Raw genomic sequence first — 52,055 nt, forward strand, 5'->3', positions numbered from 1 at the left:
CTCGACAACTGGGACGAAATCGCCCCGAAGCTGGAAGCGCTCTACACCGATGTCGAACACGAGGCGGTGCCGTGCGAGCGGTTCCATGAACGCGAAGCGCATTCGCCGCTGCCGCGCGCCTACCAGTGGGCAGACGGCAGCGCCTACATCAATCACGTCGAACTGGTGCGCAAGGCCCGCGGCGCCGAGGTGCCCGAGAGCTTCTATCACGATCCGCTGATGTACCAGGGCGGCAGCGACACCTTCCTGCCCCCGCGCGCTGACATTCCGCTTAAAGACACCAGCTGGGGCTGCGACATGGAAGGCGAGATCGCAGTCGTCACCGACGATGTGCCGATGGGCGTGTCGAAGGAAGACGCCGCCGGCCACATCAAGCTGGTCATGCTGGTCAACGACGTGTCCCTGCGCGGACTGATCCCGGGCGAATTGGCCAAGGGCTTCGGCTTCTTCCAGTCCAAGCCCGCCAGCGCGTTCAGCCCCGTCGCGGTCACGCCCGACGAACTGGGCGATGCTTGGCAGGGCAGCGTCATCCACCTGCCGCTGATGGTCGATTACAACGGCCAGCCCTTCGGCCGGGCCAATGCGGGCGTCGATGCGACGTTCAGCCTCGCCGAACTGGTCGCCCACGCCGCCAAGACGCGCGACCTGGGCGCCGGCACGATTATTGGATCGGGCACGGTGTCGAACCAGGGCCCCGACGGCGACCCGGGCAAGCCCGTGGCCGAAGGCGGCCTCGGCTATAGCTGCATCGCCGAAATCCGCATGATCGAAACAATCGCCAACGGCGAGGCCCAGACCCGCTTCATGGAACCCGGCGACACCGTGCGCGTGGAAATGAAGGACAAGGATGGCCATTCCATCTTCGGCGCGATCGAACAGAAGGTCGTCGAAGCCTGAACATGAATCAGAGCGGGGTAACATGGGCCCCGCTTCCCGATCATTTCCCGCGAGCGACGTGGCGTTTCAGCGGACCGTGACAGCAGTCTACTTCCTGCATCACTTCTTCGGTCGGTTCTTCGGTACCGGAGATGATCGAAATGTCGCCCGTGCTCTCCAACACCATCGACCGCACGTCCGCCAGGTCGGCTATGCCTGCGCTGCGAATCTTGTTGAGAATATCGCTTTCGGACACCCGCGTTTCGGCGAGCGCCCCCTCCAGGATTTTACCGTCATACATCAACATGGTCGGGTCGTTTTCCAGCAAAAGCTGAAACCTGCGTGATCCGCGTCGCAGCCGCGCCAGAACAAGCTGCGCCACCAGCAAAGCCATTATAGCGCTGAGCGCCTGTACGAGCGCAGTCCATTCGGTAACCGTTGCTGCCGAAGCGAGGAGCGATCCGGTCGCCAATGTGACGACGAAATCGAAAGCCGTCATCTTGGAGAAAGTACGCAGGCCGATTGTGCGCACTAGCACGATGACCCAGATCAGCGCGATCACCCCCAGTGCCGCGCCTCGCAGGATGGCGTCGGGATATTCGGAAAGACCGAACATGGCTTTACGTCACTCCTGCGGTGGGCCGGTCGATAGCGTAATCGATCGGCTTGAAGGTTCCACCACAGGAATCATAAGCGGAACAGGCCGTCAGCCCGATGATCAAGGGGGACAAGGCTCGCATGGAAATGTGGTCTCCCGATTTGGAAACGGGCGGCTCTACCGCCAAGCGTCCGGTCGCGCCGTCGACCGGCACGTTCATGAATAGGTTGAAAGCTGTCGGGATCATGTCCGCTTCGACACCATAGGGCGACAGCGCTTCGGCCAGATTGCCGAAACAGCCGCGATGCACGGGCTTGTCGGCATAGAAATGGCGAAAGGTCGCCTCGCTGCACGGCGTCAGCAGAAAATCGTGCCGCCCGACCGTGTCCTCGACAATTTCGAGCATGGGTTTGGACCGGTTCGACCATAAGCGATTACCCTGCCCTAGGGAGATGGTCTCTTCGTAATCGAAGGTCCGCCCATTCGAGATGACTTCCCGCACATCGTCTGCATTGAAAGCAAGCAGGTCGGAAACCTGGCCGCCTTGCGGGTCGACGACGGTCAAGGTTTCGCCCTCCTCCAATCGGAAGGCGACCCCGGAACGCGGGGCAATGCGGTTGGAGTTCATGCAGCCCTCGTGTCGCTGAATGGGCAGACCCAATCCTCATCGACCACCCGCCCGCTATATTGCGCAGCGGGGCTGGCTTCACCGTGGCGTGCCAGCATTGGATTGGGCGAACCGGCCAGCGCGATGTCGCGATCGATGATCGTTTTGCGCATCTTCTCGTAACGCCCCTGTTCGCGCAGAGCTTCGAACTGGTCGTGCAAGTTGAAAACCAGTGTCGGAAAGGCAAACCGGCGCGCAATGCGTGATGCCCTCGGATGTAGCCCCACGACGAAATAGGCTTCCCCACCGAAACTGAGCGAGAAGTGTGGATCGTCCGGATCGGAACTGACACGCGGATCGCGCGGTTGGTCGCGCCAGGTGTCCTTATCGCTGAGTGACTGGATACGGTCCCATAGCGCCTGCTCGAACCGTTCCTCGCTCAAGTCTTCAGGCCCGTCGAACACCACCGCAAGGCTCCTTAGCCCGCTTTCGATACGCTCCTCGCGATACCGGTCGCTCCATTCGACCAAGGCGCGGTGGATTTCGAGGTCATTCCAAGCGCTGGTGATATCGCGAGCGTGAACCACGCTCAGATTGCCTTTAGCCAGTGCCGACTTGGCACCGACGCAGGGGAAGCCAGCTTCGCGTATGTGGGTTTCAAGAGCATGCGCACTCGGCGCGTCGGCGGGGTTGACAACTTGCATGATTGGCGAATGTTTGACCGACCGGATCGTTGCATCACCAAATATATATCAATCGCTTTTCATCCATTCGACGCATCGCGACGTTAATCTCTCTCCTCGCGCTGTTTCACCTCGTCTTCCCGCGCATGCATGTCGCGCCAGAGCTTTTCCGTCCCCGCTTCCTGCGCCTTGTTCACGAACTGCGAAGCGACCAGCCAGCCCTTGATGGGGCGAAGCGGCAGAACGCATCCAATGGCCATCAGCGGGATCGCGATCGCAAGCAGGACGATCAGCGGAAGTTCCAGCGAAACCTGCAACCAGACGATGAAGAACAGCAGCGGGAACGCCACGAACGTCAGAGAGAAAAAGGCCGACCCGTCATCCGGTGATGCGAACCGGTAATCCAGTCCGCACACTTCGCATCGGTCGCTGACTTTCAACCACGACTTGAACATTTTGCCCTTACCGCATCGCGGGCACAGTCCTTTCCATCCGGATTTGAAAATCCAGGCAGTCTTTTCGCTGTCGTCAAGTTCCATAGATGGTTCCAAAATTCCTCAGGCATGGAGGCGCGCGCAGAAACGCTTGCTCGCTCCATACCTGAGGATCGGTGTTGCAAGGTCGCCGAACAAGCGAATTAATGTGCACGCAGGTTGCGATAGGAGCACGTCAGCGCGCGAATGAACTCCTACGCCGCCGGTTTAGAACCCCGGCGGTGTCTCTAATTCGCCGGATCGTCCGTTCGCGCTGCTGCTACATCGATCGGGCGATGACCATCTTCATAACCTCGTTCGACCCGCCGAAAATCCGCGTGATACGGCTATCGCGATACATGCGAGCGATCGGATAATCGTTTATGAAGCCCGCACCGCCATGGAACTGCAGGCATTTGTCGACCACCTCGCCTTGCAATTCCGTGACCCAGTATTTGGCCATGCACGCAGTCGGCACGTCAAGCTCGCGTTTCAAGTGCTTGGCGATGCAGTCATTGACGAAAATCTTCGCTGCGGTCGCGCGGGCCTTGAGGTCCGCCATGACGAATTGCGTGTTCTGAAAATCCCAAATGGTCTGGCCAAAAGCCTTGCGGTTCTTGACGAAGTCCAAGGTCGTCTCCAGCGCCTTTTCGATGCCGGTCATGGCACCCATCGCGATGATAAGGCGTTCCTGAGGAAGCTCGCCCATCAACTGGTAGAAGCCTTTGCCCTCTTCCCCGCCCAGCACATTTTCCGCCGGTACGAATACATCGTCGAAAAACAGTTCCGACGTATCGGACGCGTCGAGCCCTATCTTGTCGAGCTTCTTGCCGCGCTGGAATCCTTCTGCGCCTTCGGTCTCGAGCAGCATCAGCGAAATGCCCTTGGCCCGTTCATTGGGATCGGTCTTGGCGACGACGATGATGAAGTCCGCGGTCTGGCCGTTGGAGATGTAGGTTTTCGCGCCGTTGATGCGATAGCCGTTCCCATCCTTCAGCGCAGTCGTCGTGACGCTCTGCAGATCGGACCCAACGCCGGGCTCGGTCATGGCTATCGCGCTGACCAGTTCCCCGCTTACCAGCTTTGGCAGATACTTCTTTTTCTGCTCTTCGGTGCCATGGCGCACAAGATAGGGCAGGATCACGGTGTTGTGCAGCGATGCGGCAAAGCCCTCCACTCCGTGCTTCGCCTGCTGGTCGATTACGACCATTTCGTGCCGGAAGTCCCCGCCATGGCCGCCGTATTCCTCGGGCACCGACACACCCAGCAGCCCCGCCTGACCCGCTTCGTTCCAGAATTCGCGTTCGACCTGTCCATCCACGCGCCATTTGAGGACACGTTTTTCAGGGGCATGCTGCTGATAGAACTTGCCGACCGCGTCGGCGAAGATCGAGATTTCCTCGTCCTCCATGAATTCGGGCTGGGGTACATTGATTGCGGGCATCTGTCTGGTCCTCTCCGGATATTGTTATGGCGCGCTGAAGGGTCTTATTTGCCCTTCCAGTTGGGCGCGCGTTTTTCGGCGAAGGCGGCAGCCCCTTCGCGCGCATCTTCCGATACGAATACGGGCGCAATAAGCTGGGTCTGGCGCGTATAGCGCTCATCCATGGGCCAGCCGCGCGACTGCTTGATTACCTGCTTGGACACACGCACGGCCAGCGGCCCGTTGGCGACAATGCTGGCAGCCAGTTCCTTCGCCGCCACAAGTGCCTCGCCGTCGGTTATCCGGTTGATGAGACCAAGCTCATACGCACGGGCCGCATCGATGAAGTCGCCGGTCAGCGCCAATTCCATGGCGATCCGTTCCGGGATCTGGTCGGGCAGCATCATCACCCCGCCCGCTGCAGCTACCAAGCCACGTTTTACTTCGGGAATGCCGAATTTCGCGCCCGCACTGGCCACTACCAGATCGCACGCGATCATCAGTTCCAGCCCGCCTGCCAGAGCATATCCTTCCACGGCAGCGATCAGCGGCTTTTCCGGTGGCTTCTGGACGATGCCGCCGAAGCCGCGTCCCTCGATACTGGGCGATTCCCCGCGCAGGAACCCCTTCAGGTCCATGCCCGAACAGAATGTTCCGCCGGCTCCGGTCAGGATACCCACGCGCAGATTATCGTCGCTGTCGAGCCGGTCCATGGCCGCGGCTATGCCTTCCGCCGCAGCCTTGGTCATGGCGTTTTTTGCCTCGGGACGATTGATGGTGACGACCAGAATGCCGTCCTCCTCGCTCGTCAGGACTTCCTCGGACATCGCGCGCTCTCCCATTGCAAATCGAAACTTGTCTTGCGCCCTTGCTGCGTCACGCTTACGCAAACGTCAACCGGCATTCGCCGCAAGAATCGAAAAGTGGAGAGGAGTTTACGCCATGGCCGAAGCCTACATCATCGATGCCGTCCGGACCCCGCGCGGGATCGGTAAACAGGGCAAGGGATCGCTGGCGCACATGCATCCACAGCACCTTGCAGCCACCTGCCTCAAAGCCATCAAGGATCGCAACGATCTCGACACCTCCACGGTCGATGACGTGATATGGTCGGTCAGCACGCAGGATGGCATGCAGGCGGGCGATCTGGGCCGCATGGCAGCGCTCGACGCCGGATATGACGTGACGTCCTCCGGCACCACGCTCGACCGGTTTTGCGGCGGCGGGATCACCAGTGTGGCGCTCGCTGCGGCACAGGTGATGAGCGGGATGGAAGACTGCGTCGTTGCGGGCGGCACCGAGATGATGAGCCTCACGGCACAGATGTCGAAGGACAAGATGGCCGCTGGCCTCAAGCCGCCGATGATGGGCAGCTATAACGAACGTCTCATGCGGACACATCCGCAAAGCCATCAGGGTGTTTGCGGCGATGCCATCGCTACCATGGAAGGCTTCAGCCGCGAAGAACTGGACAAGGTCGGATATCGCAGCCAGCAGCGCGCCGCCAAGGCTATCGAGGAAGGGCGTTTCGACAAGTCGCTCGTCCCGGTAACCGACGACGATGGCAATGTCGTTCTCGACAAGGAGGAGTTCCCTCGGCCGCAGACCACCATGGAAGGTCTTGGCGAACTGGAACCCGCTTTCACCAAGATCGCCAATGTCCCGCTCGACAAGGCCGGCACCACTTTCTCCGGGCTGATCAACGCCAAATATCCCGACGTCGATATCAAGCACTTCCATCACGCGGGCAACAGTTCAGGCGTAGTCGATGGCGCGGCAGCGGTGCTCGTGGCAAGCAAGGATTATGCGCAAAAGCATGGGCTCAAGCCCCGCGCGCGCATCGTCGCCACCGCCAATATGGGCGACGATCCGACACTCATGCTCAACGCCCCGGTTCCGGCGGCCAAAAAGGTCCTGTCGAAGGCAGGCCTGACGACCGACGACATCGATCTTTACGAAATCAACGAAGCCTTTGCCGTCGTCGCAGCCAAATTCGTTCGCGATCTCGATCTCGATTGGGACAAGGTCAATGTGAACGGCGGCTCCATCGCACTCGGTCACCCGATCGGTGCCACCGGTTCGATCCTCATCGGCACGATGGTCGACGAACTGGAACGCCAGGGCAAACGTTACGGCCTCGTCACAATGTGCGCAGCCGGCGGCATGGCCCCCGCCATCATCGTCGAACGGGTCGACGATTTCGTCGATTGATCCCGGCCTGACATGCGCGCCCTCGCCTATGGCGAAGAAAGCGGCTAGAGGGCGCGCATGCATTTCCTCGACCAAGCCAAGATCTACCTCAAGTCCGGCGGCGGCGGCCCGGGCGCCGTCAGTTTCCGGCGCGAAAAATACGTCGAATACGGCGGCCCCGACGGCGGTAACGGCGGCAAGGGCGGCGACATCGTATTTGTAGCCGTTCAGGGCCTCAACACGCTGATCGACTTTCGCTATTCGCAGCACTTCAAGGCCAAGCGCGGCAATCACGGCCAAGGCAAGGACCGGACCGGCGCTGGGGCGCCGGATTTGGTTATCGAGGTGCCGGTCGGCACGCAGGTCCTGTCGGAAGACAAGGAAGAGGTGCTGGCCGATTTCACCGAAGTGGGCCAGCGGGTCGTGTTTCTCGAAGGTGGCATGGGCGGTCGCGGCAATGCCAGTTACAAGACCAGCACCAATCGCGCCCCGCGCCAGCACCAGCCCGGCATTCCGGGCGAGGAAATGTGGGTGTGGCTGCGGCTGAAGCTGCTCGCCGATGTCGGCCTCCTGGGCCTGCCCAATGCGGGCAAAAGCACTTTCATCAACCAGGTTTCCAACGCCAAGGCCAAGGTCGGGCACTATGCCTTCACCACCTTGGTCCCCAAGCTCGGTGTCGTGACCCACAAGAACCGCGAATTCGTGCTGGCCGACATTCCCGGCCTGATCGAAGGCGCTGCCGATGGTGCTGGCATCGGGGACCGGTTCCTTGGCCATATCGAACGGTGCCGTGTGCTCATCCACCTGATCGACATTTCGGGCGATGATCCGGCAGAAGCCTACAGCACGGTCAATGCCGAACTCGAAGCCTATGGCGGCGGCCTTGCGGACAAGCCGCAGCTCGTGGCGCTGAACAAGCTCGATCTGGCGGATGACGAACTGGGTCAGGGCTTCGCAGAAGAACTGCTGGCCGCCGGCGCGGACAAGGTTTTCACCATTTCCGGCGCTACGGGGGCGGGGATTCCCGAACTGCTCGACGGCGTGCTGGGCTATCTTCCCGACCGTACGTCGACGGAAACCCACGCCGAAGAAGTGGAAGACGAAGACGATACGGCCGAATGGTCGCCTCTCTGAGCGCGAAGTCGTGCTTCGGGCCCGCCAAGCGAAGCCGGCTTCCGCGTGCCGCTACCTTTCCCTAGTGGGTCGACGATGACCATTGCCGCCCTCGCAGACCTGCGCAACGCGCGCCGCCTTGTCATCAAGGTCGGCTCGGCTCTGCTCGTGCAGGATGGAAAGCTGCGCTCGCAGTGGCTGGCAACCCTTGCCGCCGAAATCGCGGATATGCGCCGAAACACCGAAATAATCGTCGTATCTTCGGGCGCGATTGCCCTCGGCGCGGCGAAGCTCGGGCTGGCAAAGGGCGGACGCGGCAGCCTCGCCGATGCACAGGCCTCGGCCTCTGTCGGTCAGGTCGAACTCGCCCGCCTGTGGTCCGATGCGCTGGAAGCGCACACGATCACGGCGGCACAAATGCTCGTGACGCTGGGCGATCTGGAAGACCGCAGACGTTATCTAAACGCTTCGGCTACCCTCGCCCGCCTGCTCGATGCAGGGGCCATCCCCGTCGTCAACGAAAACGACAGCGTCGCCACGGAAGAAATCCGGTTCGGCGATAACGACCGGCTCGCTGCCCGCGTCGCCCAAGCAGCAGGTGCCGATGCCGTCGTGCTGCTGTCCGATGTCGATGGCCTGTTCGATCGCGACCCCTGCGAACCGGATGCCACTCTCGTGCCGCTGGTGGAAGGTGTGACGCCGGAGATCATCGCCATGGCCACGGGCGCATCGACATCCGGCCTCGGCTCCGGCGGAATGACCGCCAAACTGCAGGCGGCACGTATTGCCGAACGGGCTGGCATCGCTCTGGCGATCGTCAACGGAACCCACCCCTCGCCCCTTGCCCGCGCCATCGCCAATGGCACCGGGACGGTCTTCCTGCCGCAATCGAATGCGAGTGCGCGCAAGGCCTGGCTCGGCGGTCGCCTTGCCCCCTCGGGCGTCGTCTCCATCGATAGAGGCTGCATGACGGCCCTCGAAAACGGGGCGAGTGTTCTGGCTGCAGGCATCATCGACATAGAAGGCGAATTCGGACGCGGCGATCTGGTCGCGGTTCACGGTCCGCAAGGCGAACGCCTTGGCCAGGGGCTGATCGAGTACACGTCGGCAGAATGCCGCACGATCATGGGCCTCAGGGAAGAACAGCAAGCAGAGAGGCTTGGCTACGCCCCGCGCGCCGCCGTCATTCACCGCGATCACATGGTGCGAATATGACCGTTTCGCTTACCGGCGCCACCGGCTTTGTCGGACAGGCCGTGCTCGATGTCGCTGCGCAGGTCGAAGAGCCTGTTCGCGCACTTACCCGCCGCCCGCAGGCGGATCGCAAACACGTCGATTGGATTGCAGGCGATCTCTCCAATCCCGCCGCTCTTGCGCGGCTATGCGACGGTACCGATGCGGTCATTCACGTTGCCGGCCTCACCACCACGCCCGATCCCGCCGATTTCGAAGAAGCCAACGTCACCGGAACCGAACGGCTGATCGCCGCCGCGAAACAGAAAAAGGTCCGCCGCTTCATCTTCGTATCCTCCCTTTCCGCCCGCGAGCCCGACCTCTCGGTCTATGGTGCGTCCAAGGCGAAAGCGGAGCGCCTGATCGAAAACAGCGGGCTCGACTGGACGATCGTCCGCCCGCCCGGCGTCTATGGCCCGCGCGATGTCGATTATTTCGAAATGTTCCGCAGCGCGCGCATGGGCTTTGTCCCTCTCCCACCCGGGGGCGCCAGTTCGATCATCCATGTCGACGACCTCGCTCGCTTGCTGCTGACCTTGGTCGATGCCCCGCCCGCCCTCGTACGCCGCCAGATATTCGAACCCGACGACGGGCGCGAAGGGGGCTGGTCGCACAAGGAACTGGCAAAGGCGATCGGCGCTGCCGTGGGTCGCCGCGTCTTCGCCCCGCATCTGCCCCGCGCTGTCCTCGAAACCGCCGCCAGGGCCGACCGCCTGATACGCCGCGACAAGGCCCGCCTGACCGCCGACCGTGTGGGCTACATGACCCACCCCAATTGGGTTGCCCGATCCAGCAGCAAGGTGCCCGAAGCCGTCTGGTCGCCGCGCATCTCGGGCAAGGCAGGCCTCGCATCGACCGCTGCATGGTATCGAAAACACGGCTGGCTCTAGGGCGATTGCAGCCTCGACGCCTGCGCGATAAGCAAGTGAAATGTCTGGCAAACCGATCATGCCTGCCATGGGCGAATATGCCCCGTGGTTCTACGCCAGGGCGCTGGGTGGTGCCGATCGCTTTGCCTTTTCTTCGATCGCCGGCCGCCACGTCCTCATGCTCTTCTGCGGCCACGCCGGTACCCCTGCCGCCCAGCAGGCGCTGGCACTTGTACAAAGCAACCGCACCCTGTTCGACGATAAGACTGCGTGCTTCTTTGGCGTGACGGTCGATCCGTCGGACGAAGCGGACCGCCGCATCGCGCAGAAATTGCCGGGTGTTCGGTACTTCCTCGACTACGATGGCGCAATCAGCGAGGCCTACGGAGCATTATCGAACGATGCTGCCTCCTACGAAGCGCACTGGCTGGTGCTCGACCGAGAACTACGCATTCGATCCCGCTATCGTATCGATGATGGCGAGCGCGCCATTGCAGATCTCCGCACGCGGCTTGCCGCAGTGGAGGAAGGCTGGGCACCGGTCATCGTCGTCCCCGATGTGTTCGAACCTTCGCTGTGCGCCGATTTGATCGCGCTGTATGAAAGCCGCGGCGGCGAACCTTCGGGCTTCATGCGCGATGTCGATGGGAAGACGACCCTCGTGGTTGACGACAGTTTCAAACAGAGACGGGACTGCCTGATCGAAGACCAGACACTGAAAGACCGCCTGTCGGGGCGGATCGCGCGGCGCCTTATCCCCGCGATGGAACGCGCGTTCCAATTCCGCGCCACGCGGATCGAACGCTACCTTGTCGCCTGCTATGAAGCGGGCGCTGGCCACTTCCGCCCTCATCGGGACAATACGACGCACGGCACTGCCCACCGGCGCTTCGCCGTCACGATAAACCTCAATGCAGGCGAATATGACGGCGGCGATCTGCGCTTTCCCGAATTCGGCCAGCGCACCTATCGCGCACCGACGGGCGGCGCGGTCGTGTTCTCCTGTTCGCTACTGCATGAAGCGACGCCGGTGACCAGCGGGCGGCGTTACGCATTCCTGCCTTTCCTCTATGACGAGGCCGCCAGAAAGGTTCGCGACGCCAATCTCGACAAGCTCGCAGCCCATCAAGCGCAAACAGCCGGTTGATGTGTCGCAATGGGGCTGGACTTTTGAAAGCCTTTGCTTGAAAGGCGCTCTCCGGTCGCCGGCTTAGCTCAGTTGGTAGAGCAGTTGATTTGTAATCATCAGGTCAGGGGTTCGACTCCTCTAGCCGGCACCATTTCCCCGCCCTGTGGGGCGTCATCATCAGCGACAGCCCGCCAACGGCCGGTTCCGGCGGTTTCTCAACTATCTCTATCGGCCCTCTTTTTGGGGGTTTCAGGTTTCGGCCAAATTCTCGGCTGACTTGTCGCCAGCAACTGATCCGACGAATATCTGTGCGGATCTGCCGCTACATCGTCGCCATCAAGGCTATCGCGAAAAGCACTGTCGAGGCCAGCCCGAGCAGGCTTCTTATATCGTGAAGGCGCCCCCAGGCCACAAGCTGGGCCCTTGTGTCGGAGCCTGCCTGTTCTGGATGAACGGCCTGAAGTCGTTTGTTCGTCGGCATGATTGCTATGATGGTAAACGGCCAGTTACCAAGAAGTGCGATGCTTCCAGCGATCCACAACCATTGGGTCGATAAATACCAAGCCGCCAATCCGCATACACCGCCGATAATAGCCAAGCCGGACTGTATCGGGAGCGCTTTCGCGTAGCTTGATTGCCACTGCGTGAGTAGCGGTCTGTCGTCCAGCAACAGGCGGGCCGGGTGTTCGACCAGACTGATATAAGCTGCCGCACCGGCAAACAAGGCGGCGGACGCCAGTGCAATGGTATAGAAAAGCGACATTTAGGATTCCTCGGCATGAGCCGGGGAGACGCGAAAAAAAACAGCCAGCGCCTCCCCAAACAAGTTGGGTCAACGCCGCGGCTGAGAAGAACCCTGATGTGGGTGCAGGAGCTACCAACCTGCCACTCTATTTTCGGCTGTCGTATAATGGAGAAAATATCACGACCGCTCAAGCCCAATGTCTGCAAGGGCGTCGTTAACAACCGGTCCGCTTTTGTTGCGCTTGAATTGGGCCACGCTCTTGGCCTTGATCACACTTACACCCAAGCCTGTTCGATGTATTACTATCAAACCTTTGCCGAAGTGCGTAGAACACTTTGTGCCGACGAACGGGCCGCGATACGAGGTATTTATGGGACATAGCTTGCGTACCATGCTCGTTCCCCTGCTCATGGCAACCGTCTTAGCAGGCTGCGAGCAGGCAGATCAGACGATGGTGACCTCTACCCATGAGACCACCGGCACTATCGCCGACTGTTGCGCGCTCGCGGACGGCGACTGGTCAATGAGCCCCGTTGGCCAGACCGGCAACCAAGCGACCTTGTCCTACAAAGGCGAGGAGCGTGGCTTCATGGAGTTGCGCGACGGACGCTACGATTCGGTCTCCGACCGAATAGGCTTCGTCGCAACAACGCTCGACGGACGCGCGGCAGCGATCCAACGCCCTGATGGCAATGGTCAAGCGTTGATGGCCCTTGTCGGGAACGTCAACGAATATCCCGAACATCTCTCAATCCAAATCCGCTGTGAAACGGTCGATTGCCCCGAGTACGAATCCTTGATGGCGGCGCTCATGCTGCCGCCGGTCTCCGATTAGGAATCAAATTGTTACTTAATGCGACTTAGCCATCCTAAATGCGTCGGCTATGATTGAAGCGTTAGGTCAGCTCGCTAGGACGTATTTAGGGGACGCGGCTAATGACGGCTTTTGGAAAAGCCGAAGTCATTGTCGAATGACAGAGTTGGGGTCGATAGCGGAATGTCTGCTCTTAGCCGTAAATCGAGAAGTGCCGTCAATCGGCTATGGCTCTCCCCCAAATAACTGAACCTTCGCAAGTTGGGTGTCTAGCAGAACGCAAGGTTCAGTCGCGGCGGGCACATTCTGCGAAAAAGGAATATTCCGCCCGCCCTCGACAGCAATGTCGAACGAACGGATGCGCCGCACTTGCCGAAAGATTTTGACGAAGCGACGAGTGTGCGCCCTTAACGGCGCGTCATTTCCACACACGTGAAACGCTGTTTTATAACTCTAAGTGGTCGCAATGTCGCTGAACTTTCGGTCCGCAGCCGATATCATTTCCTGCAAGGCTCTGGCATGCTGGCGAAACGCGCGGCGCCCCTCGGCGGTCAGTGCGGCCCAGGTCCGTTGACGGCCATCCCTTGGCACTTTCTTAATCGAAACATACCCCGCTTCCGCCAGAGCCGAGAGATGTTTGGAAAGAACTGAGTCGCTGACTTCAACTATGTCGCGAATGATGGCGAACTCAGCCTCGTTGGCGCGCGCGAGGATTGCGGCGATTTGCAGGCGCGCTGGCGGATTGAGCACATCGTCCAGAACTGCGCTCATACAAGACGCTCGCGGATATCTTTGCGATAAACGCGTTCCCAAACCAGGCTGAGGACGGAGGTACCCGCAAACATAACCGCCAGCGTAACCCAAAACACCGGATCCCGGACCCCGCTTCGCACCTGCGTAAGAACAACAATGAAAGCCGTCAGCGCCAGGACGATGATGGCAGCCACTACCCAACCGGTCCGGCCGCGCTGATATCCACTAACGAACATTCCATAACGCTTTTTGTCGTCCCTAACGATCACGATCGCCAAAACCATTGCCGTGATCATAGCGGCGGCAGCAAACGCTGGTGGAAGCGCTGCTGCAGCGATAATCACGGTCATGAGCATACCGCCAGCCATGTGCCTCCACAGGGGCCAGGTCATGTGATTGGCCAGCCTGTCGTTCGTTGCGTCGAGCGCGGCCAGCGCCGCTTTGGAATCGTTAATCTTGCTCATCCCTTCCGCTCCGCCTCAGTTGCTGACGCTACCACCGGGCGCGCCATCGCGATTGGCCAGGTAATGCGAAATGGCGGGCCTAATGACCAGGCCCATCAAATCAATCAGAACATGCACCACCATCGGCTTGAGAATCGATCCACTCGACAGGTAAAGCCAGAACAGAAACGCACCCACCGCACTTGTTGCCAACACGCCTTTCCACCCTTGATACCAATGCGCCAGCCCGAAGGCCGCTATCGAAATCAGGATGGAAGCAACAACCGATCCGGTGGCCTCCAGCGCCAGTATCGGAAGAGCCACCCGATAGAAGATTTCTTCGCTGATGCCCGCATTAAGTGCCAATGGGAGGCTGGCAGCGATTTCCTTGCGGTTGCGGGGCAGGAGAGCCTCGATGTCGCCGATCACAGGCTGCCGCATCTTCTTCAAACGGTTGCGCCAGATAATTGCCGGAACCGTTAAGCCAAGCGCTATCCCGATTGCCATTCCCAGAAGTGAATCGGACGCGGAGTTTTCCGATTGGCGAGCAACTTCGAACGGTGCGATCAGTTTCGTGAAGTCGGCGGGCAGATCCCAGAGAGCGTCGATCCTGCCGAGCGAAAGCAACAAGCCGAAACCGCCGATTCCGAAAAGGGCCAAGGGGATGAGGGTCCAGCGACGATAAAATCGAATACGATCGATGCTCGCCGTGAGCAGCTTGAATTCTGCGTAGTCGAGAGAATCGCGCCAAGACATCCATGACAGTGCGGCCAATACGGCGACGAGCGCCAAAGCTGCCATACCACTCATCCTCGCACTCCTTTACTTTCCAATATGGAAAATCACTGGCAGCCACTTTCCAATTTGGCAAGTGTAGACTTTCCAATTTGGAAATTCAGTTACTCTCTGCTGCGGTTTGATCAGCCGCGAGAGCGGGCCCATATTTCCTTACGCGGGGCTTTAAGCCTATACCGGCCCTCTCGGGTCGCGACTCGTGAACGGAAACATCCGCCTTCGCCATCGGGTCGCGAACGGAGGATCATTACATGAAATATCTGATTGTGCTCGCCGCAGCGACCGCGCTCGCCGGCTGTTCAAAGCCTGCCGAACAGGAACCTGCCGCGCAAGCTCCCCAAGCTGCTGCAACGCAACCTGCGCAAGTCATGGCCGCCGACGGCCAGCCTGCGCCGGGAACCTACCGTGTCACTACCGAAGGCGGCGATGTCTTCACGGAAGAACTCAAGCCCGACGGCACATACATACAGACCGATGCGAATGGCACCGTGGTCGAGACCGGCCGCTGGGTCCAGAAATCGCCCCAGGACTATTGCTGGACGGTCGACGAACAATATCGCGAGGAAGGCGATATGGGTGCCGAGAAATGCAACACGGAAGCGGTCGGCGCCGATGGCGTCTGGACATCGACCAATGCCGATGGGGAAACGGCGACCGTCGAACGAATGTAACGCCGCGCCCTGGTCTGACGGGTGGCGCCGAATTGCATGTCGGCGCCACTTGCTGCCTTACAGGAACGGTTCCTCGCCAGGCCGGTGAATACCGCATTCGACCTTGTCCCAGCCGGACCAGCGTCCCGCACGGGCGTCCTCGCCTTCGGCCACCGGCCGCGTGCACGGCATGCAGCCGATGCTGGGAAAGCCGCGCTCCACCAGCGGGTGGCGTGGCAGATCGTGCTTTTCGAAATAGGCGGTGATGTCGTCGGCGAACCAGTCGATCAGCGGATTGATCTTCAGCCGTCCCTGCGCATCGGACGTATCGACTTCGAAACGCGGCAGATTGGCGCGGGTCGACGACTGGAAAGCCTTGCGACCCGTGAAGCTTGCATCGTATTCTTCCAGCGCCTTGGCCAGCGGCCTGACCTTGCGCAATTCGCAGCAGCCATCCGGGTCGTACGACCATCTGAGCCCGCTTTCGTCACGCGCCTTCAGATCGGCGATTTCGGGATAGAGATCGATGCGCCTGAACCCCAGCCGGTCGGTCAGTTCGTCACGATAGGCCAGCGTCTCGGGGAAGTGCTTGCCCGTGTCCAGAAACAGCACGGGCACATTCGGGTCGATCTGCGAAATGAGGTGTAGGAGCACGGCACTCTCCGCCCCGAAGCTGGAAACCACCGCCGTATCGCCAGCGAGGCTACCCTCGATTACCGCGCGCAGCCATTCTTCCGTCTCCGTCCCGCGAAACATGCGGTTGAGGCGAATGGCGTCCTGCTCCGTAAAGCGGGGCCCCGTGTCGAGCCGGTCGATGGCGCGCAGTTCGTTCATGAATGCCGTTTTGCCCAGATCGGCGTCCGCGTGTCCGCAGCCTTCTGGTAGACATCCGGCCAGCGATCGAATGCAGCTTCCACGTCGTCCATGTCGAACTGCTGGTCCGGCTCGAATGCGTCGAAGCCGCAGCGGCGCATATAGGCGAGCTGGTCCACCAGGACATCGCCCACGGCACGCAGTTCGCCGTCATAACCCGCCTCGCGCAGAATGCGGGCGGAGGAATAGCCGCGCCCGTCTCCGAAAGCGGGAAAGTTCACCTCGACCAGCGCCAGCCGGTCGAGATGGGGCACCAGTTCGCGGGCATCGTCGCCCGGTTCGATCCGGACTGCCGATGCATTCGACTGGTCGAGAAAAGCATCGACGGTGACCGCCGGGTGATCGACGGGCTCGTCTTCGCGATAGCGCAACGTATCAGCCATAAAGCGCCTCCTTGAAAGGGTTCATGCCGATGCGGCGATAGGTGTCCACGAAGCGCTCGCCATCCTGACGTTCGCGCTCGTAAACCGTGGTGACCGTCTCGACCGCGTTGACGATGCCGTTCTCGTCGAAACCGGGGCCGGTGATCTTGGCCAGGCTCACATCTTCGGCTTCGCTGCCGCCGAGCAGGAGCTGGTAATTCTCCACGCCCTTGCGATCGACGCCGAGGATGCCGATGTGGCCCGCGTGGTGATGCCCGCAGGCATTGATGCAGCCGGAAATCTTCAGCTTGAGTTCGCCCAGCGTACCGGTCTTGCCGGTCTCGGCGAAGCGCTCTGAAATCCTCTGCGCGATGGGGATCGAACGGGCATTGGCAAGGCTGCAGTAGTCGAGCCCGGGGCAGGCGATGATGTCCTCGACCGTGTCGAGGTTCGGGCTGCCCAGCCCCGCTTGGTCCAGCGCGGTCCACAAAGCATGCAGATCGGCCTTGCGAACATGCGGCAGGACGATGTTCTGCGTGTGCATCACGCGCAGTTCGTCGAAACTGTATTCCTTCGCCAGATCGGCCATCAGGTGCATCTGCTTTGCCGTGGCATCGCCGGGGATCCCGCCAACCGGCTTGAGGCTGATGACGGCGGACACATATCCGCTGGCCTTGTGCGCCACGGTGTTGCGATCAACCCACAGCGCGAAATCGGGATCCGAACGGTCGATATCGTTCGGTGCCGTTTGGTCGGTGTTCGGCGCCTCGAACATACGTATGATCCGCATGAGTTCGTCATGCGGCGGCTCCACGCCCTGCTCGAGCAGATGCGCGAACTCTTCCTCGACCTGGCGGGTATATTCCTCCGCGCCCAGCTCGTGAACGAGAATCTTTATCCGGGCCTTGTACTTGTTGTCTCGTCGCCCGTACCGGTTGTAAACCCTTAAGCAGGCTTCACAATATGTCACCAGCTGGTCCAGCGGAACGAACGGATTGATGCAGGGCGCGATCATCGGCGTACGGCCCATGCCGCCGCCCACATAGAACGCAGCCCCCAGCTCGCCCGCATCATTCTTCACGATGTTGATGCCGATGTCATGCAACCGCATCGCCGCACGATCTTTTTCGCTGGCGATGACGGCAATTTTAAATTTGCGTGGCAAGTAGCTGAATTCGGGGTGGAAACTGGACCACTGACGCAGCATCTCCGCATAGGGGCGCGGATCGACAACCTCGTCCGCCGCCGCTCCTGCGAAATGGTCTGAACTGATGTTGCGGATGCAATTGCCGCTGGTCTGGATCGCATGCATCTCCACCTTGGCGAGGTCGGCTAGGATGTCGGCTGCGTCCTCCAGCCTGATCCAGTTGTACTGGATGTTCTGGCGCGTCGTGAAATGGCCGTAGCCGCGATCGTACTTGTCCGAGATGTCGGCAAGCGCATGCATCTGCCGGCTGTCGAGCGTGCCGTAAGGGATGGCGACGCGCAGCATGTAGGCGTGGAGCTGAAGATAGAGCCCATTCATCAGCCTGAGCGGCTTGAACTGATCTTCGGTCAGCTTCCCTTCGAGACGTCGGCGGGCCTGATCGCGGAATTCCTCGACGCGGGCATCGACCATCGCCTGGTCGTATTGGTCATATTTATACATCAGATCACCCAGTTGCCGATTTCCGGATCGGCAGGCTTGAGAGTCAGGTCGGGACGGACCGTCGGTCCAAGTGCGCGAACGCGCTCTTTGATGTGCGACGGTCGCGGCGAGCCATCGTGCATTTCGGCATCGACGGCGTATGGCACATTCACGCGGCGGGCGGCTTCTTCGCGGCGCGCGATCTCGTCTTCGTTGCCGGACACGTCGACGGCTTCTTCGATATGGATCGACCAGTCTTTACCGGTCCACCAAGTTACCGCTCCGGTCTTGAGATCGTTTCCTGTCAGGAGCCTCATCGCGCAGCCTCCTGTGCTGCCAGCGCGAGCGCAACGTCGTCGCGTGCCGTCACTTCCCCGATCACGATCAGGGCCGGGCTCACGACATTCTCGTTCTCGACCAAATCGGGCAAGCCGGCAAGCAAACCGCGCAACACGCGCATTTCAGGCCGAGTACCGTTTTCGATGATGGCCAAGGGCATATCGGGAGCAAGGCCGTCCTCCATCAGCTTTTCTGCAATCATGGGCGCAGTTTTGACGCCCATGTAGATTACCAGTGTGCGGCCCTTACCGGCCAGCCCTGCCCAATCCTGATCCTTCAGGCCTTTGCACTGGCCCGCAACGAAGCTCACGATGCTCGACGCGTCGCGATGCGTCAGCGCGATCTGCGATGCGGCGGCTGCGCCGTTTGCAGCGCTGATACCGGGCACAACTTCGACCGGGACACCTGCCGCACGGGCAACCTCTACCTCTTCGCCACCGCGCCCGAAAATGAAGGGATCGCCCCCCTTCAGGCGCACGACGTCCTCGCCGGAGCGCGCAAGGCGGACCAGAAGGTCGCTGATCGCTTCCTGAGGAAGAGTATGATGAGACCGGCGCTTCGCAACCGAGATGAGTTCCGCGTCATCACGCGCAAGCGCCATGATCGCCGGATCGACGAGCCCATCGTGCACGATGATCTTGGCGCGTTCGATCAACCGCGCGGCGCGAATTGTCAGCAGGTCGGGGTCGCCCGGCCCTGCGCCGACAAGGTAAATGGTTCCGGTATCAGCCATCGTGGCAAGATGCGGACTAGGGCCCTTTCGCGCCAATCAGAATGCGTGTGCGGCAAGGAAGGGTAGATTTTGAAACCGACGCTGTGCGTGGGGCAATCTATTCTTTTGCCGGAGTGGGCGCGATCGCGCCTTGCCCCATTACTTCGATAAGACGATCGAAATCGGCACTGGAGCGGATATGCAGATCGCGCTGCGGGAACGGGATTTCGATGTCGTGTTCCTTGAAGAGCCACCACAGCTTCTTGAGCACAACACTGCGCACATTGCCGACGCCTTCTTCCGGGTCCTGTATCCAGCAATGAATGACGAAATTGACCGAACTGTCGCCATATTCCTTCATCCAGACTGTGGGCGGCGGCGCGCTGAGTACCCGTTCACAGCTCTTGGCTGCTTCGAGCATCAGCTTTTCGGCAAGATTCATATCGGCTTCATAGCTGACGCCAACCGGCACCTGCATACGGACATTCTTTGACGAGTAAGACCAGTTTTCGACCTGATTGATCATCAGGTTTTCGTTCGGAATGAGATATTCGCGCTGGTCGCGCGTCGTTACCGACACGGCCCGGATGCCGATCTTGCGGATTTGCCCGAAGCTTTCATTGCCCGCCATGTCCGTCACGGCGATCACGTCGCCCGGCTTGATCGATCGATCCATCAACAGGATAATACCCGCGATCAGATTGCCGAAGGTCTTTTGCAGACCGAAACCGATCGCAAGGCCGAAAGCGCCGGAAAACACCGCCAGGGCGGTGAGGTCGATGCCAAGCAGATCGATCGCGAGGAAGAAGGCGATAGCCCACACGATGATCGTGGCGACCTTTTCGACCAGCAACTGCTGGGCGTTGTCCAGCCTCGTCATCCGCCTGACGAGGCGTCGAGCCATCCTGCTGACGAACCAGGCGAATACAAGAACGCCGATGATGACGGAACTGACCATCAGCACATCGAACAGAGAAACTCTGAATTCTCCGAACGACAAGGCCACGGCATCGAGCGTATCGACCACAGACTCCACGGTTTCGCTTCGCGAGCTCAGCGCTTCCCTCGCGCCGTCGGCCGCGTCCAGCCCGCCCTGCTCCTGAGCAGGCTCGGCAAGGCTCCACGCCTGTTCGACGGGAGCCGTGGTGGGTGTCGCACCATCGCCGGGTGGGGTTTCGCCCTGCACGTCTATCCTTCGTTCATCGCCGCAAAACCGTTGGTGAGGTCGGCAATCAAATCGTCCTTGTCTTCAAGACCGATCGATAGCCGGATGGCGAAGCGGTCCTCAAGCCCCCATCCATCCTTCGGCCACGGCATGGTGTTGCGGACTGGATCGACATCGAACGGCAAGGCCAGGCTTTCGAACCCACCCCAGCTGTAGCCAATGCCGAACAATTGCAGGGCATCGATCAATCGGCAACGGTCGGCATCGTCTCGGCCCTTCAATACGAAGCTGAACAGGCCGCAGCCCCCTGTAAAATCACGCTGCCATAGGTCATGCCCCGGCCCTCCCGGCAGCATCGGCGAAAGAACGTGAGCGACCTCGTCGCGATCATCGAGCCATTGCGCAATCGCAAGTGCGGTCTTGCTCTGCTGCTCGAGGCGCACGCCCATGGTCCGCAACCCCCGAAGAGCCAGCGCAGCATCATCGGGGGACACGACATGGCCCAACTGCTGCGCACCGAGGCGCAGGCGCCGATACCATCGCTCCCCTGCAGATGCGGCGCCCATCATAAGGTCGGAATGTCCGCCCACATGCTTGGTCAGCGCGGTGATGGCGATATCGCAACCATGCCCGAGAGCTTCAAAGCCGAGCGACGTGGCCCACGTGTTGTCGATGAGACTGACCGCGCCCTTGTCTCGCGCTATTCGCGTAAGTGCTGGGATGTCGCAGACTTCCATGGTCAGACTGCCGGGCACTTCGAGCATCACGGCCCGTGTGCGATCGCAAAACGCCGCTTCGAACGCCTCGAGATCGAGAGGGTCGAAGAAACGATGCTCAACACCGAAGGTCTTGAGCAGTCCCATCGCCGTATTGCGTGTAGGTTCGTAGGCATTGTCGGCGACGAGCAAAACGTCTCCGCTGCGCAGAACGGCCAATAGTGCCCCCGCCAGAGCCGCAAGGCCACTGGGGTACAGGACCGTTCCCGCCGCCCCAGGCTCCAGCGCAGTCAACGCCTGTGCCAGAGCCCACTGCGTCGGCGCGCCGCGGCGGCCGTAGAAGAATTGCCCGTCTTCGTTACGAGCTTTTCGCGCCTTGAGGTCGGCGCAATTTGCATAAAGGTGGGTACTTGCGCGCCAAATCGGCGGATTGACGACATTGTCGGCAAAGTCGCCAGAGCGGCCAACCGTTACGAGACGCGTCGACCGCGCGTAGCTGTCGTCATTTCCCCCAGCCATCGCTACTGCGCCGCCCCTTTTTCCTTCGGCGTATCGGCGTCCTCACCCCATTCGAGCCAACTGCCGTCGTAAAGGGCGACATCGTCTTTTCCTGCCAGATGCAGACCATACGCGAGAACGCACGCCGTCATGCCGCTGTTGCAATAAGTGGTGACCGGACCATCCAGATCTACGCCGGATTCCGCGAACAAAGCAGTTATGTTGTCGGGCGACCGGTAGGTTCCGTCTTCAGCGAAGAGTTTGGCGAAGTGCAGGTTCGCCGCCCCGGGAATATGACCTTCCGAACCGCTGCCTTCTTCCCCCGCAAAGCGCGCCGCGTCTCGCGCATCGACGATCTGTTCGGCGCGAGAACTATCGTTTGCGAGCATCTGATCCTTGCCGCGAACGGCGCCAGCTATGGAGGGGGTAGGGAATTCTGTTTGTTCGTAAGTTGCCCGGCCCGCCTCGACAGGACGTTCTTCCTGTTTCCATCTCGAGAACCCGCCATCCAGAATGGCGACATTCCGGAAACCATAGAGGCGAAAGATAAACCACGCGCGCGCTGCACTTTTTATCTGGCTGTCGTCGTAGAGCACGACGCGGCTCGACGGGGTGATCCCCAACTGCCCCAGGCGTCTGGCAAACTGATCCGCCGTAGGGACCGCCTTGGGAACCTGTGATGTCGTATCGACAAAGCTGGTCAGGTCGAGAAACCGCGCATCCGGGATGTGACCTTCCGAAAAATCCGCGGCCGAATTACGCGGGCTGTCGGGTAGATGAGCCGACGCGTCGAGTATCACCAGGTCGGGAGAGCCGGATTGTTCGGCAAGCCATTGGGTCGAGACGAGACTATGCATCGTCGCCCGGTTAGCGTGCGGATGAAGCGAAGTCGACTCAGGCAAGCTCGCGCTGGGCAATCGGTTCGTAACTGCGCGGGCCTTCATCAAGCCTGAAGGGTTGCACGCGGCCGCCGTCCGGCATGCCCTGCCCGACCACGAACGTCTTGAGCAGGGCCCCATCGCCCGGACCGTCTATCCTGACCCGCATCAGCGGAACCAGTAGCGGGTGGCGCCCCTGCCTGATCACATGGGCCTGCGCGAGCGGGAGCTGGACTTGCCCTGTAAGGGTGACGCTTTGCCGCGGAGAGATCCGGGGAACCTCGTGGCGTTTTTCGAGCACCGTGCCATTGGTAGCGATCTGCTGTTCCATCGGCGCACCGGAATGAGCCGAAACCAAGTCTATGCCGATCACGACATCCGCTAGCGAAGCATTGGTACGATTGATCAGCGTCAACCGGTATTTGAGCGTGGCGAAGGCCGCGCTGCGGATGAGCTTTTCGTTTTCTATCCGTACAGACAACGCATCCGCCAACGGGACCGCGTCGACGGGCCCCGCTGCGGCAACCAGCGGTCGTTCGATTTCCGGTACGACGGCTTCGCGGCGGCGGTTCCAGATAACAAAACCTGCGCCGAGAAGTGTAAGCAGCGCTACGATACCGCCTATCGGCAACCAGGGGAGGTCTTCCCCATTGTCATCACTCGTTGCCGGTTGTGCGGGCGGCAACGGCTGCGGCGACGGTGAGGCTGGCGATAAGATTGTAGCGCTCGGCTCGCTCGCCGGCTCGGATGGCGACGGGGTCGGCTGTGCTTCGGCTTGCGGATCTACCGTTTCCACCGTGCGGGGCGTCACGGTTGGGAGAGGACTTGCCTGCGGGGCCTGTCTTGTAGGAACAGGCCGCGGTTCGGAAAGCTGGACCGGCACCAACGGCGCGGGCGCCGAGGACGGGGTTGGTGTCGGTGTCGGGGTATTAACGGCACGCGGACGGATCTCCACGCCCCTCTGCGTATCCGCAGGCCCCTGTGCTTGCGGGGTGGCGCTTGGGCTTGGCGCAGGTTCCAACGAAAAATCGTTTACTGACTGGGCGTGCGCCATGGCCGGTAAAGACGCGACAAACGCCAGGATGGAAATGCGGGTACGAAGATTCATGCGGTTCGTTTCGCGGATTAAACCCGCCACTGTGCGGAGGCGCGCTGAATAGGTACTTAAGCGCACAGTTCCAAGCCCCGGCTTGCGCATTTTCGCGCATCACGGCAGGAGCGCGGCATGAGCGACACACCTTCTCCCAAATTCCTCGGCGTAAGTACTGGCTTGCCCACCTCTCCGGACGAGGCGGAACTCGATTATGTGGCGAACCCGCGCGCAGGCCAGCTTTATCTCGTGCGGTTCGCGGCGCCCGAGTTCACATCACTTTGCCCGGTGACGGGACAGCCCGATTTCGCACATATCGTTATCGATTACGCACCCGGCGAAACAATCGTGGAATCGAAAAGCCTCAAGCTGTTCCTTGGGAGTTTTCGCAACCATTGCGGTTTTCACGAAGATGTGACGGTCGGCATCGGCCAGCGCCTGTTCGACGAAATGAAGCCGCAATGGCTGCGCATCGGCGGTTATTGGTATCCGCGCGGTGGCATTCCGATCGACGTGTTCTGGCAAAGTGGCGCTCCGCCGGAGGCTCTTTGGCTACCGGATCAGGGCGTTCCGTCGTACCGGGGTCGGGGCTAATACGGACAAGCGTACATGGCCAGTAGATATGACGCCGTCATCATCGGAGCAGGCCATAACGGGCTGGTATGCGCATTCTATCTCGCCCGCGCGGGGCTGAAAGTCCGCATTGTCGAACGGCGCGATGTCGTGGGCGGTGCGGCCGTTACGGAGGAATTCCTCCCGGGTTTCCGAAATTCCATAGCAAGTTACACCGTCAGCCTGCTGCAGCCCAAAGTCATTCGCGACATGCGACTGGAAGAGCACGGTTACACCGTCATCGAGCGTCCAATCTCCAATTTCCTTCCGCAGGAAGACGGGGGCTATCTGAAACTGGGCGGCGGGCTGGAACGAACACAGGCCGAATTCCGCAAGTTCTCCAAGCATGATGCCGATACACTCCCGGCCTATTACGATGCGCTGGAAGGGGTGGCTTCGGTTCTCCGCGACCTGGCGCTCAAGAGCCCGCCGAATGTCGGCGAAGGCCTGCGCACACTGATTTCCGGGGCGTCGCAAGGGTGGGGCATGGCGCGTCTCGACCTCCCGGCCAAGCGCGACATCCTCGATCTGTTCACGAAATCCGCGTCGAGCTTTCTCGGCCAGTGGTTCGAGAGCGAAGCGGTCAAGGCCGCGTTCGGCTTTGACGCCGTAGTTGGCAACTACGCCTCCCCCGACACGCCGGGCAGCGCGTATGTCCTCCTTCATCACGTGTTTGGCGAGGTAAATGGCAACAAGGGTGCCTGGGGCCATGTGATCGGGGGTATGGGCACGATCACGCAGATCATGGCCAAGGTGTGCCGGCAGGCGGATGTCGACATCAGCCTGGAGGCGCCGGTGACCCAAGTTCTGGTGGATGGCGATGAGGTCGCAGGGGTACGGCTCGAAAGCGGCGAGGAAATCGCGGCGGCGCGGGTCATCGCCAATGTCGGCCCCAAACTCCTCTATGGTAAAATGCTGGACGAGAGCCACCAGCCCGAGGATTTCCGCCGCCGCATGCGCGGGTTCAAGGCGGGCGGCGGCACCTTCCGCATGAATGTGGCGCTGAGTGAGTTACCGACGTTTACCGCGCTCCCTCATCCGGGTGAGCACCACCGGTCGGGTATCATTCTCGCCCCGACACTGAACTACATGGACAGGGCGTTCCTCGATGCCAAGACCGAGGGCTGGTCCAAGAAACCGATCGTCGAAATGCTCATCCCCAGCACGGTCGACGATAGTCTGGCTCCGGCAGGCCAGCATGTGGCGAGCCTGTTTTGCCAGCAATTCGCACCCGAACTCCCCGATGGCCGCGATTGGGACGATGAAGAGGATGCTGCGGCCGATACCATAATCGATACGGTCGAGGCGGTCGCACCAGGCTTCCGCGCCTCCATCCTGGGGCGACAGGTTCTCAGTCCCAAAGGGCTCTACAGGAAGTTCGGGCTGGTCGGAGGCGATATCATGCACGGCCACATGAGTTTGGACCAGTTGTGGTCCGCGCGGCCCGTGTTGGGTCACGGGGCCTACAGGGGACCGGTAAAGGGGCTCTACATGTGCGGTGCGGGGACCCATCCCGGCGGCGGGGTGACAGGTGCTCCCGGACATAATTGCGCCCGCGAAATCATCTTCGACCGTGGCAATTGGCGCAAATTCAAGGGCGTTTAGTTCGTCACCGAGGGACGGCAATGGCTATTTCGCTTGTTTCAAGTGCTTCAAGATCAATACACTTCGAATCTTAAAGTCGACTGGGGAACGTATGCGTACGCGCAGGCGTTCGAGATATGTCGTTCCACAAGGCGGAGGGGCTATCCGAGAAGGATATCGTCCCCATGCAGAACCCCAACACCGTGATCCTCGTGGTGGAGGACGAAGTCCTCATCCGTATGGATGTGGTCGATCAGCTGGGCGCTCTTGGTTACAGGTTGATCGAGGCGGCGAATGGCCAGGAGGCACTCGATGCGCTGTCAGACGGCGGTGTGATCAATATCCTTTTCACCGATGTGCATATGCCGGGCGATCTCGATGGGGTTATGCTGGCGCGAGAGGTTTCGCGACGTCGACCGGAAATCGGCATTATTGTGACGTCTGGAAGAGCCTCGCTCAGCGCGGATTCTCTACCGGAAGGTTCGCGATTCTATCCCAAGCCCTACGCGTCGACCACGGTCCACACAGCGATACAGGAAATGCTGGCGTCGCCGGGCTGAATTCAAACTGGTGACAACAATCTAGCGCGGCAAAACAATCGTCACGCGAAGCCCATCGTTGCGCCAGTCATGATCAATGGTCGCACCCAGCTGGCGGATGGTGGAAGCCACCAGCCGGCTGCCGAAGTTCTGGCTTTCGGGTTCGACCGTCGCAGGGCCTCCGCTTTCAGACCATTCGATTTTCAAGCCTTCAGGACCCGTATTCCACTCGATGGAAACGACGCCAGAAGTGTCCTTCAAACCGCCATATTTCGTCGCATTGGTGGCAAGTTCGTGAAAGACCATAGCCAGACCCGATAAAGACTGCGCATCGACCGTTTGATCATCCCCCGCCAAGCGTATGCGCTCATCCACATCGCCATATCCCAGAGGGCTCAATATCGTCGCGAGCAGCGTGCGGATGGATGTCATTTCATCGGAGCGACCCGCCGCATTTCGCACGATGATCAAATCCTGGGCAGACGCAATGGCACGCAGTTTGCCATTGACCTTGTCTGCCAGATCGCGGGCGCTGAGCGCTGCCGGCACGTTGAGATTGATGAGACTTTGGGCAAGTGAGAAGGCGTTCTTCACGCGGTGCTGCAGCTCTTCGAGAACAAGCCCCTTCGCCTCTTCGGCGCGATGCCGCATGCGTTCGAGGCGGATCCGCTCGACAGCGATCGATGTTGTGAGCGCAATTGCCTCGATAATCTCGCGGTCGAGATCCGACGGTTGGCGCGGCTCGCGATAGTAATTGGCAAAGGTGCCGAGAACGCTTCCGTCACCTGCTTTGATCGGCACTGACCAGCAGGCTGCCAGACCGTGAGACAGGGCCAGTTCGCGAAAATCGGCCCAGAGCGGATCGGTCGCTATGTCCTCGACAAAAACAGGCCGCCCCCGTGCCGCCGCAGTCCCGCACGACCCCTCGCCTTCACCGATTTCCATGCCTTCGATGGCGGCGTTGTATTCATCGGGAAGGCTCGGTGCACCGCCCAGTTCGAGATGTTTTCCATCTTCGGAAAGCAGCAGGATCGACGCCAGCATGCCATCGCCGGTCTGTTCTTCAGCCAGACTGACAATGTCGGACAGTATCGCTTCGCGATCGCCCCCTAACGCGACGCGACCGAGAATCTGCTGCTGGCGGCGCCATACTTCTGCAAGATACCTGTCCGACAATGGATCGGTCGCGGAGGGAGCATCGGCGGTTTGCGAATTTTCGATGGCCCACTCCATTCCAAAGTCGACAAAGTAACAAGTCCGGGAAATTTAACAAGGTATTAGCAGGCCCTCGCCCCGATCACGGTTCCCTGTCCGCCGCTTGGATAGGGGGGCTGGCATTGCCTCAACCCAAGTCCGGGAGAAACCTCTTTCGAGACGCATCAAGAAACTGAAGCATCGATCGAGGCCAACGACTTGGCATGGGTTGGGACCGCGCCACGCTAGGGTTACGGGGTTTCCGTTATCGGAACCGGATTGGCAAGTGCGCCTTGCTCCAGGCACAGGCTGCCGCAGCGCCCAATCCGTGCTGAAAGTCGCTGATGCGACCGGCAATGTGGGACGCCGTTGCCAATTTGGCGAGGCGATCATCATCGTTCGCCGCGCATCCAGCACCCATGAGCGCCCGCTGATGCTCGGCATATTGATGGTTCAGGTCCATGTCAGTTCTCCTGCTGTGGCGGGAATGCTGGTGCACGGCCGCGAATAAGATGGGCGCTCAGTCAATCATCGTCGCGACGAGACGTCGCAGTTCGGTGGTCGCAATCGGAGCTGGAATGTCTCGCTCACGGCTCACGCTCGGAGCGTTGGTCGCGCCATAGCGCAGCGAAAGCTTGGGGCGCGACGCATCGCGCACGTTCATTGTGTTCATTAATTGTGTGCTGGCAGGTTGATCCCGCCACTTTCTTAAAAGTCTCAGCGCCTGTAGCCGCGCTTGCGCGCACCGGCGGGCGCTTGCCCAGGTGTTCGTTCGCGGAAGACGATCCGGCCCTTGCTGAGATCGTAGGGTGTCATTTCGACATGTACGCGGTCTCCAACGACCGATCGGATGCGGTAGCGACGCATTTTTCCCGCCGTGTAGCAGATAATGCGATGCTCATTATCGAGAGTGACGCCGAAACGTCCATCGGGCAGGACCTCGTCGATCGCGCCCTCCATCGTGATGAGCTCTTCCTTCGCCAAACAACCATCCTTACGTACAAAAATAATCCGCGCGGATGCATTCCGCAGCGGAGCCAACTTGGATGAAATGGAACTAGTGCCAACCCCGTGCTTTAGCGCGGTCGGTGGCAATCAACGTCCGTCGCAAACGACGTCAGGCAATTTTCATATAACAGCGTGCAAAAAAATTACAATAGCCCGACATTGGAATTATGAAAAATGCTCACGCAGACGGAGTCAGCGTCTTGCTGTGGTTATCCCGACCATTGAGCTGAGAAACGGCTTCAGTACCCACACGGCTGTGCGAAAAAGGCAACGCTGATAACGCCTCACAGCTGCGCTGTTCGCGAGCGACACGAGCAAATGCGTGAAATTATGGCGGAGAGGGAGGGATTCGAACCCTCGATACGGTTGCCCGTATACCGCATTTCGAGTGCGGCGCATTCGACCACTCTGCCACCTCTCCGCATGTATCGGGTGCGCTTTCGGGCACAAGGCCCCGGTCGAAGCGAGGGCGCCGATTAGCCGAGCGCCCCACCCTTGCCAAGCCCTTTTCACGAGAATTCGGGGGATCGTCCGCCATTCCCCATTGTAAGGGCCGCGAATTATCCCATATCTGCTAGTCACATGGATCGCACACAATACTTTTCCGCCCAAGCTGGACGCACAATCGACGTTCCGCGTCGTGTAAAAAGCCGCTTCGCCATCGGCGATGTGGTCAAGCACCGCGTGTTCGATTTTCGCGGCGTGATCTTCGATATCGATCCGGTCTTTGCCAATAGCGACGAATGGTACGAAGCCATTCCAGAAGACATTCGCCCCGATCGCAATCAGCCCTTCTACCATCTCCTCGCAGAAAGCGATGACAGCGATTACGTCGCCTATGTCAGCCAGCAGAACCTGGTGACGGATTCGATCTCTGGGCCGGTTTCGCACCCCGATGTGCACCAGTATTTCGAACAGTTCGAAAACGGTCGCTATCGCATGCGCCGCAGCATGACGCACTGATCGATCGTTACGATCAGTTCTTGATCTTCCAGCCTGATACAAGAAGCCGGTAAGTCACGAAGGCCAGCACCGCGTTCAGCGCCAGAAGGCCGAGCCCAGCCAGCATTACAGCCGTTCCATCGCCGATATCGCTTTGACCGAGGAAGCCGTAACGGAAGCCTGAAATCACGTAAAAGAACGGATTTGCCCGGCTGACGGACTGAAATGCGGGCGCAAGCCGGTCGATAATGTAGAACGTGCCCGAAAGCATGGCGAGCGGAGCGATTACGAAATTCGTGATGGCCGCGTTGTGATCGAATTTTTCGGCCCATATGGACGCGACCAGACCCAGCAGCGAAAGCATCAGCGCCCCCATCAGGCCAAACCATACCACCGCCCATGGGTGAGCCATGGCAAGGTTGACGCCGGGATAAAGCAGCATTGCGCCAGCCACTACGAAGCCCACGGCAACCGCGCGCGTCATTGCAGCGCCGACGATCCCCGCCATCAGTTCGCCTTCGGACAAGGGCGGCATCAGCAGGTCGATGATGGTTCCCTGAATCTTGCCAGACAGTAGCGAGAAGCTCGAATTGGCAAAGCCATTTTGCATCATTGCCATGGCAATCAGCCCCGGCGCGACGAAGGTCGGGAAGTTCACTCCCAGCACTTCGCGCCCCCCACGGCCTAGCGCTACCGAAAATATCACGAGAAAAAGCAGCGTCGTGATAGCTGGAGCCCAGATTGTCTGCGTCTGGACCTTGAGAAACCGGCGTATCTCCTTAATATAGAGACTCCACAGGCCAATCCCGTTGATCCCCCGGATCACCGGGCGTCCCCGCGGCGGAAAACGGCCCTCCCCTCCGGCATGGTCCTCTACGAAAGAGGCGTCCGGGTGCTCGTTTTCGGGCGATGCGGGCTGGGCTTGATCCACCATGAGGCCGCGACTAGGCCCAAGCGTCCCAGCTTGCAAGCTGAGGCGTCAAGACACGAGATACAGGACTGCAGATGAGCTGGACCGACGAACGGATCGCAACGCTGAAGAAGATGTGGGAAGGCGGATCTACCGCCAGCCAGATTGCCGACGAACTTGGCGGCGTCAGCCGCAATGCCGTGATCGGAAAGGCACATCGCCTCGGCCTCAAATCACGTCCGTCGCCAGTCAAGGCGAACGAGAAGAAGAAACCTGCCGTAAAGGCCAAACCGGCTGCACCCAAGCCGGTCGCAAAGAAGCCGGTAAAGCCTGCAGCGAAACCCGCTCCGACCGCTCCAATCGCTCCGGCGAAGCCTGCGGCGGCGCAGCCGCCAGCGCCCGATGCCTCAATCCCGTCTCAGCCCCTGCCCAACAAGTCTTCGGACCTGCCCAAGATCGTTTCGGTGGGTCCGGGCGGTTTTCTCCGTCAGGGCCCGGGCGACCAGCAGGCCCCTATCCCGCCGGCGCCGCCCCGCCGACTGGTGCCGGCCAAACCAAGTGCGGAGATCGCCGACAAGACGAGCCTGCTGGATCTGTCGGACAAGGTATGTCGCTGGCCCATGGGTCACCCTGGCGAGCCCGATTTCCACTTCTGCGGGGAGTCCGTAAATCCCGGCTTCCCCTACTGCGTCGAACATTGCGGCCGGGCGTATCAGGCACAGCTTCCGCGAGGCGCGCGCCGTCCTCCTCCGCCCCTGCCCTTCGGCGGACCGCGCGTACGCTGATCGAACTGTCAAAATTCCTCGCCTTCTCCTTCATCAGCGATGCGGAGAAGGTGAGCATAGTTTCACGACCTATCGAAACGGGCCCGAACATCTGCCGGGTCGGACGCTAGCGCTTGGGCAATTTCGAAATCCCTCATTGATGCATATGTGACACGTCAGTTAGATGTCGACACAAGCGAACAAGAGAGGATCCAGTCGATGCCATTGTCACTTCACGCCGCCTATGTGCCCAGCGCCCTCCAGATGCTTGGGACAGCCAAGCATCTAGTCGGCACGGCAGAACAATGGTGCGACGATCACGGCCATGACCATGCCGACATCATCGGCGCTCGGATCGTCGATGACATGCTGCCCTTTTCCTATCAGATAAAGAGCGTTGCCGAACATACGAAAGGGTCGATCGAAGGTCTACGCGCCGGCGTCTATTCCCCCGACCTGTCGCCGCCACCTGCAAGTCTCGGCGATTTGCGCACCAAGCTGACGCAAGCGACCGAATTCATGAACGGCCTGACGGAAGAGGACATGGAAGCGTTCATCGGCCAACCCATGCGGTTCGAATTCAAAAGCAACCGAATGGATTTTACCGCTGAAGACTTCCTGCTGAGTTTCAGTCAGCCGAACTTCTATTTCCACTGCGCCACTGCCTATGACATCCTGCGCATGAAAGGCGTTCCTGTCGGCAAACGCGATTTTCTGGGACGAGTGAGGATCAAGCCCTAGTCTTACGGGCAAACCAGATCGTATGGCGCGGGCCCTTGTTGTTGGGCCTTGCGCGCACTTCGCGCACCTCCACGTCGAAACCGCTTTCCTTCAGGCGCATGGTGAACCTGTGATCGGGAGCAGCAGACCAGACCGCAAGAATGCCGCCTGGCTTCAGTGCGTCGCGCGCCTTGCCGAGCCCCGTCTTGCTGTAAATACGATAATTCGCATCGCGTACGATCCCATCGGGGCCGTTATCCACGTCGAGGAGAATGGCATGATATTTGGCGCTCGTTCCGTCGTTCGCATCGTCAATAAGGGCGGCGACGTCACAAATCACGACGTTCCCGCGGCGATCCTGAAGGCTATCGCCCGTAAGATGGGCTAGCGGACCTTCAGCCCATTCCAGTATTTCCGGCACGACTTCGGCAACGGTGACCGTGCCCTTCTCCGGCAGGCCCGCAAGTGCCGCGCGATAGGTGAAGCCCATTCCATAGCCGCCGATGAGGATACGCGGAGCCCGCGCATCGAGTTCGGCCAGCGTAAGCACCGCAAGCTGTTCTTCGGAGAACTGCATGCGCGTACCCATGAGTTCGTCCCTGCCGAGCATGATGATAAAATCGCGCCCGTGACTAACGAGCGTAAGTGTTTCGCCATCGGGTATGTCGGCAGTGGCAATCGTTTCACGCGGCAGCACATTTATCTCCGGAAAGGTCCCCGCCCCTAACCCAAATCATGCTCGCGTCAAAATCAAGGCGTCATTCGTACGATCAGCGCCCGCTGTAAGCGTCTTCGCGCCAGTCGCCGCGTTTGACTTCGCACCACTGGACGGGGGGCGATGTCCGCTGATCTCCAATTTCAGGAATAAGGGTGTAGCTCACCTGACGGCAGTTGCGGTCCGAATAGGCAGTGGCACCGCTCACCAGGACATAGCCGCGCTCGCCATTATCCTTCCACATGCGAGCCTTTCCGCTTTTCAGGGCCCGCACGGTCGTGCGCCGCACCGCCGATTTGTCGGGGCCGGCGAAGGGTATCGCAACCGGTGCGCTGGCCGGCGGCGGGCCTAGCAGGATGAATGGACCGGGTGACGCCTCTGACTTGCCGGACTTCGCTGCCCTGCCAGCTTTGGGTGTTGTCGTAGCATCATCTTCATCGATCGCCGCTGGTTCTTCGGCTTCGACGGTCGAGCGGAAGAAATCGGCAACGGTCCCGCCGGACAGAATGCCGCCCGAGCCTTCTTCGCTTTCCGTTACAACGTCGCTATCGGCTGCACCGGCCGGATTGGCGTACATGTGCCACCCGTAGAGGCTGGCCGCCAGCAACAACGCCGCCAGCGTCAGCAGAACGAGCAGGAGATTGTGCCGGTCCAGGCGCTGGGTTTCGGCAAGTTCCTGTTCGGAATAGCCCCGCTCGCGAAGCGTCGCGATCCGTTCAGACTGACGATTGCGTTTCGGGACTTTTGTCAAAGCAGCACTGCTCCACCCCGCCGCATGTTCATCCATGCTGATGACACCAACTCGCATGCGAGCACTCACATCCTTCATTATCATGTAGAAGTCGCAGTGTCATTTATCACGGTTAAAAACGGGTTAATTCATCATAACCAAGCACACTTAAAGAAAAGGGCCGAGAGGTCTCCCTCACGGCCCTTTCCCGAAAGTTATTGTGGAAGGATCAGTCCTTCAGGAAGTCCGGAACGTGAGCTTCGCCACCACCGTTGCCGCCATCGCGATCGCGACGCGGACCACGGTCGCCGCCGCCGCGGCCACCACGTCCGCCACGACGATCGCCGCCGCCACCACCGCCGCCACGCGGACCACGGTCGCCGCGCGGTTCGCGCGGCGGACGAGTGTCTTCCAGCTCTTCGCCGGTTTCCTGATCGACGACACGCATCGACAGGCGGACCTTGCCGCGCTGATCGATCTCGAGGACCTTGACCTTAACTTCCTGGCCTTCGGACACGACGTCGGTCGGCTTCTCGACACGCTCGTTCTTCATTTCGCTGACATGGACGAGACCGTCCTTGCCACCCATGAAGTTCACGAAAGCGCCGAAGTCGACGATATTGACGACCTTGCCGTTGTAGATCTTGCCGACTTCCGCTTCTTCGACGATGCCTTCGATCCAGGCCTTGGCAGCCGCGATCTCGTCAGCGTTCGAAGACGAAATCTTGATCACGCCTTCATCGTCGATGTCGACCTTGGCGCCGGTTTCGGCGACGATCTCACGGATCACCTTGCCACCCGTGCCGATGACGTCGCGGATCTTCGACTTGTCGATCTGGATGGTTTCGATACGCGGAGCATGCTTCGAAACCTCGTTGCGCGAACCGGTCAGAGCCTTGTTCATTTCACCGAGGATGTGCGCACGACCGGCCTTCGCCTGTTCTAGCGCCTTCTGCATGATTTCCTGCGTGATGCCGGCAACCTTGATGTCCATCTGCATCGTGGTGATGCCGGCTTCCGTACCTGCAACCTTGAAATCCATGTCGCCGAGGTGATCTTCGTCGCCCAGAATGTCGGACAGAACGGCAAAATCATTGCCTTCGAGGATCAGGCCCATCGCGATGCCGCTCACCGGACGTTCGATCGGAACGCCGGCATCCATCATGGAGAGGCAGCCGCCGCAGATCGTTGCCATCGAGCTCGAGCCGTTGGACTCGGTAATGTCGGACAGCACGCGGATGGTGTACGGGAAATCGTCATGGGTCGGCAGCACGTTGTGCAGCGCACGCCAGGCAAGCTTGCCATGGCCGGTATCGCGGCGCGACGGGGCACCGAAACGACCGACTTCACCGACCGAATACGGCGGGAAGTTGTAGTGCAGCATGAAGCGTTCGTACGACAGGCCTTCGAGACCGTCGATCATCTGCTCGCTGTCCTTGGTGCCAAGGGTGGTCGAGCACAACGCCTGCGTTTCACCGCGGGTGAACAGCGACGAACCGTGCGCACGGGGCAACACGCCGACCATGGCTTCGATCGGGCGAACCTGATCGAGCTTGCGGCCGTCGATGCGGGTGCCGTCCTTGAGGATGGCGCCGCGGACGATTTCCGCTTCCAGCTTCTTGGTCAGCTTGATCGCGGTCATGCGCTGCTGGCCGTCGAATTCATCCGAACCGTAATGCGCCTTGACCTTGTCGCGGGCGGCATTCAGCGCGTCCGAACGGGCCGACTTGTCGGTCTGCTTGTAGGCAGCTTCGATGTCTTTGCCGATCATCGCCTTGATGGCCGACTTCATGTCTTCATTGCCATCCTGCGAGGCAACGTCCCACGGATCCTTGGCGGCCTGTTCGGCCAGGTCGACGATCGCATTGACGACCGGGCGGATGTTGTCGTGTGCAAAAGCAACGGCGCCGAGCATTTCTGCTTCGGTCAGTTCCTTGGCTTCCGATTCAACCATCATCACGGCATCGCCGGTGGCGGCAACGACGAGATCGAGACGGCCGTCGTCGGCCAGGGCCGAGGTCTGCTTCGGGTTGAGGATGTATTCGCCATCCTTGAAGCCGACGCGGCAGGCACCGATCGGGCCCATGAAGGGAACGCCTGAAATCGTCAGAGCTGCCGAAGCGGCGATCATCGCCAGAACGTCGGGCTCGCATTCGCCGTCATAGCTGAACACCTGCGCAATGACGTTGATTTCGTTGTAGAAACCTTCGGGAAACAGCGGGCGGACCGGACGGTCGATCAGGCGGCTCGTCAGCGTTTCCTTTTCGGTCGCACCGCGCTCGCGCTTGAAGAAGCCACCCGGGATACGGCCGGCTGACGAGAATTTTTCCTGATAATGGACGGTCAGCGGGAAGAAGTCCTGACCTTCCTTCACGCTCTTGGCGGCCGTGACCGCACAGAGCACAACGGTTTCGCCATATGTGGCGAGGACCGCGCCGTCAGCCTGACGGGCAATGCGGCCGGTTTCCAGAGTGAGGGTCTTTCCGCCCCACTCCAGCGATACGGTTTTCGTGTCGAACATGTATTTTCCTTGATGACCCGCACGGCCTTATTGCGATGCGGGGCCTACTGTGCCGGGTATTCCGTCCCGGTCCGGTACGAGGCTTTCGTCGCCTCTTTTGTCCGCCCCAGCGCCGGATTGCGCGGAAGCCGGATAAACAAAGGGGCGACCTGAGCCGCCCCTTTGAGAAACTCTTACTTGCGAAGACCCAGCTTCTGGATCAGCGCGTTATACCGCTCCACATCCTTCTTCTTGAGATAGGCGAGAAGGTTGCGGCGCTTGTTGACCATCATGAGGAGGCCGCGACGCGAGTGGTTGTCCTTGTGGTTGGACTTGAAATGCTCGGTCAGGTTGCGGATGCGTTCGGTCAGGATGGCGACCTGAACTTCCGGAGAACCCGTATCGCCCTGGGCGACGGCATTGTCCTTGATGATCTCTTGCTTCTTTTCGGCGGTAACCGACATACTTCTTACTCCGCGACATCCGGTAAGTTGAACCCCCGCACGACTTTCGCCGTACCACCGCTGAGTTCCATCAAGGCCACCGGCACATCGTGCAGTGTCGCAAGGTGAAGCCCGTCGGCATGGGGCAGTTCCGAAAGTACCCGGCCCTGGCGGACCGCCTGCGCGCTATCGGGATCGAGTTGCAAGGCCGGGATGTCGTCCAGCCCCGCCTCGAGCGGCAGGAGGAGGTTTTCAATGCGCGCGCCCTTAGCGACTTCCTCCAGTTTGTCCAGCGAAATCGCCTGTTCTTCGGTGAACGGGCCGGCCTTGATGCGCCTCAGATAGGTGACATGCCCCAACGTTCCAAGCGCGCGTGCGATATCCCGTGCAAGCGAGCGGATGTAGGTGCCCTTCGATACATGAGCCACGAGTGTGATGCTGTCAGCCAGTTCCAGCGGAGCTTGTGGATCGTAAGGGTCGGGGCGACCGGCGGTGGTGGCAAAAGCGGACCGCAATTCACCATCTTCGCGGTTACCTTCCAGGTCGAGTGAGTACACCGTAACGGCGCGGGTCTTCATCTCGACCTCTTCGCCGGCCCTCGCCCGATCGTAAGCCCGCTTCCCATCGATCTTTACAGCCGAATGAGCGGGCGGAACCTGATCGATATCGCCTGTAAAATGATCGAGCACGGCTGGAATCGCAGCCATCGGCGGGCGGCGGTCGGATGTTTCGATGACCTCGCCTTCGGTATCCAGAGTGTCGGTTTCCTCGCCGAACTGGATCGTGAAGGCATAGATCTTTTCGGAATCGAGCATGCGACCGGCGAGTTTGGTCGCTTCACCCAAAGCGATGGGCAACACTCCTTCGGCCAGCGGATCAAGCGTACCGCCGTGGCCGACCTTGGTCTTAGCATAGCCGCCCTGCCGCAGCACACGCTTGACGGCCGAAACGGCCTGCGTCGAGCCAAGGCCGCGGGGTTTGTCGAGGATCAGCCAGCCATGTGACGGGGGTTTGGTGCCGCTCATCCGGCGATACCGCGGGCCATCCACTCGGCAATTTCGAAATAGCGCTCCTGCAGCCACAAGACCGGCGGCAGCACGGTGTTCTCGATCAGGCCGCTGTTCGGAAAGGCCCACGTCGCTGCGATCAGGATGATGAAGAATAGCATCCCCATCGATTGCAGCTTTTGCCAGTTCGCCGCCCATTTGGGCGGCAGCAGGCCGCCTACGATATGCGATCCGTCGAAGGGGGGGATCGGCAAAAGATTGAACAATGCCAGGAATACGTTGATCAGGATGAACATCCCCCCTGCCGACAGCAGCCAGTCCGGCGGCGTTCCGCCCGACGCGATTATGGTGCCCGAGACGGCGCCGAATACCAGCGCCCCGATGAAGGCCAGAACAAGATTCGTGGCCGGCCCTGCTGCTGCCACGGCTACCATTCCGAAACGTGGATCGCGCAGCCGGTCGCCGCGAACCGGCACTGGTTTCGCCCAGCCGAATATCGGCCCGCCGAACAGGGCCAGCGCTCCCGGCACCAGCAGGGTGCCTATTGGATCGACGTGGCGGATCGGATTAAGCGAAAGGCGCCGCTGTTCCTTGGCGGTCGGATCGCCCAGAGCAAGCGCAGTCCAGCCGTGGGCAACCTCGTGAAAGACAATGGCGATGATCAGACACGGGATCAGAATCACCGCTAGCAGAATGGTTTCAGTCATGGCGCTCTAGATAGGGTGGGCCTGCCTAGCGCGCCAGCGCTTGGCGGAAATGCTTTCGGCACATGGCGACATAACGGTCGTTGCCGCCGATTTCCGTCTGTGCACCCTCGATCACGGCGTCGCCTCGCGCATCGACGCGCAGGTTCATCGTCGCTTTGCGACCGCAATCGCAGACGGCTTTCATCTCGATCAGCGCGTCTGCCAAGCCCAGCAATGCGGCCGACCCTGCAAACAGTTCGCCCTGGAAATCCGTACGCAGGCCGTAACACAGGACAGGGATGCCCGCATCGTCCGCCAGCCGGGCAAGTTGCCAAACCTGATCCTTGGTCAGGAATTGCGCTTCGTCCACCAGTACACAGGCGATCGGGCTTTCCGAATGATCGGCAAGAACGCGCGTTTCGATATCGGTGTCGACCTCGAACCGGTGGGCATCGCTCGATAATCCGATCCGGCTGGAGATCGCGCCGAAGCCCGGCCGGTCGTCGAGAGCCGCAGTCCACAACGACACGCGCATGCCACGTTCGCGATAATTGAATGCAGCCTGCAGCAGGGTGGTGCTCTTGCCCGCATTCATACTGGCATAATAGAAATACAGCTTGGCCATCGACTGGCTCTAGCCTGCGCTCAACGGGCAGTTAAGATCGGTTTCAGGCGAGACGTCCACAATCACCTCGCGTTAGTCGTCGTCGAGGTCGCGTGCGACCTTGGGATCGGACAGCAGCTTTTCGATCCGATCGGCTTCGTCGAAGCTTTCGTCGGGTTGAAAGCTCAGCTTCGGCGCGAATTTGAGGCCGAGCCGCTGGGCGACTTCCTTCTGAAAGAAAGCCGTATTGGTACGCAGCGCCTTCAACACGGTCGCCTCGTCTTCGCCCAGCAACGGCTTTACATAGGCCTTCGCGTTGCGCAGGTCGGGCGTCATGCGCACTTCGGTGACCGCGATATTGCTTGCCGAAAGCACGTCGTCATGCGCCTCCCCGCGCGCGAGCAGTTCGGACAGGATATGCCGCACCCGCTCACCCACCTTGAGTACGCGAACCGATTGCTGTTCGGGGGTGGACTGCTGGCGGACCATCACTTCTCTCCGGTAGGACGTGGGGTGGGAATGGCGGTGCTGGTCGACCGGGCGAGAAGCCGGTTCTCGCCATCGAACAGTTCGCCTTCGAGGAAAATCACCTTGCGCCCGCGCCGCACCACCCTGCCCTTGCCGATCAACGGGCCAGCCGGGACGGGCCGCAGCAGGCTCATGGAGATTTCCAGATTGAGCGGTGCTTCCTTCTGATTGGTGGCCCAGACATGTGCCCAGCCCATCACCTCGTCGAGGAAACCTGCGACCAGGCCTCCCTGCACGCTGCCGCGCGGGGTGATGAAGGTTTCGGGAGCAGTGAAGCGGAGCGTGATTTCCTCACGCTCCGCATCGAAATGATCGAACTCGACGCCCATCAGTTCCGCATGGGCCGCGCCGAGAGCGTGTTCGGACGCCATTACAGGGTACGCTCACGCTCCTCGACTTCGAAGACTTCCAGCTGGTCGCCAGCCTTGATGTCGTTCGTGTCGGCAAGCACCACACCGCATTCCAGACCGGCGCGGACTTCATCCACATCGTCCTTGAACCGGCGCAGCGAGGCGATGGTCGTGGCCGAGACGATGACATCGTCTCGCGTGAGGCGTGCATGCAGCCCCTTGCGGATGACGCCTTCCTCGACCAGCAGGCCGGCGGCCTTGTCCTTCTTGCCCGAACGGAACACTTCCTTGACGGCGGCACGGCCGACGACATGCTCGATCCGCTCCGGACCCAGCTCGCCTGCCATCTCCTTGGCGATTTCCTCGGTCAGGTGATAGATGACGTCGTAATACTTCATCTCCACACCGTCGCGCTTCACCAGCTCGCGTGCCTTGGCATTCGGGCGTACGTTGAAGCCGATGATCGGCGCGTTCGAGGCAGCGGCCAGCGTCACGTCGCTCTCGGTGATCGCACCCACGCCTGCATGCAGCACGCGGACCTTGATCTCGTCGTTCGACAGATTGTGCAAGGCAGAGGTGATCGCTTCCACCGAACCCTGCACGTCGGCTTTCACCAGCACGGGGAATTCGATGACATTGGCGGCCAGGTTGTTGAACATCGTATCGAAACTGGTCGGGGCAAGCGCCGTGCGCTTTTCCGTAGCCTTTTCCTGACGATATTCCGCCACTTCACGCGCACGCTGCTCGTTTTCGACCACGGTCAGCACATCGCCCGCACTCGGCACGCCGCCAAGGCCCAGGACCTCGACCGGCATGGAAGGCCCGGCCTTCTTGATCTGCTTGCCCTGATCGTCGACGATCGCACGGACACGGCCACTCTGCGTGCCCACGACGAAGGTGTTGCCACGCTCCAGCGTACCACGGGTCACCAGCACGGTCGCTACCGGGCCGCGGCCCTTGTCGAGCTGCGCTTCGATCACGGTGGCCTCGGCCATACGATCGGGATTGGCCTTCAGTTCGAGCAGTTCGGCCTGCACGCTGATGGCTTCGAGCAGCTTGTCGAGACCGGTCTTTTCCTTGGCCGAGATTTCGACATCCTGCACATCGCCCGACATCTTCTCCACGATCACTTCGTGTTCGAGCAGGCGGTTGCGGATGTTGTCCGGATTGGCTTCCGGCTTGTCCATCTTGTTGATCGCCACGATCATCGGAACGCCGGCAGCCTTCGTGTGATTGATGGCCTCGATCGTCTGCGGCATGATGCCGTCGTCGGCGGCCACCACCAGCACCACGATATCGGTGATGTTCGCACCGCGCTGGCGCATCTGGGTAAAGGCAGCGTGGCCAGGCGTGTCGAGGAAGGTGACCAGATCGCCGCTCTTCGTCTTCACCTGATAACTGCCGATATGCTGCGTAATGCCGCCGGCTTCGCCCTTGACGACATTGGCGCCGCGAAGCGCGTCCAGCAGGCTGGTCTTGCCGTGGTCGACATGGCCCATGATGGTGACGACCGGAGGGCGCGCCTTGAGCGTTTCTTCCGGATCGACATCTTCGTCGGCCGCAATATCGACGTCCGCTTCGGACACCTTCTGGATGGTATGACCGAACTGTTCGACGAGCAGTTCCGCCGTATCCTGGTCGATCGTCTGGTTGACGGTAACCATCATGTCGAGGTTGAAGAGTTCCTTGACGAGATCGGCCCCCTTCTCACCCATACGCTTGGCCAGTTCGCCGACCGTGATCGCCTCTGGGACGATAACGTCGCGTACCTGCTTTTCGCGCGGCTTGCTCGAGCCACCGCCCTGCATCCGGCGTTCCTTTTCACGGGCACGCTTCAGTGCGGCGAGGCTGCGCGCACGGCGGCCTTCATCCTCGTTGAGAGCCTTCTTGACGGTCAGCTTGCCCGAACGGCGCTTGTCCGGCGTTTCGGCCTGCGCACCGCGGGCGGGCTTCTCTTCCTTCTTCTTGCGCTCGGGCTTCTTGATCTCGGGTCGCGCGACCGGTGTGAACCGGCGCGGAGCAGGCGCAGGCGTTGCCGACGAGGCTTCCTCTGCCGGTGCCTCTTCGGCAGCCGGAGCGGGTACTTCGGGCTCCTTCTCGGCCTTCTCTGCCTGTTCAACCTTCTTCGGCTCTTCGGCGGCCTTCTTGGCCGCTTCTTCCTCGGCCTTGCGGTTTTCTTCCGCCCGCTTCTTCTCGTCTTCTATTGCCTGCCGGGCCTGCTCTTCCTCGCGCTTGCGCGCTTCTTCGGCCTGGCGCAGCCGGTCTTCCTCGGCTTCGCGCTGAAGCCGGGCGACGCGTTCCTGCGGCGTCTCGTTCGACGGGGCAGGCTTCTTCTTGACCTCGGGCTTTGCAGCCGTCGGGGTCGGCGCAGGAGCCGGCGCGGGCTCGGGCGCCGGCGGCGGAGGTGGCGGCGCGGGCGGCGTCTCGCCGGGCTTAACAAGCTTGCGGCGGCGCTTCACCTCGACCGCCACCTTGTTGGTGCGGCCGTGGCTGAAGGTCTGCTTGACCTCACCCGGTTGCGCGCCCTTCAGGGTAAGCGGTTTGCGGGCTGGTTTCTTGTCGTCGTCGCTCATTCTTGCTCGTTTCTCTTCGTATCAATCGTTCAATTCGTCGCTGGCGCTCGCTAACGCGGCGCCATACCGGCAGGGAATTCCTGTCCCAGATAATGCATGAGGCGCGTCAGGGGCTTGATGACCCTGGTAGCCGATGCATCCTCGGCCAGCGCCAAATGGACGACATTGTCGCGGCCCAATGCCACAGACAAAGCGTTCCGGTCCAGAGGCAGTTCGAGGCCCCGTTCTCCGGACCCTTCCGCCTCGCGTCCGACCCGCCAGGCCTGATCCAGCTTCTTGCGCCCATCTTCGCTTGCATCGCTGGCGTGCAGCAACAGGACCACAGCCCCGCCGCGCGCCGCCTCGGCAATGCGCTGCGTACCTAAGATAAGACCTCCGACGCGCATTTCGAGCCCCAGTCGGTCCAGCAGCACGCGCGTCAGCGCATCCTGCACCATCTGGGGCAGCGTCTCGGGAATTTCCAGGTCGCCCGTCTTGAAGGCGCGCGACAGCCCGCCCTTCAGCTTGCCATTGGCCAGCGCCGCTTCCAGACCGGCACGGTTCTCACCGACCCAGGCCCCGCGACCCGGCGCCTTTTCCTGCGCATCGGGCAGGACAAGGCCGGACGGCGAAACAGCCAGCCGCACGAGTTCCTCGCGCGGGCCGGTCTGCCCTGAAATGACGCAGCGCCTTTCGGGCTCGGAAGCTTTCCGTGCCTTGGGCGCTTCGACGATGTCGGAACTCAGGCTCTCATTGGGTGGAGTCCGCATCGGCGGCCTCCTGCTTGTCGGTCGTCTCGGCAGGTGCCGGAGCTTCCTCTTCGTCTTCGAACCAATGGGCGCGGGCAGCCATGATGATTTCGTTGCCCTGCTCTTCGGTCAGGCCATATTCGCCCAGCACGCCGCCCTTGTCCTGCTCGCGGACCGAGGGACGCCGCATCGGCGGACCGTCGGCATTGTTGCGGCGACGCGGGGCTTCGCGCTTCTTCTGGATGAGTTCGTCGGTGGCAAGATCGGCCACGTCGTCCAGCGTCTTGAGCCCTGCCTTGCCCAGCGTGACCAGCATGGCCTCGGTCAGGTGCGGAAGTTCGGCCAGCGCGTCTTCCACGCCCAGCTCGCGGCGCGCCTCGCGGTGCGCTGCTTCCTGGCGATCGATGGCTTCCTGTGCGCGGCTCTGGAGCTCTTCGGCCAGATCCTCGTCGAAACCTTCGATGCCCGCCAGTTCTTCCAGCTCGACATAGGCGACTTCTTCGAGTTCGGCGAAGCCTTCGGCAACAAGCAGCTGCGACAGCGTTTCGTCGACGTCGAGTTCCTCTTCGAACATCTTCGAACGCTCGGCAAATTCCTTGCTCCGCTTTTCCGAGGCTTCTTCCTCGGTCATGATGTCGATCTGGTTGCTCGTCAGCTGGCTGGCGAGGCGCACGTTCTGGCCGCGGCGACCGATGGCCAGCGAAAGCTGGTCGTCGGGCACGACGACTTCGATGCGGCCATCTTCCTCGTCGAGAACGACGCGGCTGACGGTGGCGGGCTGCAGCGCATTGACGATGAAGGTCGCGCCATCTTCCGACCAGGGAATGATGTCGATCTTCTCGCCCTGCAGTTCCTGCACGACGGCCTGCACGCGGCTACCTTTCATACCGACGCAGGCACCGACCGGATCGATGCTGCTGTCGTGGCTGATCACGCCGATCTTGGCCCGGCTGCCCGGATCGCGGGCGGCTGCCTTGATCTCGATGATGCCGTCATAGATTTCGGGCACTTCCTGCGCGAACAGCTTCTTCATGAAATCGGGGTGCGCGCGGGACAGGAAGATCTGCGGACCGCGATTGTTGCGTTCCACCTTGGTGATCAGCGCACGCACGCGTTCGCCGACACGGGCGGCTTCGCGGGGGATCTGCTGGTCGCGGCGGATCACGCCTTCGGCGCGACCGAGGTTCACGATCACATGGCCGAATTCGACCGATTTGATCACACCGGTGATCACTTCGCCTGCGCGATCCTTGAATTCGTCGAACTGGCGCTCGCGCTCGGCATCGCGGACCTTCTGGAAGATCACCTGCTTGGCACTCTGCGCATCGATCCGGCCGAGGTCGACCGGGGGAAGCGGATCGACGATGAAGTCGCCGATCTTGGCGTCGTCCTGCAGCTTCTGCGCAGCCTTCAGATCGACCTGCTTGAAGTAGTCTTCGACTTCCTCGACCACTTCGACAACACGCCACAGGCGCAGATCGCCGGTCAGCGGATCGAGCTTGGCACGGATATCGTTTTCGGCGCCGTAGCGGTTACGGGCAGATTTCTGGATCGCTTCTTCCATCGCTTCGATGACGATCGCCTTGTCGATCATCTTTTCCGAAGCGACCGAGTTTGCGATCGCGAGGAGTTCAGCCTTGTTGGCGGAAATGGCGCTGGCCATCAGTCGTCTGCCTTTTCTTCTTCGGTTTCGACAATTTCGTCGGCACCGCTCGTGTCGAGCGGCTGGGTGGCGGCAATAAGTTCGTCGGTCAAGACAAGCTGTGCCGAATGAATCTGGTCGCGGGGAATGGAAACTTCCCCTGCCTTGCGATCATCGATCGTGACCAGGTCGCCATCGATGCCCTTGAGAGAACCGCGCAGATTGCGCTGGCCGTCATATCCCTTCGCCATGGAAATCTTGGCTTCGTGCCCTGCCCAATCGGCGAAATCCTTCGCTCGGGTGAGCGGGCGGTCGATGCCTGGGCTCGACACTTCGAGATGATAGGCGCCCGCAATCAGCACTTCGCCTTCTTCTTCCAGCGCGTCCAGCCGTTCGGACACGCGGCGCGACAGGGCCGCACACTGGTCGATCACAAGCTGGCCCGTCGCCGGGTCTTCGGCCATGATCTGCAGCGCCTCGCCGCCGTCGCCGGCTTCGGACGGCATCATCTTGACGCGCACGAGATCAAATCCGAGCGCCTTTGCCTCGGGTTCGATTACTTCGGTCAAGCGTACCAGGTCGGCCATTCAGTCTCCATTTGCACATGCCAGGCGACAATGGGGTTTCGTGCCGGCCCCTTGCGGCGCCAGCCCCTCCAGTGTCGCGACAATGTCGGGATGCGCAGCCAGATAGGCGCGAGTCTTGCGAAAAGCAAGCGGCGATCAGCTATCGTCCGCCAGCGCGTGCTTCTTTATACAATGGCGCAACTGATCGTAACTCAGCCCCAGCGCCTTGGCTGTCTGCCGCTGGTTCCAGCGATGCTTGCCCAGCGCATGCTCCACTATGGCGCGCTCATGCGCATCCACGGCCGAACGCAGATCGTCTACATGATCGAAATCAGGCGGGCGGTCGGCGGGTGCATTGACTTTCGCAGCCGCTTTCTCGGCCCGCGGTTCCGGCGACACGGGCTTCCAGGGGCTGTCGAAAGGATCGAAAACCACGTGCCCGATCGGCTCGCTCCAGTCGTCCCAGCGATAGATTGCGCGTTCCACGACATTTCGCAGTTCGCGTACATTGCCGGGCCAGTCGTGCTTTTCCATCTGTTCGGCGACATGGGGCGCGAAGCCCGGCCAGCCCTCCCAACCCAGTTCGGCAGCCATGCGGCGGCCGAAGTAATCCGTCAGGACATGCACATCCCCTTCGCGCACGCGCAGGGGCGGGAGGGTAATGACTTCGAAACTGAGCCGGTCGAGCAAGTCGGCGCGGAAATCGCCGCGCTCCGCTTTTCTGGGCAGGTCCTCGTTGGTGGCCGCGACAATACGGACATCGACCCGCGTCGGACGACTCGATCCGATGCGCGTCACCTCGCCATATTCGACTGCTCTCAACAGCCTCTCCTGCGCACCCATCGACAAAGTGCCCAGTTCGTCGAGAAAAAGCGTCCCCTTGTCGGCTTCCTCGAACCTGCCTGCCCTTGATCTGGTAGCACCGGTGAATGCCCCCGCCTCGTGCCCGAAAAGCTCGGCCTCGATCAGCGTTTCAGGCAGCGCGGCGCAGTTCATGGTGACCAGTGGCTCGTCCCATCTGGTAGAAAGGCGATGCAGACGTTCCGCGATCAGTTCCTTACCCGTGCCCCGCTCGCCAATGACGAGCACGGGCCTGCGCATTGGCGCGGCACGGCTCGCCCGCTCGACTGCGTCGAGGAAGGCTCCAGATTGGCCTATGAACTGGTTCTCCCGCTCCATGGACCAATATATAGGAAAATACCCCAAGGATTGGCAACAAAAACCATCGCCTCTCTGTTGCAGTGCCTCGCAACGCTCGGAAATCCGCCATTTTCCGGGTTTGGCACGCCCTTTGCTGAACAAGGGATAACAGCAATCGGTCACCTGACCCAAGGGAGGCACCCCGCATGTACAACATCAACTTCTTCCGCAGCCAGCTCGGGCAAGCTGCCATCGCGAGCATCGCGGCCATGGCCACCTTCGTCGTGCTGAGCTCGCATATCACGGTCACCACCCCCACCCCCACCGTGGCCGCCTACGAACAGGTCGAGATCGCATGACCCTGCCCCCCGACCACGATCCCTTAGGGCCGGAGCGCCACTCCCCCGACAGTCCCCGCGGCAGTGATGCCGACGGCGCTTCGGCCCGCCCCCGCTTGTCGCGGATCGAGGAAGAGGTAGAACGGCTGCGCCGGTCGCCGACACCGACCCGCGACGCCGGACGGTCCAGAGGATCGGACTTTTTTGCCAATGGAGCACCTTTAATGGGCATTTTCAGCCGCACCCGCGACATCATCGCCGCCAATTTCAACGACATGCTGGACAAGGCGGACGACCCCCAGAAGATGATCCGTATGATCATCCTCGAGATGGAGGAAACGCTGGTCGAAGTCCGCGCGAGCGCCGCCCGTACCATCGCGGACCAGAAGGAGATGCACCGCCACACGGTCAAACTCGACAAGCTTCAGGCGGACTGGAGCGAGAAGGCGCAACTCGCCATCTCGAAGGACCGGGAGGATCTTGCCCGCGCCGCCCTGGTCGAAAAGAAGAAGGCAGTCGACATGAGCGAGCAGCTCAAACAGGAGATCGCCGTCCTCGACGATGCGCTGCGCGCCTATGAGCAGGACATCCAGAAGCTTCAGAACCGCCTTCGCGAAGCGCGGAGCCGCCAGACGGCGATTGCCGCGCGCCTCGAAAGCGCGGAGAACCGCGTCAAGCTTCGCAGTCTGATGACGAACGAACGGGTCGACGATGCACTTTCGCGCTTCGATCAGCTCGAACGCCGCGTCGACTACGCCGAAGGCCGCGCCGATGCGCTGAGCATTGCCGACAAGTCGGACAAGCCCAGCCTGGCCGACGAAATCGCCGCCCTGGAAGGTGCCGACGCGATCGACGACGAACTCGAACAGATGAAAAAGGCGCTCGGCAAGAACGGCGCGAGCAAGGAGGACTGATCCGTGGAAGAGATTTTTGCAATCGTGGCCATTTTCATCGGCCTGCCGTGGATCATCCTCCACTACATCACGAAGTGGAAGACTTCGGCGACCATCACGACAGATGACGAAGCCCTGCTCGAGGAACTCTACAGCCTCGCAAAGCGGCTGGACGACCGCATGGATACGGTCGAGCGCCTCGTAGCGAGCGACAATCCGGACTTTCGCCCCGCCCGCCTCGTTCATGACAGTGAACAGGATAACCAGCAGCTGCGCGAACTCGAGCAGTTGATGGCCGAGAAGAAAGGAAGCCTGAAATGAACAGCCCCCGCACCACGCTTTACCGCGACAAGCAGAACGCGAAGTTGATGGGCGTATGCTCCGGCATTGCCGACTATACCGGCGTCAATGTCTTTTGGGTCCGTCTCGGTCTGGTTGGCCTGACCTTCATGTCCGGTGGTTCGACCATCCCGTTCTACTTCATTGCCGGCCTGCTGCTGAACAAGAAGCCGTCACATCTCTATGTCGACCGCGAAGAGCAGACCTATTGGCAGCGTGTTCGCCAGAACCCGAAGCGCACTGCCCGCGAAATCCGCGCGCGAATGAAGGACGTCGATCGCCGCCTTGCTGATGTCGAAACCTACTATGTCAGCAGCAATCCGCGCCTCAACGCCGAGATCGAACGGCTGCGCTGAGCAAACAGAGGGGGAGAAGCAGAATGGAAAACATCGGCGTTTTCATCCCGATCATCGCCCTGATGATCCCGATCGTCGCGATCTGGACGAAGCACCAGCAAAAGCTGGCCGAAATGAACGTCAAGACCACTGCGCAAGCCACTGCAGAAAAGGCCGCGCAATACGCCAGCAAGGTCCACGACCTTGAAGACCGGGTGCGCGTGCTCGAACGTATCGTGACCGACAAGGGCTACGATGTCGCCACCCAGATTGAGGCACTGCGCGATCAGCGCACCGTCGAAGGAGCCGACAGCGGGGTGCCGCTGAGCATCAAGACAGGGGAGAAGGCATAATGGAATTCCTTTCCGAAACAACGATCATCGCAGGCGTCGGCATCATGACAGCCGGGTGGCTGATGACGACATGGATGCGGATCAAGAATGGTTACCCGCTCGAAAACAGCTGGGGTAAGGCAGTCTATCCAAAGAACGACCAGGCCGTCGAACGGGTCAAGTTGCTGACGCAGGAAAACGCTGAACTGCGTGCCGAACTCGGTTCGCTTAAGGATCGCCTCGGCAATGTCGAACGGATCGTGACCGACAGCGGCTATCATCTGACGCACGAAATCGACCGTCTGCGTGAAGGCAGGGAAACCAACTGATGGATCCCGATCTGCTTCTCATCTTCGGCTTTGTGCTGGTCATCATCCTAACCGTTTTGACCTTTGGAACGATCGCCGGGACGCGCGATCGGTTGCACAAGCTGCAGAGACTTGAGTTGGAAACGCGGATCGCAGAGGCGAAAGCTGGTGAAGCATCCAAAGGCAATTCCGATTACCGCAAACTCGAAGAACGGGTTCGCGTTCTCGAGCGCATCGCCACTGACGGCAATCATGTGCTCGCGATGCAGATCGAGGAACTGAGAGACCTTCACCAGATCGATGACCGAACAGCTTCGCGTGAGAATGCATTATGAGTTTCTGGACTGCAGTTGTGATAATCGTGGCGCTCATAGCCTTTGCCGAAATGGTGAAATCGAAGCATCGCCACGGTTCAGGACTGGGCGACGACCAGTCGGAGCGCGGGCAGCATCAGACGTTTGATCGCACCGAAGAGCGCCGCGAACTGGATGAACTGCGGGAGCGCATCAAGGTGCTCGAGCGGATAGCGACTGATAATAATTCGCTCGATGCGCGCGAAACGAAGCGCATCTCTGCCGAAATCGAAGCTCTGCGCGAAAAGCAGACCGATAGGGACTAGTTGAAGGAGGACATGAGGTGGTGTTCGAACCGACTATGATAATCGCAGGAGCCTCGCTGGTCGGATTGACCATCGTCGCTAGCGTTCTGCTCCGGGCCTGGCAGGGCTGGCTGGCTCTCAAACGCCAGGAGCTTGAACGACATTACGCGCCTGATGATGAAAAGGCCGGATCATCGCTCGGCGCGGCGCGCATTGAGATTTCCGACCTCAAGGAACGCATCAAGAAGCTGGAGGCGATCGCCAGCGGAGTGGACCTTTGAGCGTCGTCAGGACCGACGCCGCACGGGCCGGTATCGGTCTCGGCAGCGCAATTGCGGTGGCCATCAGTTGGAGCGTGCACAAGTCCATCGTGTGGGCCGCCATCCAAGGCTTCTTTGGCTGGTTTTACGTTATCTACTATGCGTTTACCCGGCCCGGCGGTTTGTCAGGTTGAGGCACATGGACGGCTGCCGCCCAGCCCGCTAAAGGCGCGCCATGCGCACGATTTCCGATATTGCAGAAGAATACGAGTTTCTCGAAGGCGACGAACGCTACCGGCTCTTGATCGAGCTGGGTCGCGACCTTGAGGAAATGCCGGGAGCGCTAAAGACCGATGCCACGCTGGTGCGCGGCTGCAGTGCCCAAGTATGGGTCTATCCAACCGGTGATGAAGGAAAGCTTCATTTTCTGGCCGATAGTAATGCAGCGATCACCAAGGGCATCGTCGCTCTGGTCATAGCGGCCGTACAGGACAAGCCTGCAACCGAAGTCGCGGAAATGGACATCGATGCTGCACTCGCCCCTTTCGATCTGAAAAACCAGTTGTCTAGCAATCGCACGCAGGGTGTGCCGAACATGATTGCCTTGGTGCAGGAACATGCCGCACGGATTGCAGCGGGGTGATCTGACGTGAGACGGCCGATCTTCAAGGGTCTGGGTATCTTCGCGGTCGGTCTCGGTGCCATAGGGGCGGTGCTACCGATCATGCCGACAGTCCCGTTCCTGTTACTGGCGGTCTATTTCTTTGCACGATCAAGCCCGGAACTCGAACAGAAAATCCTCGATCACCCCCATTGGGGACCACAGGTGAAAGACTGGCGCGACCGTCGTGCCATCAGCCGATCATCCAAGACGATGGCCATTGGCGCCATGGCAGCGGGCGCAGTGTTCACCTGGTACACCCTCGGCCATCCCTGGTACTGGATTTCCATTGGAATTCTTGTCGTCTGCGGAAGTTGGATAGCCACCCGGAACGAGTGACCTCTGGAACTGCCCCGTCGCCGATCGGTTGGTAATGCGAACGACGGAAGGGCATCAAAAGGACATTTTTCCATGGCAATTCTCATTCTTATCGCCACGATCCTGCTTCCCCCTCTGGGTGTCGCTGCAAAGCATGGACTGGGCGGTAAAGCGCTGCTGAACCTTGTTCTAACCTTGCTGGGCTATTTCCCGGGGCTGATCCATGGCCTTTACGTGAACTACGCCAAGTAACCCATTCGCCAAGGGTCAAAGAATTGCGCCGGGGCCTCAGGCTCCGGCGCTTTCGCGTATGGTCGCGACACCGGCTTCACGCTGCCGCCGGAGTTCTGCCTTGAGCCTCGCAGGATCGCGAGCCAGTACAAATCCGAAACTCACCCCGCCTTCCTTACCCACAGTCGCGTGGTGAAGCTTGTGCGCCTGCACTAAGCGCTTCGCATAGCCACGCTTTGGAACCCATTGAAAGTAACGTTGGTGGACCAGGCCATCATGCACCAGCGTATAGATGATTCCGTAGAACAATATCCCTAGCCCGATCCATGTGCCCGGCCACCACGCGCCCGATCCCAGCACCATCGGGCTGCCGATGGCGAACATGGAAATGCTTGCCACTGCGCCGACGATTGCGAAAAGGTCGTTCTTTTCGAGCAAATTGTCATGAGGCTCGTGGTGGTCGCGATGCCACGCCCAAGCGAATCCGTGCATGATGTACTTATGGCTCGCCCATGCGACCCATTCCATGGCCAACACAGTGGCAAAGACGATAAGGGCCGGGGCGAGGAAATCCATGCACCCGATATAGTGTCATGCGCCCGGCAGGCAAAGCCCGCCTGCGTTAGGACTATTCGGCAGCGTAAGGTTTCTGCTTGCGCGGCATTCCGAAACAGCGCTCTGCAACATCGCGATCGATGCGAGCGGGCCGATGGCTGTCGGCATCGATGCAGCACCACATGCTTTGCACTTCAGCCAGCACCTCTTCGCCGCGACGGATTATCGTATTGTAAAAGCTTCGGGCACCCGCGATCTTTTCCAGCACGGTTTCCGCGATGACATCGTCATGCAGAAACGCTGGTCTGCGATAGGTAATCTCGTGCTTGAGGGCGACCCATGCCTTGGTTGCGACCTCTTCTGCAGGAGCCAGCTTCTGCCAATGCGCAAGCACTGTATCCTGAACCCAGTTCAGATAGCGGGCATTGTTCACGTGGCCCATGAAATCGATATCATCGGGAAGGACTTTGATCGGGAAGAAAAATGGCTTTGCTGACATAAGTGTCAATAGAGCAGAGAAAGGTTAAGTTTGGAAGACTCTGGATTTGCCTTTTTGCGGATACGGGCTGCTTGGCTCAAGGTTCACCGCAATGGCCAGCAAACCGCGCACTCTTTACGAAAAGATTTGGGATCAGCATGTCGTCGATCGGCTCGATGACGGGACTTGCCTGATCTATATCGATCGCCACCTCGTCCACGAAGTGACTAGCCCGCAGGCATTCGAAGCCCTGCGGCTGGCTGGTAGAAC

The 52,055-nt window shown here is 60.5% G+C and carries 69 protein-coding genes and 2 tRNA genes (2 of these 71 only partly in view); 31 read left to right on the forward strand and 40 right to left on the reverse strand.

Going from position 1 to position 52,055, the window contains the following annotated elements; translation table 11 throughout:
• A protein-coding gene (locus tag AC13F2_RS16185; protein WP_196847926.1) for a fumarylacetoacetate hydrolase family protein crosses the window boundary here: on the forward strand, positions 1–897 show its 3' portion. The gene continues 114 nt to the left of window position 1, outside the view; only the last 897 of its 1,011 coding nucleotides appear in the window; its start codon lies off the left edge, out of view; the stop codon is at positions 895–897.
• A 40-nt stretch (positions 898–937) separates the two neighbouring features.
• Here AC13F2_RS16185 and AC13F2_RS16190 read toward each other — a convergent pair whose 3' ends face one another.
• From AC13F2_RS16190 to AC13F2_RS16215, 6 genes are all read right to left on the reverse strand, one after another.
• Positions 938–1,492 (reverse strand): DUF421 domain-containing protein, encoded by a 555-nt coding sequence (locus tag AC13F2_RS16190; RefSeq protein WP_482964841.1) that lies wholly within the window; start codon positions 1,490–1,492, stop codon positions 938–940.
• Between the two features lie 4 nt (positions 1,493–1,496).
• The gene (locus AC13F2_RS16195) at positions 1,497–2,102 is read right to left on the reverse strand and encodes a DUF1989 domain-containing protein (protein WP_482964840.1); all 606 of its coding nucleotides are present in this window, start codon (positions 2,100–2,102) and stop codon (positions 1,497–1,499) included.
• Complete coding sequence (gene gntA, locus AC13F2_RS16200) at positions 2,099–2,785, reverse strand: guanitoxin biosynthesis heme-dependent pre-guanitoxin N-hydroxylase GntA (protein ID WP_482964839.1); 687 nt, start codon at positions 2,783–2,785, stop codon at positions 2,099–2,101. The genes AC13F2_RS16195 and gntA overlap by 4 nt, the downstream gene beginning before the upstream one ends.
• 83 nt (positions 2,786–2,868) lie before the next feature.
• Complete coding sequence (locus tag AC13F2_RS16205) at positions 2,869–3,303, reverse strand: DUF983 domain-containing protein (RefSeq protein WP_482964838.1); 435 nt, start codon at positions 3,301–3,303, stop codon at positions 2,869–2,871.
• Between the two features lie 214 nt (positions 3,304–3,517).
• Positions 3,518–4,681, reverse strand: a complete 1,164-nt coding sequence (locus tag AC13F2_RS16210) for an acyl-CoA dehydrogenase family protein (protein ID WP_482964837.1) — start codon at positions 4,679–4,681, stop codon at positions 3,518–3,520.
• Positions 4,682–4,725: 44 nt separating this feature from the next.
• On the reverse strand, positions 4,726–5,487 hold the full coding sequence (locus tag AC13F2_RS16215; protein ID WP_173830060.1) for a crotonase/enoyl-CoA hydratase family protein: 762 nt from the start codon (positions 5,485–5,487) through the stop codon (positions 4,726–4,728).
• Between the two features lie 115 nt (positions 5,488–5,602).
• On the opposite strand from AC13F2_RS16215, the gene AC13F2_RS16220 reads away from it, so the two are divergent.
• The 6 genes from AC13F2_RS16220 (at position 5,603) to AC13F2_RS16245 (ending at position 11,345) form a co-directional block, all read left to right on the forward strand.
• Positions 5,603–6,871, forward strand: coding sequence for an acetyl-CoA C-acetyltransferase (locus tag AC13F2_RS16220; protein ID WP_482964836.1), 1,269 nt, complete (start codon positions 5,603–5,605; stop codon positions 6,869–6,871).
• A 57-nt stretch (positions 6,872–6,928) separates the two neighbouring features.
• Positions 6,929–7,984, forward strand: a complete 1,056-nt coding sequence (gene obgE / locus AC13F2_RS16225; protein WP_103024267.1) for a GTPase ObgE — start codon at positions 6,929–6,931, stop codon at positions 7,982–7,984.
• 75 nt (positions 7,985–8,059) lie between these two features.
• Positions 8,060–9,178: a glutamate 5-kinase gene (gene proB / locus AC13F2_RS16230; RefSeq protein WP_482964835.1), complete on the forward strand. Its 1,119-nt coding sequence runs from the start codon at positions 8,060–8,062 to the stop codon at positions 9,176–9,178.
• Positions 9,175–10,086, forward strand: a complete 912-nt coding sequence (locus AC13F2_RS16235; RefSeq protein ID WP_482964834.1) for an NAD-dependent epimerase/dehydratase family protein — start codon at positions 9,175–9,177, stop codon at positions 10,084–10,086. The genes proB and AC13F2_RS16235 overlap by 4 nt, the downstream gene beginning before the upstream one ends.
• A gap of 40 nt (positions 10,087–10,126) precedes the next feature.
• The gene (locus tag AC13F2_RS16240; protein ID WP_482964833.1) at positions 10,127–11,212 is read left to right on the forward strand and encodes a 2OG-Fe(II) oxygenase; all 1,086 of its coding nucleotides are present in this window, start codon (positions 10,127–10,129) and stop codon (positions 11,210–11,212) included.
• 57 nt (positions 11,213–11,269) lie between these two features.
• Positions 11,270–11,345, forward strand: a tRNA-Thr gene (locus tag AC13F2_RS16245).
• Positions 11,346–11,516: 171 nt separating this feature from the next.
• Here AC13F2_RS16245 and AC13F2_RS16250 read toward each other — a convergent pair.
• Positions 11,517–11,957, reverse strand: a complete 441-nt coding sequence (locus AC13F2_RS16250) for an anthrone oxygenase family protein (RefSeq protein ID WP_482964832.1) — start codon at positions 11,955–11,957, stop codon at positions 11,517–11,519.
• 15 nt (positions 11,958–11,972) lie between these two features.
• Between AC13F2_RS16250 and AC13F2_RS16255 the strand changes: the two genes are divergently transcribed.
• Complete coding sequence (locus tag AC13F2_RS16255; RefSeq protein WP_482964831.1) at positions 11,973–12,320, forward strand: matrixin family metalloprotease; 348 nt, start codon at positions 11,973–11,975, stop codon at positions 12,318–12,320.
• 1 nt (position 12,321) lies between these two features.
• The gene (locus tag AC13F2_RS16260; protein ID WP_482964830.1) at positions 12,322–12,774 is read left to right on the forward strand and encodes a hypothetical protein; all 453 of its coding nucleotides are present in this window, start codon (positions 12,322–12,324) and stop codon (positions 12,772–12,774) included.
• Between the two features lie 432 nt (positions 12,775–13,206).
• On the opposite strand, the gene AC13F2_RS16265 is transcribed toward AC13F2_RS16260, so the two are convergent.
• The 3 genes from AC13F2_RS16265 to AC13F2_RS16275 are packed head-to-tail and all read right to left on the reverse strand — an operon-like array spanning position 13,207 to position 14,750.
• Entirely contained in the window at positions 13,207–13,524 is a 318-nt protein-coding gene (locus tag AC13F2_RS16265; RefSeq protein ID WP_482964829.1) for a transcriptional regulator, read from the reverse strand.
• Positions 13,521–13,970: a hypothetical protein gene (locus tag AC13F2_RS16270; protein ID WP_482964828.1), complete on the reverse strand. Its 450-nt coding sequence runs from the start codon at positions 13,968–13,970 to the stop codon at positions 13,521–13,523. Before AC13F2_RS16270 ends, AC13F2_RS16265 begins: the two co-directional genes overlap by 4 nt.
• A 15-nt stretch (positions 13,971–13,985) precedes the next feature.
• A complete protein-coding gene (locus AC13F2_RS16275) occupies positions 13,986–14,750 on the reverse strand; it encodes a CPBP family intramembrane glutamic endopeptidase (RefSeq protein WP_482964827.1) in 765 nt (254 codons plus the stop codon).
• A gap of 245 nt (positions 14,751–14,995) precedes the next feature.
• On the opposite strand from AC13F2_RS16275, the gene AC13F2_RS16280 reads away from it, so the two are divergent.
• Positions 14,996–15,415, forward strand: a complete 420-nt coding sequence (locus AC13F2_RS16280; protein WP_482964826.1) for a hypothetical protein — start codon at positions 14,996–14,998, stop codon at positions 15,413–15,415.
• 57 nt (positions 15,416–15,472) lie between these two features.
• Here AC13F2_RS16280 and AC13F2_RS16285 read toward each other — a convergent pair whose 3' ends face one another.
• From AC13F2_RS16285 to AC13F2_RS16325, 9 genes are all read right to left on the reverse strand, one after another.
• On the reverse strand, positions 15,473–16,228 hold the full coding sequence (locus tag AC13F2_RS16285; RefSeq protein WP_482964825.1) for a phosphoadenylyl-sulfate reductase: 756 nt from the start codon (positions 16,226–16,228) through the stop codon (positions 15,473–15,475).
• Positions 16,225–16,650, reverse strand: a complete 426-nt coding sequence (locus AC13F2_RS16290; RefSeq protein ID WP_482964824.1) for a DUF934 domain-containing protein — start codon at positions 16,648–16,650, stop codon at positions 16,225–16,227. Before AC13F2_RS16290 ends, AC13F2_RS16285 begins: the two co-directional genes overlap by 4 nt.
• Positions 16,643–18,277 (reverse strand): nitrite/sulfite reductase, encoded by a 1,635-nt coding sequence (locus AC13F2_RS16295; RefSeq protein ID WP_482964823.1) that lies wholly within the window; start codon positions 18,275–18,277, stop codon positions 16,643–16,645. The genes AC13F2_RS16290 and AC13F2_RS16295 overlap by 8 nt, the downstream gene beginning before the upstream one ends.
• The gene (locus AC13F2_RS16300; RefSeq protein ID WP_103024254.1) at positions 18,277–18,573 is read right to left on the reverse strand and encodes a DUF2849 domain-containing protein; all 297 of its coding nucleotides are present in this window, start codon (positions 18,571–18,573) and stop codon (positions 18,277–18,279) included. The genes AC13F2_RS16295 and AC13F2_RS16300 overlap by 1 nt, the downstream gene beginning before the upstream one ends.
• Positions 18,570–19,328 carry a uroporphyrinogen-III C-methyltransferase gene (gene cobA, locus AC13F2_RS16305; RefSeq protein ID WP_221598638.1) on the reverse strand — a complete coding sequence of 253 codons (759 nt, stop codon included), beginning with the start codon at positions 19,326–19,328 and terminating at the stop codon, positions 18,570–18,572. Before cobA ends, AC13F2_RS16300 begins: the two co-directional genes overlap by 4 nt.
• Positions 19,329–19,425: 97 nt before the next feature.
• Positions 19,426–20,493, reverse strand: coding sequence for a mechanosensitive ion channel family protein (locus AC13F2_RS16310; protein WP_482964822.1), 1,068 nt, complete (start codon positions 20,491–20,493; stop codon positions 19,426–19,428).
• Positions 20,494–20,495: 2 nt separating this feature from the next.
• Complete coding sequence (metC, locus tag AC13F2_RS16315; protein ID WP_482964821.1) at positions 20,496–21,707, reverse strand: cystathionine beta-lyase; 1,212 nt, start codon at positions 21,705–21,707, stop codon at positions 20,496–20,498.
• A gap of 2 nt (positions 21,708–21,709) precedes the next feature.
• The gene (locus AC13F2_RS16320) at positions 21,710–22,543 is read right to left on the reverse strand and encodes a sulfurtransferase (RefSeq protein ID WP_482964820.1); all 834 of its coding nucleotides are present in this window, start codon (positions 22,541–22,543) and stop codon (positions 21,710–21,712) included.
• 37 nt (positions 22,544–22,580) lie between these two features.
• On the reverse strand, positions 22,581–23,249 hold the full coding sequence (locus AC13F2_RS16325) for a hypothetical protein (RefSeq protein WP_482964819.1): 669 nt from the start codon (positions 23,247–23,249) through the stop codon (positions 22,581–22,583).
• A 540-nt stretch (positions 23,250–23,789) separates the two neighbouring features.
• On the opposite strand from AC13F2_RS16325, the gene queF reads away from it, so the two are divergent.
• The 3 genes from queF to AC13F2_RS16340 all read left to right on the forward strand — a co-directional run bounded on the left by queF (position 23,790) and on the right by AC13F2_RS16340 (position 26,410).
• Positions 23,790–24,248, forward strand: a complete 459-nt coding sequence (queF, locus tag AC13F2_RS16330) for a preQ(1) synthase (protein WP_103024249.1) — start codon at positions 23,790–23,792, stop codon at positions 24,246–24,248.
• Positions 24,249–24,263: 15 nt separating this feature from the next.
• Positions 24,264–25,871 (forward strand): phytoene desaturase family protein, encoded by a 1,608-nt coding sequence (locus tag AC13F2_RS16335; RefSeq protein ID WP_482964818.1) that lies wholly within the window; start codon positions 24,264–24,266, stop codon positions 25,869–25,871.
• 116 nt (positions 25,872–25,987) lie between these two features.
• On the forward strand, positions 25,988–26,410 hold the full coding sequence (locus AC13F2_RS16340) for a response regulator (protein ID WP_482964817.1): 423 nt from the start codon (positions 25,988–25,990) through the stop codon (positions 26,408–26,410).
• Between the two features lie 21 nt (positions 26,411–26,431).
• Here the strand turns inward: AC13F2_RS16340 and AC13F2_RS16345 are convergent, their stop codons facing one another.
• Positions 26,432–27,622, reverse strand: a complete 1,191-nt coding sequence (locus AC13F2_RS16345; protein WP_301641501.1) for a sensor histidine kinase — start codon at positions 27,620–27,622, stop codon at positions 26,432–26,434.
• Positions 27,623–27,911: 289 nt separating this feature from the next.
• On the opposite strand from AC13F2_RS16345, the gene AC13F2_RS16350 reads away from it, so the two are divergent.
• Positions 27,912–28,094, forward strand: coding sequence for a hypothetical protein (locus tag AC13F2_RS16350; protein WP_482964816.1), 183 nt, complete (start codon positions 27,912–27,914; stop codon positions 28,092–28,094).
• A 9-nt stretch (positions 28,095–28,103) separates the two neighbouring features.
• Here the strand turns inward: AC13F2_RS16350 and AC13F2_RS16355 are convergent, their stop codons facing one another.
• The 3 genes from AC13F2_RS16355 to AC13F2_RS16365 all read right to left on the reverse strand — a co-directional run bounded on the left by AC13F2_RS16355 (position 28,104) and on the right by AC13F2_RS16365 (position 29,012).
• On the reverse strand, positions 28,104–28,256 hold the full coding sequence (locus tag AC13F2_RS16355) for a hypothetical protein (protein ID WP_158246642.1): 153 nt from the start codon (positions 28,254–28,256) through the stop codon (positions 28,104–28,106).
• Positions 28,257–28,300: 44 nt separating this feature from the next.
• On the reverse strand, positions 28,301–28,567 hold the full coding sequence (gene infA / locus AC13F2_RS16360; protein ID WP_103024406.1) for a translation initiation factor IF-1: 267 nt from the start codon (positions 28,565–28,567) through the stop codon (positions 28,301–28,303).
• Between the two features lie 355 nt (positions 28,568–28,922).
• Positions 28,923–29,012: transfer RNA gene (locus tag AC13F2_RS16365), tRNA-Ser, on the reverse strand.
• Positions 29,013–29,173: 161 nt separating this feature from the next.
• Here AC13F2_RS16365 and hspQ point away from each other — a divergent pair.
• Entirely contained in the window at positions 29,174–29,554 is a 381-nt protein-coding gene (hspQ, locus tag AC13F2_RS16370) for a heat shock protein HspQ (protein ID WP_103024244.1), read from the forward strand.
• A gap of 13 nt (positions 29,555–29,567) precedes the next feature.
• Here hspQ and AC13F2_RS16375 read toward each other — a convergent pair whose 3' ends face one another.
• Positions 29,568–30,467: an ABC transporter permease gene (locus tag AC13F2_RS16375; RefSeq protein ID WP_482964815.1), complete on the reverse strand. Its 900-nt coding sequence runs from the start codon at positions 30,465–30,467 to the stop codon at positions 29,568–29,570.
• Between the two features lie 71 nt (positions 30,468–30,538).
• Between AC13F2_RS16375 and AC13F2_RS16380 the strand changes: the two genes are divergently transcribed.
• Positions 30,539–31,228, forward strand: coding sequence for a GcrA family cell cycle regulator (locus AC13F2_RS16380; RefSeq protein WP_103024242.1), 690 nt, complete (start codon positions 30,539–30,541; stop codon positions 31,226–31,228).
• A gap of 198 nt (positions 31,229–31,426) precedes the next feature.
• On the forward strand, positions 31,427–31,948 hold the full coding sequence (locus tag AC13F2_RS16385) for a DUF1993 domain-containing protein (RefSeq protein WP_482964814.1): 522 nt from the start codon (positions 31,427–31,429) through the stop codon (positions 31,946–31,948).
• Here the strand turns inward: AC13F2_RS16385 and AC13F2_RS16390 are convergent.
• The 14 genes from AC13F2_RS16390 to pspF form a co-directional block, all read right to left on the reverse strand.
• On the reverse strand, positions 31,938–32,624 hold the full coding sequence (locus AC13F2_RS16390; RefSeq protein WP_482964813.1) for a spermidine synthase: 687 nt from the start codon (positions 32,622–32,624) through the stop codon (positions 31,938–31,940). The genes AC13F2_RS16385 and AC13F2_RS16390 overlap by 11 nt on opposite strands.
• Positions 32,625–32,697: 73 nt before the next feature.
• The gene (locus AC13F2_RS16395) at positions 32,698–33,450 is read right to left on the reverse strand and encodes a hypothetical protein (protein WP_482964812.1); all 753 of its coding nucleotides are present in this window, start codon (positions 33,448–33,450) and stop codon (positions 32,698–32,700) included.
• 151 nt (positions 33,451–33,601) lie between these two features.
• Positions 33,602–35,893 carry a polyribonucleotide nucleotidyltransferase gene (gene pnp, locus AC13F2_RS16400; protein ID WP_103024239.1) on the reverse strand — a complete coding sequence of 764 codons (2,292 nt, stop codon included), beginning with the start codon at positions 35,891–35,893 and terminating at the stop codon, positions 33,602–33,604.
• Positions 35,894–36,066: 173 nt separating this feature from the next.
• On the reverse strand, positions 36,067–36,336 hold the full coding sequence (gene rpsO, locus AC13F2_RS16405) for a 30S ribosomal protein S15 (protein ID WP_103024238.1): 270 nt from the start codon (positions 36,334–36,336) through the stop codon (positions 36,067–36,069).
• A 5-nt stretch (positions 36,337–36,341) separates the two neighbouring features.
• The gene (gene truB / locus AC13F2_RS16410) at positions 36,342–37,340 is read right to left on the reverse strand and encodes a tRNA pseudouridine(55) synthase TruB (RefSeq protein WP_482964811.1); all 999 of its coding nucleotides are present in this window, start codon (positions 37,338–37,340) and stop codon (positions 36,342–36,344) included.
• The gene (locus tag AC13F2_RS16415) at positions 37,337–38,029 is read right to left on the reverse strand and encodes a site-2 protease family protein (protein ID WP_103024236.1); all 693 of its coding nucleotides are present in this window, start codon (positions 38,027–38,029) and stop codon (positions 37,337–37,339) included. The genes truB and AC13F2_RS16415 overlap by 4 nt, the downstream gene beginning before the upstream one ends.
• A 25-nt stretch (positions 38,030–38,054) precedes the next feature.
• Entirely contained in the window at positions 38,055–38,633 is a 579-nt protein-coding gene (locus AC13F2_RS16420) for a thymidine kinase (protein ID WP_196847890.1), read from the reverse strand.
• A gap of 72 nt (positions 38,634–38,705) precedes the next feature.
• A complete protein-coding gene (gene rbfA / locus AC13F2_RS16425; protein WP_482964810.1) occupies positions 38,706–39,101 on the reverse strand; it encodes a 30S ribosome-binding factor RbfA in 396 nt (131 codons plus the stop codon).
• Complete coding sequence (locus tag AC13F2_RS16430) at positions 39,101–39,511, reverse strand: PaaI family thioesterase (RefSeq protein ID WP_482964809.1); 411 nt, start codon at positions 39,509–39,511, stop codon at positions 39,101–39,103. The genes rbfA and AC13F2_RS16430 overlap by 1 nt, the downstream gene beginning before the upstream one ends.
• Positions 39,511–42,063 (reverse strand): translation initiation factor IF-2, encoded by a 2,553-nt coding sequence (gene infB / locus AC13F2_RS16435; protein WP_397491030.1) that lies wholly within the window; start codon positions 42,061–42,063, stop codon positions 39,511–39,513. The genes AC13F2_RS16430 and infB overlap by 1 nt, the downstream gene beginning before the upstream one ends.
• A 50-nt stretch (positions 42,064–42,113) precedes the next feature.
• Entirely contained in the window at positions 42,114–42,812 is a 699-nt protein-coding gene (locus tag AC13F2_RS16440; RefSeq protein ID WP_196847887.1) for a DUF448 domain-containing protein, read from the reverse strand.
• The gene (gene nusA, locus AC13F2_RS16445) at positions 42,793–44,454 is read right to left on the reverse strand and encodes a transcription termination factor NusA (protein WP_103024230.1); all 1,662 of its coding nucleotides are present in this window, start codon (positions 44,452–44,454) and stop codon (positions 42,793–42,795) included. Before nusA ends, AC13F2_RS16440 begins: the two co-directional genes overlap by 20 nt.
• Positions 44,454–45,020 carry a ribosome maturation protein RimP gene (rimP, locus tag AC13F2_RS16450; RefSeq protein ID WP_103024229.1) on the reverse strand — a complete coding sequence of 189 codons (567 nt, stop codon included), beginning with the start codon at positions 45,018–45,020 and terminating at the stop codon, positions 44,454–44,456. Before rimP ends, nusA begins: the two co-directional genes overlap by 1 nt.
• 135 nt (positions 45,021–45,155) lie before the next feature.
• Complete coding sequence (gene pspF, locus AC13F2_RS16455; RefSeq protein WP_103024228.1) at positions 45,156–46,178, reverse strand: phage shock protein operon transcriptional activator; 1,023 nt, start codon at positions 46,176–46,178, stop codon at positions 45,156–45,158.
• A 167-nt stretch (positions 46,179–46,345) separates the two neighbouring features.
• On the opposite strand from pspF, the gene AC13F2_RS16460 reads away from it, so the two are divergent.
• The 13 genes from AC13F2_RS16460 to AC13F2_RS16520 all read left to right on the forward strand — a co-directional run bounded on the left by AC13F2_RS16460 (position 46,346) and on the right by AC13F2_RS16520 (position 50,773).
• Entirely contained in the window at positions 46,346–46,498 is a 153-nt protein-coding gene (locus AC13F2_RS16460) for a hypothetical protein (protein WP_221598721.1), read from the forward strand.
• Positions 46,499–46,500: 2 nt separating this feature from the next.
• On the forward strand, positions 46,501–47,391 hold the full coding sequence (gene pspA / locus AC13F2_RS16465) for a phage shock protein PspA (RefSeq protein WP_397491197.1): 891 nt from the start codon (positions 46,501–46,503) through the stop codon (positions 47,389–47,391).
• 3 nt (positions 47,392–47,394) lie between these two features.
• Complete coding sequence (gene pspB, locus AC13F2_RS16470; protein ID WP_103024226.1) at positions 47,395–47,691, forward strand: envelope stress response membrane protein PspB; 297 nt, start codon at positions 47,395–47,397, stop codon at positions 47,689–47,691.
• Entirely contained in the window at positions 47,688–48,065 is a 378-nt protein-coding gene (gene pspC / locus AC13F2_RS16475; RefSeq protein WP_103024225.1) for an envelope stress response membrane protein PspC, read from the forward strand. Before pspB ends, pspC begins: the two co-directional genes overlap by 4 nt.
• 23 nt (positions 48,066–48,088) lie before the next feature.
• Entirely contained in the window at positions 48,089–48,397 is a 309-nt protein-coding gene (locus AC13F2_RS16480) for a hypothetical protein (protein ID WP_103024224.1), read from the forward strand.
• Entirely contained in the window at positions 48,397–48,705 is a 309-nt protein-coding gene (locus AC13F2_RS16485) for a hypothetical protein (RefSeq protein WP_196847886.1), read from the forward strand. Before AC13F2_RS16480 ends, AC13F2_RS16485 begins: the two co-directional genes overlap by 1 nt.
• On the forward strand, positions 48,705–49,019 hold the full coding sequence (locus AC13F2_RS16490; RefSeq protein WP_482964808.1) for a hypothetical protein: 315 nt from the start codon (positions 48,705–48,707) through the stop codon (positions 49,017–49,019). The genes AC13F2_RS16485 and AC13F2_RS16490 overlap by 1 nt, the downstream gene beginning before the upstream one ends.
• Positions 49,016–49,303 carry a hypothetical protein gene (locus AC13F2_RS16495; RefSeq protein ID WP_103024221.1) on the forward strand — a complete coding sequence of 96 codons (288 nt, stop codon included), beginning with the start codon at positions 49,016–49,018 and terminating at the stop codon, positions 49,301–49,303. Before AC13F2_RS16490 ends, AC13F2_RS16495 begins: the two co-directional genes overlap by 4 nt.
• A 35-nt stretch (positions 49,304–49,338) precedes the next feature.
• Complete coding sequence (locus AC13F2_RS16500; RefSeq protein WP_247714544.1) at positions 49,339–49,563, forward strand: hypothetical protein; 225 nt, start codon at positions 49,339–49,341, stop codon at positions 49,561–49,563.
• On the forward strand, positions 49,560–49,736 hold the full coding sequence (locus tag AC13F2_RS16505) for a hypothetical protein (RefSeq protein ID WP_222827850.1): 177 nt from the start codon (positions 49,560–49,562) through the stop codon (positions 49,734–49,736). Before AC13F2_RS16500 ends, AC13F2_RS16505 begins: the two co-directional genes overlap by 4 nt.
• Positions 49,737–49,777: 41 nt before the next feature.
• The gene (locus AC13F2_RS16510; protein WP_221598724.1) at positions 49,778–50,185 is read left to right on the forward strand and encodes a SufE family protein; all 408 of its coding nucleotides are present in this window, start codon (positions 49,778–49,780) and stop codon (positions 50,183–50,185) included.
• A gap of 6 nt (positions 50,186–50,191) precedes the next feature.
• Complete coding sequence (locus AC13F2_RS16515; RefSeq protein ID WP_103024219.1) at positions 50,192–50,542, forward strand: YbaN family protein; 351 nt, start codon at positions 50,192–50,194, stop codon at positions 50,540–50,542.
• A 72-nt stretch (positions 50,543–50,614) separates the two neighbouring features.
• Entirely contained in the window at positions 50,615–50,773 is a 159-nt protein-coding gene (locus AC13F2_RS16520; protein WP_103024218.1) for a YqaE/Pmp3 family membrane protein, read from the forward strand.
• 36 nt (positions 50,774–50,809) lie between these two features.
• On the opposite strand, the gene AC13F2_RS16525 is transcribed toward AC13F2_RS16520, so the two are convergent.
• Both AC13F2_RS16525 and AC13F2_RS16530 read right to left on the reverse strand, forming a co-directional pair.
• Positions 50,810–51,328 carry a sterol desaturase family protein gene (locus AC13F2_RS16525; protein WP_482964807.1) on the reverse strand — a complete coding sequence of 173 codons (519 nt, stop codon included), beginning with the start codon at positions 51,326–51,328 and terminating at the stop codon, positions 50,810–50,812.
• A 52-nt stretch (positions 51,329–51,380) separates the two neighbouring features.
• Positions 51,381–51,806, reverse strand: coding sequence for an acyl-CoA thioesterase (locus AC13F2_RS16530; protein ID WP_103024216.1), 426 nt, complete (start codon positions 51,804–51,806; stop codon positions 51,381–51,383).
• A gap of 91 nt (positions 51,807–51,897) precedes the next feature.
• On the opposite strand from AC13F2_RS16530, the gene leuC reads away from it, so the two are divergent.
• On the forward strand, positions 51,898–52,055 hold the 5' portion of the coding sequence (gene leuC / locus AC13F2_RS16535; protein WP_482964806.1) for a 3-isopropylmalate dehydratase large subunit. It continues 1,294 nt past the right edge of the window; only the first 158 of its 1,452 coding nucleotides appear in the window; it begins with the start codon at positions 51,898–51,900; its stop codon lies beyond the right edge, outside the window.

Source organism: Qipengyuania sp. L-5Y, assembly GCF_056859455.1.

Excerpts from the sequence above, each read along its gene's own strand:
- AC13F2_RS16190 (WP_482964841.1), bottom strand. The coding sequence starts at position 1,492 with ATGTTCGGTCTTTCCGAATATCCCGACGCCATCCTGCGAGGCGCGGCA.
- AC13F2_RS16195 (WP_482964840.1), bottom strand. The coding sequence starts at position 2,102 with ATGAACTCCAACCGCATTGCCCCGCGTTCCGGGGTCGCCTTCCGATTG.
- gntA (WP_482964839.1), bottom strand. The coding sequence starts at position 2,785 with ATGCAAGTTGTCAACCCCGCCGACGCGCCGAGTGCGCATGCTCTTGAA.
- AC13F2_RS16205 (WP_482964838.1), bottom strand. The coding sequence starts at position 3,303 with ATGGAACTTGACGACAGCGAAAAGACTGCCTGGATTTTCAAATCCGGA.
- AC13F2_RS16210 (WP_482964837.1), bottom strand. The coding sequence starts at position 4,681 with ATGCCCGCAATCAATGTACCCCAGCCCGAATTCATGGAGGACGAGGAA.
- AC13F2_RS16215 (WP_173830060.1), bottom strand. The coding sequence starts at position 5,487 with ATGTCCGAGGAAGTCCTGACGAGCGAGGAGGACGGCATTCTGGTCGTC.
- AC13F2_RS16220 (WP_482964836.1), top strand. The coding sequence starts at position 5,603 with ATGGCCGAAGCCTACATCATCGATGCCGTCCGGACCCCGCGCGGGATC.
- obgE (WP_103024267.1), top strand. The coding sequence starts at position 6,929 with ATGCATTTCCTCGACCAAGCCAAGATCTACCTCAAGTCCGGCGGCGGC.
- proB (WP_482964835.1), top strand. The coding sequence starts at position 8,060 with ATGACCATTGCCGCCCTCGCAGACCTGCGCAACGCGCGCCGCCTTGTC.
- AC13F2_RS16235 (WP_482964834.1), top strand. The coding sequence starts at position 9,175 with ATGACCGTTTCGCTTACCGGCGCCACCGGCTTTGTCGGACAGGCCGTG.
- AC13F2_RS16240 (WP_482964833.1), top strand. The coding sequence starts at position 10,127 with ATGTCTGGCAAACCGATCATGCCTGCCATGGGCGAATATGCCCCGTGG.
- AC13F2_RS16250 (WP_482964832.1), bottom strand. The coding sequence starts at position 11,957 with ATGTCGCTTTTCTATACCATTGCACTGGCGTCCGCCGCCTTGTTTGCC.
- AC13F2_RS16255 (WP_482964831.1), top strand. The coding sequence starts at position 11,973 with ATGAGCCGGGGAGACGCGAAAAAAAACAGCCAGCGCCTCCCCAAACAA.
- AC13F2_RS16265 (WP_482964829.1), bottom strand. The coding sequence starts at position 13,524 with ATGAGCGCAGTTCTGGACGATGTGCTCAATCCGCCAGCGCGCCTGCAA.
- AC13F2_RS16270 (WP_482964828.1), bottom strand. The coding sequence starts at position 13,970 with ATGAGCAAGATTAACGATTCCAAAGCGGCGCTGGCCGCGCTCGACGCA.
- AC13F2_RS16275 (WP_482964827.1), bottom strand. The coding sequence starts at position 14,750 with ATGGCAGCTTTGGCGCTCGTCGCCGTATTGGCCGCACTGTCATGGATG.
- AC13F2_RS16280 (WP_482964826.1), top strand. The coding sequence starts at position 14,996 with ATGAAATATCTGATTGTGCTCGCCGCAGCGACCGCGCTCGCCGGCTGT.
- AC13F2_RS16285 (WP_482964825.1), bottom strand. The coding sequence starts at position 16,228 with ATGAACGAACTGCGCGCCATCGACCGGCTCGACACGGGGCCCCGCTTT.
- AC13F2_RS16290 (WP_482964824.1), bottom strand. The coding sequence starts at position 16,650 with ATGGCTGATACGTTGCGCTATCGCGAAGACGAGCCCGTCGATCACCCG.
- AC13F2_RS16295 (WP_482964823.1), bottom strand. The coding sequence starts at position 18,277 with ATGTATAAATATGACCAATACGACCAGGCGATGGTCGATGCCCGCGTC.
- AC13F2_RS16300 (WP_103024254.1), bottom strand. The coding sequence starts at position 18,573 with ATGAGGCTCCTGACAGGAAACGATCTCAAGACCGGAGCGGTAACTTGG.
- cobA (WP_221598638.1), bottom strand. The coding sequence starts at position 19,328 with ATGGCTGATACCGGAACCATTTACCTTGTCGGCGCAGGGCCGGGCGAC.
- metC (WP_482964821.1), bottom strand. The coding sequence starts at position 21,707 with ATGGCTGGGGGAAATGACGACAGCTACGCGCGGTCGACGCGTCTCGTA.
- AC13F2_RS16320 (WP_482964820.1), bottom strand. The coding sequence starts at position 22,543 with ATGCATAGTCTCGTCTCGACCCAATGGCTTGCCGAACAATCCGGCTCT.
- queF (WP_103024249.1), top strand. The coding sequence starts at position 23,790 with ATGAGCGACACACCTTCTCCCAAATTCCTCGGCGTAAGTACTGGCTTG.
- AC13F2_RS16335 (WP_482964818.1), top strand. The coding sequence starts at position 24,264 with ATGGCCAGTAGATATGACGCCGTCATCATCGGAGCAGGCCATAACGGG.
- AC13F2_RS16340 (WP_482964817.1), top strand. The coding sequence starts at position 25,988 with ATGTCGTTCCACAAGGCGGAGGGGCTATCCGAGAAGGATATCGTCCCC.
- AC13F2_RS16345 (WP_301641501.1), bottom strand. The coding sequence starts at position 27,622 with ATGGAGTGGGCCATCGAAAATTCGCAAACCGCCGATGCTCCCTCCGCG.
- AC13F2_RS16355 (WP_158246642.1), bottom strand. The coding sequence starts at position 28,256 with ATGAACACAATGAACGTGCGCGATGCGTCGCGCCCCAAGCTTTCGCTG.
- hspQ (WP_103024244.1), top strand. The coding sequence starts at position 29,174 with ATGGATCGCACACAATACTTTTCCGCCCAAGCTGGACGCACAATCGAC.
- AC13F2_RS16375 (WP_482964815.1), bottom strand. The coding sequence starts at position 30,467 with ATGGTGGATCAAGCCCAGCCCGCATCGCCCGAAAACGAGCACCCGGAC.
- AC13F2_RS16380 (WP_103024242.1), top strand. The coding sequence starts at position 30,539 with ATGAGCTGGACCGACGAACGGATCGCAACGCTGAAGAAGATGTGGGAA.
- AC13F2_RS16385 (WP_482964814.1), top strand. The coding sequence starts at position 31,427 with ATGCCATTGTCACTTCACGCCGCCTATGTGCCCAGCGCCCTCCAGATG.
- AC13F2_RS16395 (WP_482964812.1), bottom strand. The coding sequence starts at position 33,450 with ATGCGAGTTGGTGTCATCAGCATGGATGAACATGCGGCGGGGTGGAGC.
- pnp (WP_103024239.1), bottom strand. The coding sequence starts at position 35,893 with ATGTTCGACACGAAAACCGTATCGCTGGAGTGGGGCGGAAAGACCCTC.
- rpsO (WP_103024238.1), bottom strand. The coding sequence starts at position 36,336 with ATGTCGGTTACCGCCGAAAAGAAGCAAGAGATCATCAAGGACAATGCC.
- truB (WP_482964811.1), bottom strand. The coding sequence starts at position 37,340 with ATGAGCGGCACCAAACCCCCGTCACATGGCTGGCTGATCCTCGACAAA.
- AC13F2_RS16415 (WP_103024236.1), bottom strand. The coding sequence starts at position 38,029 with ATGACTGAAACCATTCTGCTAGCGGTGATTCTGATCCCGTGTCTGATC.
- AC13F2_RS16420 (WP_196847890.1), bottom strand. The coding sequence starts at position 38,633 with ATGGCCAAGCTGTATTTCTATTATGCCAGTATGAATGCGGGCAAGAGC.
- rbfA (WP_482964810.1), bottom strand. The coding sequence starts at position 39,101 with ATGGTCCGCCAGCAGTCCACCCCCGAACAGCAATCGGTTCGCGTACTC.
- AC13F2_RS16430 (WP_482964809.1), bottom strand. The coding sequence starts at position 39,511 with ATGGCGTCCGAACACGCTCTCGGCGCGGCCCATGCGGAACTGATGGGC.
- infB (WP_397491030.1), bottom strand. The coding sequence starts at position 42,063 with ATGAGCGACGACGACAAGAAACCAGCCCGCAAACCGCTTACCCTGAAG.
- AC13F2_RS16440 (WP_196847887.1), bottom strand. The coding sequence starts at position 42,812 with ATGCGGACTCCACCCAATGAGAGCCTGAGTTCCGACATCGTCGAAGCG.
- nusA (WP_103024230.1), bottom strand. The coding sequence starts at position 44,454 with ATGGCCAGCGCCATTTCCGCCAACAAGGCTGAACTCCTCGCGATCGCA.
- rimP (WP_103024229.1), bottom strand. The coding sequence starts at position 45,020 with ATGGCCGACCTGGTACGCTTGACCGAAGTAATCGAACCCGAGGCAAAG.
- pspF (WP_103024228.1), bottom strand. The coding sequence starts at position 46,178 with ATGGAGCGGGAGAACCAGTTCATAGGCCAATCTGGAGCCTTCCTCGAC.
- AC13F2_RS16460 (WP_221598721.1), top strand. The coding sequence starts at position 46,346 with ATGTACAACATCAACTTCTTCCGCAGCCAGCTCGGGCAAGCTGCCATC.
- pspC (WP_103024225.1), top strand. The coding sequence starts at position 47,688 with ATGAACAGCCCCCGCACCACGCTTTACCGCGACAAGCAGAACGCGAAG.
- AC13F2_RS16480 (WP_103024224.1), top strand. The coding sequence starts at position 48,089 with ATGGAAAACATCGGCGTTTTCATCCCGATCATCGCCCTGATGATCCCG.
- AC13F2_RS16485 (WP_196847886.1), top strand. The coding sequence starts at position 48,397 with ATGGAATTCCTTTCCGAAACAACGATCATCGCAGGCGTCGGCATCATG.
- AC13F2_RS16490 (WP_482964808.1), top strand. The coding sequence starts at position 48,705 with ATGGATCCCGATCTGCTTCTCATCTTCGGCTTTGTGCTGGTCATCATC.
- AC13F2_RS16495 (WP_103024221.1), top strand. The coding sequence starts at position 49,016 with ATGAGTTTCTGGACTGCAGTTGTGATAATCGTGGCGCTCATAGCCTTT.
- AC13F2_RS16500 (WP_247714544.1), top strand. The coding sequence starts at position 49,339 with ATGATAATCGCAGGAGCCTCGCTGGTCGGATTGACCATCGTCGCTAGC.
- AC13F2_RS16510 (WP_221598724.1), top strand. The coding sequence starts at position 49,778 with ATGCGCACGATTTCCGATATTGCAGAAGAATACGAGTTTCTCGAAGGC.
- AC13F2_RS16520 (WP_103024218.1), top strand. The coding sequence starts at position 50,615 with ATGGCAATTCTCATTCTTATCGCCACGATCCTGCTTCCCCCTCTGGGT.
- AC13F2_RS16525 (WP_482964807.1), bottom strand. The coding sequence starts at position 51,328 with ATGGATTTCCTCGCCCCGGCCCTTATCGTCTTTGCCACTGTGTTGGCC.
- AC13F2_RS16530 (WP_103024216.1), bottom strand. The coding sequence starts at position 51,806 with ATGTCAGCAAAGCCATTTTTCTTCCCGATCAAAGTCCTTCCCGATGAT.